Annotated in this window: 53 protein-coding genes and 1 pseudogene (1 of these 54 only partly in view); 22 read left to right on the top strand and 32 right to left on the bottom strand. The window is 60.2% G+C overall.

All coding sequences use genetic code 11. From position 1 onward, the window contains the following. Positions 1-272, top strand: the 3' portion of a protein-coding gene (locus PMI26_RS13845; RefSeq protein WP_003195589.1) for an HU family DNA-binding protein. The gene continues 4 nt to the left of window position 1, outside the view; the window shows 272 of its 276 coding nt (coding positions 5-276); its start codon lies beyond the left edge, outside the window; it ends in the stop codon at positions 270-272. A gap of 122 nt (positions 273-394) precedes the next feature. Here the strand turns inward: PMI26_RS13845 and PMI26_RS13850 are convergent, their stop codons facing one another. The 4 genes from PMI26_RS13850 to PMI26_RS0129650 all read right to left on the bottom strand — a co-directional run bounded on the left by PMI26_RS13850 (position 395) and on the right by PMI26_RS0129650 (position 3,747). Further along, a complete protein-coding gene (locus tag PMI26_RS13850) occupies positions 395-1,012 on the bottom strand; it encodes a GAD-like domain-containing protein (RefSeq protein ID WP_007975197.1) in 618 nt (205 codons plus the stop codon). 81 nt (positions 1,013-1,093) lie between these two features. Next, entirely contained in the window at positions 1,094-1,711 is a 618-nt protein-coding gene (locus tag PMI26_RS13855; protein WP_007975196.1) for a GAD-like domain-containing protein, read from the bottom strand. An 11-nt stretch (positions 1,712-1,722) separates the two neighbouring features. Continuing rightward, entirely contained in the window at positions 1,723-3,072 is a 1,350-nt protein-coding gene (locus PMI26_RS13860; RefSeq protein ID WP_007975195.1) for a DUF6861 domain-containing protein, read from the bottom strand. Positions 3,073-3,369: 297 nt separating this feature from the next. Further along, entirely contained in the window at positions 3,370-3,747 is a 378-nt protein-coding gene (locus tag PMI26_RS0129650) for a DUF6124 family protein (RefSeq protein ID WP_033047930.1), read from the bottom strand. A gap of 563 nt (positions 3,748-4,310) precedes the next feature. Here PMI26_RS0129650 and PMI26_RS13865 point away from each other — a divergent pair. Beyond that, the gene (locus PMI26_RS13865) at positions 4,311-4,694 is read left to right on the top strand and encodes a hypothetical protein (protein WP_007975192.1); all 384 of its coding nucleotides are present in this window, start codon (positions 4,311-4,313) and stop codon (positions 4,692-4,694) included. 102 nt (positions 4,695-4,796) lie between these two features. Here the strand turns inward: PMI26_RS13865 and PMI26_RS13870 are convergent, their stop codons facing one another. The 6 genes from PMI26_RS13870 to exbB all read right to left on the bottom strand — a co-directional run bounded on the left by PMI26_RS13870 (position 4,797) and on the right by exbB (position 11,731). Then, positions 4,797-6,197: an aminoacyl-tRNA deacylase and HDOD domain-containing protein gene (locus PMI26_RS13870; RefSeq protein ID WP_007975191.1), complete on the bottom strand. Its 1,401-nt coding sequence runs from the start codon at positions 6,195-6,197 to the stop codon at positions 4,797-4,799. Positions 6,198-6,275: 78 nt separating this feature from the next. Next, on the bottom strand, positions 6,276-8,351 hold the full coding sequence (gene recG, locus PMI26_RS13875) for an ATP-dependent DNA helicase RecG (RefSeq protein WP_007975190.1): 2,076 nt from the start codon (positions 8,349-8,351) through the stop codon (positions 6,276-6,278). A 9-nt stretch (positions 8,352-8,360) separates the two neighbouring features. Further along, the gene (locus PMI26_RS13880) at positions 8,361-9,290 is read right to left on the bottom strand and encodes a hydrogen peroxide-inducible genes activator (RefSeq protein WP_007975189.1); all 930 of its coding nucleotides are present in this window, start codon (positions 9,288-9,290) and stop codon (positions 8,361-8,363) included. Positions 9,291-9,575: 285 nt separating this feature from the next. Next, the gene (locus PMI26_RS13885; RefSeq protein WP_007975188.1) at positions 9,576-10,325 is read right to left on the bottom strand and encodes an energy transducer TonB family protein; all 750 of its coding nucleotides are present in this window, start codon (positions 10,323-10,325) and stop codon (positions 9,576-9,578) included. Continuing rightward, positions 10,322-10,750: a TonB system transport protein ExbD gene (gene exbD, locus PMI26_RS13890; protein ID WP_007975187.1), complete on the bottom strand. Its 429-nt coding sequence runs from the start codon at positions 10,748-10,750 to the stop codon at positions 10,322-10,324. The genes PMI26_RS13885 and exbD overlap by 4 nt, the downstream gene beginning before the upstream one ends. A gap of 6 nt (positions 10,751-10,756) precedes the next feature. Continuing rightward, positions 10,757-11,731: a tonB-system energizer ExbB gene (gene exbB, locus PMI26_RS13895; RefSeq protein WP_007975185.1), complete on the bottom strand. Its 975-nt coding sequence runs from the start codon at positions 11,729-11,731 to the stop codon at positions 10,757-10,759. 188 nt (positions 11,732-11,919) lie between these two features. Between exbB and PMI26_RS13900 the strand changes: the two genes are divergently transcribed. Then, positions 11,920-12,774: an SDR family oxidoreductase gene (locus tag PMI26_RS13900; protein WP_007975184.1), complete on the top strand. Its 855-nt coding sequence runs from the start codon at positions 11,920-11,922 to the stop codon at positions 12,772-12,774. Positions 12,775-12,866: 92 nt separating this feature from the next. On the opposite strand, the gene PMI26_RS13905 is transcribed toward PMI26_RS13900, so the two are convergent. The 6 genes from PMI26_RS13905 to PMI26_RS13930 all read right to left on the bottom strand — a co-directional run bounded on the left by PMI26_RS13905 (position 12,867) and on the right by PMI26_RS13930 (position 18,182). Continuing rightward, entirely contained in the window at positions 12,867-13,607 is a 741-nt protein-coding gene (locus tag PMI26_RS13905) for a hypothetical protein (protein ID WP_007975183.1), read from the bottom strand. 67 nt (positions 13,608-13,674) lie between these two features. Beyond that, entirely contained in the window at positions 13,675-14,055 is a 381-nt protein-coding gene (locus PMI26_RS13910) for a RidA family protein (protein WP_003229509.1), read from the bottom strand. A 36-nt stretch (positions 14,056-14,091) separates the two neighbouring features. Beyond that, positions 14,092-16,197: a bifunctional GTP diphosphokinase/guanosine-3',5'-bis pyrophosphate 3'-pyrophosphohydrolase gene (spoT, locus tag PMI26_RS13915; RefSeq protein WP_007975182.1), complete on the bottom strand. Its 2,106-nt coding sequence runs from the start codon at positions 16,195-16,197 to the stop codon at positions 14,092-14,094. A 57-nt stretch (positions 16,198-16,254) separates the two neighbouring features. Beyond that, a complete protein-coding gene (gene rpoZ, locus PMI26_RS13920; protein ID WP_007921129.1) occupies positions 16,255-16,518 on the bottom strand; it encodes a DNA-directed RNA polymerase subunit omega in 264 nt (87 codons plus the stop codon). A 167-nt stretch (positions 16,519-16,685) separates the two neighbouring features. Then, positions 16,686-17,306, bottom strand: coding sequence for a guanylate kinase (gene gmk, locus PMI26_RS13925; RefSeq protein ID WP_007975181.1), 621 nt, complete (start codon positions 17,304-17,306; stop codon positions 16,686-16,688). A 12-nt stretch (positions 17,307-17,318) separates the two neighbouring features. Then, entirely contained in the window at positions 17,319-18,182 is an 864-nt protein-coding gene (locus PMI26_RS13930) for a YicC/YloC family endoribonuclease (protein ID WP_007975180.1), read from the bottom strand. 268 nt (positions 18,183-18,450) lie between these two features. Here PMI26_RS13930 and rph point away from each other — a divergent pair, with 268 nt between their 5' ends. From rph to gltS, 3 genes are all read left to right on the top strand, one after another. Further along, a complete protein-coding gene (rph, locus tag PMI26_RS13935) occupies positions 18,451-19,173 on the top strand; it encodes a ribonuclease PH (protein WP_007975179.1) in 723 nt (240 codons plus the stop codon). A 28-nt stretch (positions 19,174-19,201) separates the two neighbouring features. After that, positions 19,202-19,570, top strand: a complete 369-nt coding sequence (locus PMI26_RS13940; protein WP_007975177.1) for a DUF4870 domain-containing protein — start codon at positions 19,202-19,204, stop codon at positions 19,568-19,570. A gap of 420 nt (positions 19,571-19,990) precedes the next feature. Further along, positions 19,991-21,199 (top strand): sodium/glutamate symporter, encoded by a 1,209-nt coding sequence (gene gltS / locus PMI26_RS13945; protein WP_007975176.1) that lies wholly within the window; start codon positions 19,991-19,993, stop codon positions 21,197-21,199. 88 nt (positions 21,200-21,287) lie between these two features. On the opposite strand, the gene PMI26_RS13950 is transcribed toward gltS, so the two are convergent. Further along, positions 21,288-22,067 (bottom strand): exodeoxyribonuclease III, encoded by a 780-nt coding sequence (locus PMI26_RS13950; protein ID WP_003176915.1) that lies wholly within the window; start codon positions 22,065-22,067, stop codon positions 21,288-21,290. A gap of 81 nt (positions 22,068-22,148) precedes the next feature. Between PMI26_RS13950 and pyrE the strand changes: the two genes are divergently transcribed. After that, positions 22,149-22,793 (top strand): orotate phosphoribosyltransferase, encoded by a 645-nt coding sequence (gene pyrE, locus PMI26_RS13955; RefSeq protein WP_007975175.1) that lies wholly within the window; start codon positions 22,149-22,151, stop codon positions 22,791-22,793. 104 nt (positions 22,794-22,897) lie between these two features. On the opposite strand, the gene argB is transcribed toward pyrE, so the two are convergent. From argB to coaBC, 4 genes and pseudogenes are all read right to left on the bottom strand, one after another. After that, the gene (argB, locus tag PMI26_RS13960) at positions 22,898-23,803 is read right to left on the bottom strand and encodes an acetylglutamate kinase (protein ID WP_007975174.1); all 906 of its coding nucleotides are present in this window, start codon (positions 23,801-23,803) and stop codon (positions 22,898-22,900) included. A 17-nt stretch (positions 23,804-23,820) separates the two neighbouring features. Beyond that, positions 23,821-25,197 (bottom strand): annotated as a pseudogene (locus PMI26_RS13965) (phosphomannomutase/phosphoglucomutase); the annotation flags it as partial. Positions 25,198-25,458: 261 nt separating this feature from the next. Further along, positions 25,459-25,914 carry a dUTP diphosphatase gene (dut, locus tag PMI26_RS13970; RefSeq protein ID WP_007975171.1) on the bottom strand — a complete coding sequence of 152 codons (456 nt, stop codon included), beginning with the start codon at positions 25,912-25,914 and terminating at the stop codon, positions 25,459-25,461. Positions 25,915-25,919: 5 nt separating this feature from the next. Beyond that, positions 25,920-27,128 (bottom strand): bifunctional phosphopantothenoylcysteine decarboxylase/phosphopantothenate--cysteine ligase CoaBC, encoded by a 1,209-nt coding sequence (gene coaBC, locus PMI26_RS13975; protein ID WP_007975169.1) that lies wholly within the window; start codon positions 27,126-27,128, stop codon positions 25,920-25,922. Between the two features lie 135 nt (positions 27,129-27,263). Here coaBC and radC point away from each other — a divergent pair, with 135 nt between their 5' ends. After that, on the top strand, positions 27,264-27,938 hold the full coding sequence (gene radC, locus PMI26_RS13980; protein ID WP_007975168.1) for a RadC family protein: 675 nt from the start codon (positions 27,264-27,266) through the stop codon (positions 27,936-27,938). 133 nt (positions 27,939-28,071) lie between these two features. Here radC and PMI26_RS13985 read toward each other — a convergent pair whose 3' ends face one another. Next, the gene (locus tag PMI26_RS13985) at positions 28,072-29,658 is read right to left on the bottom strand and encodes an ABC transporter substrate-binding protein (RefSeq protein WP_007975167.1); all 1,587 of its coding nucleotides are present in this window, start codon (positions 29,656-29,658) and stop codon (positions 28,072-28,074) included. A 446-nt stretch (positions 29,659-30,104) separates the two neighbouring features. On the opposite strand from PMI26_RS13985, the gene rpmB reads away from it, so the two are divergent. After that, the gene (gene rpmB, locus PMI26_RS13990; RefSeq protein WP_007975166.1) at positions 30,105-30,338 is read left to right on the top strand and encodes a 50S ribosomal protein L28; all 234 of its coding nucleotides are present in this window, start codon (positions 30,105-30,107) and stop codon (positions 30,336-30,338) included. Between the two features lie 11 nt (positions 30,339-30,349). Beyond that, positions 30,350-30,505: a 50S ribosomal protein L33 gene (gene rpmG, locus PMI26_RS13995; protein ID WP_003177274.1), complete on the top strand. Its 156-nt coding sequence runs from the start codon at positions 30,350-30,352 to the stop codon at positions 30,503-30,505. Positions 30,506-30,599: 94 nt separating this feature from the next. Here rpmG and PMI26_RS14000 read toward each other — a convergent pair whose 3' ends face one another. After that, positions 30,600-30,818 (bottom strand): peptidase inhibitor, encoded by a 219-nt coding sequence (locus tag PMI26_RS14000; RefSeq protein ID WP_007975165.1) that lies wholly within the window; start codon positions 30,816-30,818, stop codon positions 30,600-30,602. 168 nt (positions 30,819-30,986) lie between these two features. Next, on the bottom strand, positions 30,987-31,349 hold the full coding sequence (locus PMI26_RS14005) for a cupin domain-containing protein (RefSeq protein ID WP_007975164.1): 363 nt from the start codon (positions 31,347-31,349) through the stop codon (positions 30,987-30,989). Positions 31,350-31,584: 235 nt separating this feature from the next. Between PMI26_RS14005 and PMI26_RS14010 the strand changes: the two genes are divergently transcribed. Both PMI26_RS14010 and PMI26_RS14015 read left to right on the top strand, forming a co-directional pair. After that, positions 31,585-33,078 carry an aldehyde dehydrogenase gene (locus tag PMI26_RS14010; RefSeq protein ID WP_007975163.1) on the top strand — a complete coding sequence of 498 codons (1,494 nt, stop codon included), beginning with the start codon at positions 31,585-31,587 and terminating at the stop codon, positions 33,076-33,078. A 192-nt stretch (positions 33,079-33,270) separates the two neighbouring features. Beyond that, positions 33,271-34,413: an MFS transporter gene (locus tag PMI26_RS14015; RefSeq protein ID WP_007975162.1), complete on the top strand. Its 1,143-nt coding sequence runs from the start codon at positions 33,271-33,273 to the stop codon at positions 34,411-34,413. Positions 34,414-34,508: 95 nt separating this feature from the next. Here the strand turns inward: PMI26_RS14015 and PMI26_RS14020 are convergent, their stop codons facing one another. Both PMI26_RS14020 and PMI26_RS14025 read right to left on the bottom strand, forming a co-directional pair. After that, on the bottom strand, positions 34,509-36,083 hold the full coding sequence (locus PMI26_RS14020; protein WP_007975160.1) for a phospholipase D family protein: 1,575 nt from the start codon (positions 36,081-36,083) through the stop codon (positions 34,509-34,511). A 60-nt stretch (positions 36,084-36,143) separates the two neighbouring features. Next, positions 36,144-37,577: an aminotransferase-like domain-containing protein gene (locus PMI26_RS14025; protein WP_007975159.1), complete on the bottom strand. Its 1,434-nt coding sequence runs from the start codon at positions 37,575-37,577 to the stop codon at positions 36,144-36,146. 179 nt (positions 37,578-37,756) lie between these two features. Between PMI26_RS14025 and PMI26_RS14030 the strand changes: the two genes are divergently transcribed. Then, positions 37,757-38,002 (top strand): DUF1127 domain-containing protein, encoded by a 246-nt coding sequence (locus PMI26_RS14030; RefSeq protein ID WP_007975158.1) that lies wholly within the window; start codon positions 37,757-37,759, stop codon positions 38,000-38,002. A gap of 143 nt (positions 38,003-38,145) precedes the next feature. Here the strand turns inward: PMI26_RS14030 and PMI26_RS14035 are convergent, their stop codons facing one another. Beyond that, positions 38,146-39,453 carry an NAD(P)/FAD-dependent oxidoreductase gene (locus PMI26_RS14035; RefSeq protein ID WP_007975157.1) on the bottom strand — a complete coding sequence of 436 codons (1,308 nt, stop codon included), beginning with the start codon at positions 39,451-39,453 and terminating at the stop codon, positions 38,146-38,148. 147 nt (positions 39,454-39,600) lie between these two features. Here PMI26_RS14035 and PMI26_RS14040 point away from each other — a divergent pair, with 147 nt between their 5' ends. Beyond that, entirely contained in the window at positions 39,601-39,954 is a 354-nt protein-coding gene (locus PMI26_RS14040) for a YkgJ family cysteine cluster protein (protein ID WP_007975156.1), read from the top strand. Positions 39,955-40,090: 136 nt separating this feature from the next. Here the strand turns inward: PMI26_RS14040 and PMI26_RS14045 are convergent, their stop codons facing one another. Then, entirely contained in the window at positions 40,091-40,579 is a 489-nt protein-coding gene (locus PMI26_RS14045; protein WP_007975155.1) for an Lrp/AsnC ligand binding domain-containing protein, read from the bottom strand. 157 nt (positions 40,580-40,736) lie between these two features. On the opposite strand from PMI26_RS14045, the gene dadA reads away from it, so the two are divergent. From dadA to PMI26_RS14075, 6 genes are all read left to right on the top strand, one after another. Further along, positions 40,737-42,041, top strand: a complete 1,305-nt coding sequence (gene dadA, locus PMI26_RS14050) for a D-amino acid dehydrogenase (protein ID WP_007975154.1) — start codon at positions 40,737-40,739, stop codon at positions 42,039-42,041. Further along, positions 42,013-42,366, top strand: a complete 354-nt coding sequence (locus PMI26_RS14055) for a RidA family protein (RefSeq protein WP_007975152.1) — start codon at positions 42,013-42,015, stop codon at positions 42,364-42,366. Before dadA ends, PMI26_RS14055 begins: the two co-directional genes overlap by 29 nt. Positions 42,367-42,465: 99 nt before the next feature. Further along, positions 42,466-43,539 (top strand): alanine racemase, encoded by a 1,074-nt coding sequence (gene alr / locus PMI26_RS14060; RefSeq protein ID WP_007975151.1) that lies wholly within the window; start codon positions 42,466-42,468, stop codon positions 43,537-43,539. 128 nt (positions 43,540-43,667) lie between these two features. Further along, complete coding sequence (locus PMI26_RS14065; RefSeq protein WP_007975150.1) at positions 43,668-44,216, top strand: cupin domain-containing protein; 549 nt, start codon at positions 43,668-43,670, stop codon at positions 44,214-44,216. A 182-nt stretch (positions 44,217-44,398) separates the two neighbouring features. After that, on the top strand, positions 44,399-44,821 hold the full coding sequence (locus PMI26_RS14070; protein WP_033047925.1) for a c-type cytochrome: 423 nt from the start codon (positions 44,399-44,401) through the stop codon (positions 44,819-44,821). A 262-nt stretch (positions 44,822-45,083) separates the two neighbouring features. Beyond that, complete coding sequence (locus tag PMI26_RS14075) at positions 45,084-47,018, top strand: acetyl-CoA hydrolase/transferase C-terminal domain-containing protein (RefSeq protein ID WP_007975146.1); 1,935 nt, start codon at positions 45,084-45,086, stop codon at positions 47,016-47,018. Positions 47,019-47,135: 117 nt separating this feature from the next. Here PMI26_RS14075 and PMI26_RS14080 read toward each other — a convergent pair whose 3' ends face one another. Both PMI26_RS14080 and rep read right to left on the bottom strand, forming a co-directional pair. Then, positions 47,136-47,708: a xanthine phosphoribosyltransferase gene (locus tag PMI26_RS14080; protein WP_007975145.1), complete on the bottom strand. Its 573-nt coding sequence runs from the start codon at positions 47,706-47,708 to the stop codon at positions 47,136-47,138. A gap of 55 nt (positions 47,709-47,763) precedes the next feature. Then, positions 47,764-49,773 (bottom strand): DNA helicase Rep, encoded by a 2,010-nt coding sequence (gene rep, locus PMI26_RS14085; protein ID WP_007975144.1) that lies wholly within the window; start codon positions 49,771-49,773, stop codon positions 47,764-47,766. 264 nt (positions 49,774-50,037) lie between these two features. On the opposite strand from rep, the gene PMI26_RS14090 reads away from it, so the two are divergent. Further along, on the top strand, positions 50,038-51,711 hold the full coding sequence (locus PMI26_RS14090) for a putative bifunctional diguanylate cyclase/phosphodiesterase (RefSeq protein WP_007975143.1): 1,674 nt from the start codon (positions 50,038-50,040) through the stop codon (positions 51,709-51,711). A 135-nt stretch (positions 51,712-51,846) separates the two neighbouring features. Here the strand turns inward: PMI26_RS14090 and PMI26_RS14095 are convergent, their stop codons facing one another. Continuing rightward, positions 51,847-53,244, bottom strand: a complete 1,398-nt coding sequence (locus PMI26_RS14095) for a NorM family multidrug efflux MATE transporter (RefSeq protein ID WP_007975142.1) — start codon at positions 53,242-53,244, stop codon at positions 51,847-51,849. Between the two features lie 158 nt (positions 53,245-53,402). On the opposite strand from PMI26_RS14095, the gene PMI26_RS14100 reads away from it, so the two are divergent. Beyond that, positions 53,403-54,323 carry a LysR substrate-binding domain-containing protein gene (locus PMI26_RS14100; protein ID WP_007975140.1) on the top strand — a complete coding sequence of 307 codons (921 nt, stop codon included), beginning with the start codon at positions 53,403-53,405 and terminating at the stop codon, positions 54,321-54,323. A gap of 32 nt (positions 54,324-54,355) precedes the next feature. Here the strand turns inward: PMI26_RS14100 and PMI26_RS14105 are convergent. After that, on the bottom strand, positions 54,356-55,782 hold a 1,427-nt coding region (locus PMI26_RS14105; protein WP_007975139.1), incomplete at its 5' end, for a vWA domain-containing protein.

The following is a 55,782-nucleotide window of genomic DNA, read 5'->3' as shown; positions in this document are numbered from 1 at the left end:
GTAAACCAGACCTCGCTGCAGCCATTGCTGAAAAAGCAGACCTCACCAAAGAACAAGCCAACCGCGTTCTCAACGCCGTTCTTGAAGAAATCACCGGTGCCCTGCACCGCAAAGACAGCGTGACGCTGGTGGGCTTCGGCACCTTCCTGCAACGCCATCGCGGTGCCCGCACCGGCAAAAACCCGCAAACCGGTGAACCCGTCAAAATCAAGGCCAGCAACACCGTTGCGTTCAAGCCAGGCAAGTCGTTGAAAGACAGCGTCAATCCGTAAGCCGTTTTCGCCTCTCGCGTAGCGGGGGAGTGGAATAAAAAATGGGCACGCCAACCAGGGTTGGGTGCCCATTTTTTGTGGGGTTAACAGAGCTTGTTGAAATCCGTCCCCTGAAATCTGGCTTATAGGTCTGAAAAACTGTAGGGCTGAAGCTCGGTGATCTGAGACAGCAGGATCAGATGCTCCACCGCCTTCACCTTCTCTAGATGATCGAGGGTGTCGGGGCCGCCGAACATCAGCGCTGGAACAAAGCCGTACATCTCGTCGTGACGCAGGGTGCCGAGCTTTTTCTTTGCGGGTTTGAATAGGTCGTCGAAATCGTTGTATTCCACTTCTGTAGATAAAAGAAAATTTTGAAGTTCTCTATCCAAATCATCGTTTGTGATTTCGAAGTCATCGACATCACATCGAGAAAGCACACTGGTTATTTTAAGAGAGACTCCCGTTTTTTCACCCCATAGGTACAAGTCACCGAAGGCGCTACGAGCAATAAGGTGGTAAGCATCTCGCTCTTCAAATTTCGTCCCTCCAATCCAGGATGCCACTACCCCCTCGTACTCTTGTGGATTAACGATCCAAAAAATCCCCTCACCGTAACCGCACCAACCGTGCTCAGCCCAGTACTCCAGCAATTGATTGGGCAGCTTGTCCCTGTAGCGTTCGATACTTGAAGTCGGTACTTCTTGACGATCAATGGGCCCGCCAAGCGTCTCCAGAAAAATCGAAAATATCTCGTCCATTCAATATCTCCTTAAGAGCGATGGGAGTTCCGGGCGAATAACCCTGCTCGGAGCACGGCCTAGGGTGTGAAACGACATCCTTTACAGGTCTGAAAAGCTATAGGGTTTAAGTTCGGTAATCTGAGACAGCAGGATCAGATGCTCCACCGCCTTCACTTTCTCTAAATGATCGAGTGTGTCCGGGCCGCCGAACATCAGCGCCGGAACAAAGCCGTACATTTCGTCGTGACGCAGGGGGCCGAGCTTTTTCTTCGCGGGTTTGAACAGGTCGCCATAATCGTTGGAGTCCACATTCCTGGATAGCAGAAAACCTTGTAGTTCTCTGTCCATCTCGTCACTCGTAATTTCGAGGTTTTTAATCACAACACGAGAAAGAACACTGGTTATCTTGAGCGAAAATCCCGTTCTTTCGCCCCAAAGGTACAAGTCACCGAAGGCGCTACGGGCAATCAGGTGGTAGATGTCACACGCTTCAAATTCCGTCCCCTCAAGCCAGGATGCTACGACCCCTTCGTATTCCTGAGGATTCACTATCCAAAAAATCCCATCACCGTAACCGCACCAGCCGTGCTCAGCCCAGTACTCCAGCAATTGATTGGGCAGCTTGCCCCTGTAGCGTTCGATACTTGAAGCCGGTACTTCCTGACGATCAACGGGTCCGCCAAACGTCTCCAGAAAAATCGAAAATATTTCATCCATTACTTTTCTCCTTAACATTTATGAAGTTTGACATTGAGAAATGTGTCGCCGCGTAACTTCGTTGGCACTGTCTCCGCAGCTTTTTTCAAATTCGCAATCTTTGGCCTCCACTGAGGGCCGATGCTGGAGTTGACTTGCCGATCACCGAAGTCTGCAATTATATCTTTGCCGCCCGCGCTCAGATCTGGATTGTGCAGTCCTGCAAGATTTGACATCGTTTCCTTGGCTTTTTTCACGCTCTCTACTCTTGCAGTCTTGGCGCTCATCGTTTGCAAGTAATCCTTTTGAAAACGTTCTTGCAAAGTATCTTGTAAGTCCTTTCGGGCTTGCCTGGCCGCCGCCGGACTACGCTTCACCGGATTGGCAATATTCTCCAGATACTCATCAACCGTCAGCCGATTCAGCCCGTCCTCTTGCCCCTTCAACTGCCGCTCGAACTCTCCGATTTTAGACGCCGGCATCTTGTCCGCTTTGAAGCATTCGACTTTATGAAGCGGCATGGCGTTCGGTTTGTCACGGGGCGAGTCTTTGTCTTTTCCGCGTGGGCGATTTGCGGGTGACGCAGTCTCCTGCGGGCCAAGTGCACCTCTGCGGGGCTCTGCGGTTTGCAGGTCTGGTCGTTTTTTCAGTGCCTCTTCATGCTTGAGCATCCATTCGCCAAGCCGTGCCCCTTTGGGACTTGCTCGCATTTCCTGGGCGAGGACATTTGCATTACCTCGACCACGCGTAATGTAAGCGACGATGGCTCCCAGCAGCAGGACGACAACCTCCACATGCCCCAGCGCGATGTGATGGGAGGCTCTTTTGTCGGCAAAAGGATCGTCCCGGCTGAACGGGTTCAACCCTTCCTCGCCGCGTGGGCCTTTCCACGCGATGTTGATGCCCGTCAGGTAATACTCGCCAATGCGCGGCAATCCCTCGACGAAAAACTCGGCGATGGACGTCAGGCCAAGTATCCCTAATATCCAGGTGCTGACTTGCAATCCCATTGCGGCGCCAGCGGCTCCCATGGGAATAGCACCTGCCCCTCCGAGGAATGCGCCCACTCCCGCGCCAATTGCCCCTCCGGTCAGCACACTGCCTGCGACGATCATTGCCATTTGGGTAACGACTTCGATCAACTCGTTGAGGATGCTGGAGATGTCGAGGTCAGAGAACCGTTGCCTCAATAGGCGGCCGGCTTCCCACTCGGCTTGGTTGAATGCGTAGCGGACACTCTTGATCCGTCGGATGTTCAGAGAAAGGGAGGGGGCAGGTTCGTTGAAATGCGTGCGAAAGCTGGCTCCTCCCTGGTAACCCATTTCATGGGTTATACGTTTTTCAATCTCGTGCCACGTGGGCACGATTTGCCATAAAAACATTCGAGTGTCTCCCTGACAGTTCGCCCGTTCGTGGACTAGTAATTCCGGTGTCCATGACCGAAATACGCTAACAAGAACTTGGAGGAGGTGATGTAGGAAGACTCTCCTTCAGCGGTCGGAAACTTCCTGCGTTTCAGAATGTTGCATGTCTTAAAGCGGAACGATCCAAGCTGGCACCTGGATTGTTTCCTGGAGGCGTGGCGCGGGTGAATTTGATGGCGAACAACGTGATACGGAGCCAAAGAAACCCCCGATTGCTGGTGACAACAAACGGGTTTGTTTTTTCTGCTTTGCGAGTCAGATGATTCTGTTTTTTTGCTGGGTGATAATCGCTGCCATTTCCGGTTCGTCCAGATGATCCAGTGCTTGCTCAACTAGCAAATGCACCCCGTCAGCCATGCGACTGATCGCCAGGGCTACTGAACGGCGGGAGCCGTTTACATCATCGGCAAGGTCAGCGGCGATGGCGCTGATGGACAGCAGATCTTCCGAGGCGTTGGCCAGGAGTGCTTCGGTATTGATGCCTGGGCAGACGCTGAAAAGTTGGCTGTTACGTTTCGGTTGTTTCTGTTCTGTTTGGGTGGTGTGGTGATCGGGCGCGCGTTCTGCGGCTTCTTGGAACTCTTTGGTATCAAGGGCTTCGTTTTCTGGGGGATATGGTGTTGGCTTGATCATTGGTGTTGTACCGATTTGAGAGCTAACACCATTTCGCTTGCACTTCGAAAGAGGTGGCAGCTGTGTATAGGTGTGCAAGACCGGAATCGGTAAACCGGCAGATCGAAAGATCTCCCACACACAGCCGCCATAATGATCCGCGAGCATAGAAAAACGCTCAATCAATAGCCATTACCGATTGTGTGCCGATTCCGGACTTGCACGTCCGAATCACCGATTTTGCGGTGACTTAAAGAGGTTATCGGTGCCGGTCAAAATCGCCTAGTTCACGCATGGCTCGGCGTTGCGAAGGAAATGTCCGAGAAGTCTGCGGGGTGCAAGATCAAAAGATCGCAGCCTGCGGCAGCTCCTACAGGAATGTGTTTCTGCAGGTGTAAGGGCGTCGCGGTATGCATTCCCGCTATGGAGCATGGGGGGGGCGGCGAGACGGTGTAAAAGCGTGACTTGGCAGTCATCATGCGGGAAATATGGCTTATCTTCTTCTAACGCATCTAGATGGTGGCGTTCTTGTTTTAAGTCGCTAAACTGCCCCGGCCGTTCATTTTCCTTCTGAGGCTGTGCGCATGAAATTTCGTTTTCTGCTGTGGATGCTGGGTTTGTTGATGGGTAAGGCCAGCCGGACCAATCCGGCGTTTCAGCAGCAGTTGGGTGACAAGGACCTGGTGTTTCAGCTGCAGACCCTGGACGGGAAAGTGGCGCGGCAATTCCGCGTGAAGGACCAGCGCATCACCAGCCAATCGGGTGTGCATGCCGAGCCTGCGTTTGCGATTGCCTTCAAAGACGCCGCGTATGGCTTTGCCACGATGCAGGCGAAGAACAAGCAACTGGCGTTCATGACGGGGATTCAGGACAAGTCGATTCAGATCAAGGGCAACCCGGCGCTGGTGATCTGGTTCCAGGGGTTGACCAAGTATTTGAAGCCGAAGAAGGCGAAGCCCAAGGCTTGAGGTCTTTCAGTTAGACCGAGTGGAGTGATATTCATCGCGGGCAAGCCCGCTCCCACAGGATTTAAGCGATCCCTGTGGGAGCGGGCTTGCCCGCGATGCTGTTCAGCCTTGAGTAAATTGTGAGGCCAGTTCGCGCAGCAGCACTTCAGCTTCCAGCACTTTGCTGACCACGTCTTCGGCCTTGGCGCGGCTCAGGCCGAGGCGTTCCAATAGTGCGTCCGGGATGCCTTCGTCGGGGCCGGAGCCGATGCCTCGGCTGCGCAGCAGGCGCACCGCCAGGCAGACCAGGTTCGGGTATTCGGCGTAGGTGCCGTCGTAGGCCGGGTCGTGCTGGAAGCGCAGGGCGGTGGACAGCTCTTCGGGCATGTCCCAGTAGCGCATCAGCCACGAGCCGATCTGTTCACGGCTGATGCCCAGCAGGTGTTGTTCCACGAAGCTGTGGCACAGATGCGGGTTGACCTCCAGGTGGCGGCAGATCAACGAGAAGTGTGGCGGGAACACGTGGGCCAGCAGCAGATAGCCGAAGTTGTGCAGCAGGCCGGCCAGGTAGGTCAGGCCGGCTTCCGGGCGCTGGGTGCGCGGCATGGCGCGGGTCAGGCCTTCGATGACGGCCGCGGTGTAGATGGATTGCTGCCAGTACGGCGTGGTTTGTTGCGGGTGGTCCTTGGGCAGGCTCAGGGTTTTACCCAGGGCCAGGCCCAGCGCCAGGTTGATCACCAGGTCGAAGCCCAGCACGCGCACGATGGCGTCTTCCACGGAACGGATCTTGCCCGGCGAGGCGTAGTACGGCGATGCTGCCCAGCTCACGACTTGCGCGGCCAGTGCCGGGTCGGTTTCGACCACGCCGGTAATGTCATCGATAGTGGCGTTGGGGTCGACACGCAGCTTGATGATCTTTTGCGCGGTTTCGACCAGCGGCGGAATCTCGATGGTCTCTTCCAGACGCTGCTGGATGCGCCGCGCGGTAAACGCCTGGACGGCCTGGGTGATTTCCTTGCGGTCGTCATCGGGGCGGTCGAGGTTCGGACGGATGCTGGTCAGGTTTTCGCCAAAGTTGGCGGCGCTGGCCTTGGTCAGCATGGTCTTGAAGTCTTCGCTGGAGACTTCCAGCAGCACGCCCGGCTCACCAGAGTTGATCAGCAACTTCGGCTCACGCAGCAGGCTTTCGTCGTACAGGCAGGGTGAACTGGTCAGCGCCGGCAGGCCCGGCAGCAAGCTGAGGTTGTGCTTGCCGAGCATTTTTTTCAGGCGCTCGGTGGGTACGGCAGTGAGGCGGCGACCGGTGAGTTCGGTCAGGCGATTGAGGTCCAGCAACTGGCTTTGCGGGAACAGCACCATCAACGCGCCGACGCTGTCATCGAGCAGAACGGCCTGCACTTTGCGTGCGGCATTGAGGCCGTGATGGTCCAGCACTTCTTCATAGGCAATGCCCAACTTGCCCAGCATCAGCCGAATAACCGACGGAGCGTGCGGGGTATCGGGTGCGAAGGCAACTTCGGTCATGGTCTGTATCCGTGATTAAACAATTGCAGGAGTATAACCAGCTTGTTTGGGGCCACGCCTCAGAAACCGTGACGGTTGTCACACTTGGCCGTATTGTTGGCCATGACGCAGCCAACGGTCGAGTAGCGGACTAACGTGGGTCGGCCAGCGCTCAAGCAATGCCTGGGCGGCATCCCGCACGGCGGGCAGCAAATCGGCATCGCGCATCAGGTCGGCGACCTTGAATTGAAGCAGACCGGTTTGGCGGGTACCGAGCATTTCGCCGGGGCCGCGCAACTCCAGATCCTTCTCGGCGATGACAAAGCCATCGTTGGTTTCGCGCATGATGCCCAGGCGCTGACGGCCGATCTGCGACAGCGGCGGATGGTAGAGCAGCACGCAATGGCTGACGGCGCTGCCTCGGCCGACGCGACCGCGCAACTGGTGCAGTTGCGCCAGGCCCAGGCGCTCGGGGTTTTCGATGATCATCAGGCTGGCGTTGGGTACGTCCACGCCTACTTCGATCACCGTGGTCGCGACCAGCAGTTGCAGGTTTCCGGCCTTGAACTCGGCCATCACCGCGGCTTTTTCCGCAGGTTTCATGCGGCCGTGGATCAGCCCGACCTTCAGCTCGCCGAGGGCGGCGGTCAGGTCCTCGAAGGTGGTTTCGGCGGCCTGGCAGGTCAGCTCTTCCGACTCTTCGATCAGCGTGCACACCCAATAGGCTTGTCGCCCTTCGGCGCAAGCGCTGCGCACCCGCTCGATGACTTCGACCCGCCGGGTGTCGGTGATCAGCACGGTGTTGACCGGGGTTCGGCCGGGGGGCAGTTCGTCGAGGATCGAGGTGTCGAGGTCGGCGTAGGCGCTCATGGCCAGCGTGCGCGGAATCGGCGTGGCGGTCATGATCAACTGGTGCGGACACATGCGTCCGCCGACGCCTTTCTGGCGCAGGGCCAGACGCTGCTGCACGCCGAAACGGTGCTGTTCGTCGATGATCACCAGCGCCAGGTTCTTGAATTGCACTTCGTCCTGGAACAGCGCGTGAGTGCCGACCACCATGGGCGTGCCACTGGCGATCTGCTCCAGCGCGGCGGTGCGGTTCTTGCCCTTGAGCTTGCCGGCGAGCCACGCGACTTCGATGCCCAGCGGTTCGAGCCAGCGCTTGAAGGTGATGAAGTGCTGCTCGGCGAGAATCTCGGTGGGCGCCATGAGTGCGACCTGATAACCGGCCTCCAGCGCTTGCAGCGCGGCAAGGGCGGCGACCACGGTTTTGCCTGCGCCAACGTCGCCCTGGATCAGCCGCAGCATGGGCTCATGCTGGCTGAGGTCGTAGGCGATTTCGTTACCGACCCGTTGCTGGGCGCCGGTCGGGTTGAAACCGAGATTGGCCAGGTACTTGGCCGGCAGCTGGGTGGCTTTGGGCATCGCCGGCGCACGCAGGGCGCGCATGCTTTCACGAAGGCGCTGTTGCGACAGTTGATGGGTCAGCAGTTCTTCGAAAGCCAGGCGGTGCTGTGCCCAGTGATGGCCGAGGGCGAGTTCATCGACGTCGGCATCGGCGGGCGGGTTGTGCAGGTAGCGGATTGCATCGGCCAGCGGTGCCAGTTGGTAGTCGCGGGCCAGCTCGTTCGGCAGCCAGTCGGGCAGGCTGCTGGGGCCGAGCAGGGTGAGGGTCTGCATGCACAACTGGCGCAGGCGCTGTTGGGTCAGACCTTCGGTGAGCGGGTAGACCGGAGTCAGGGTTTCATCCACCGGCGGTGGTTCGTCGCCAGTGATGGCGCGATATTCCGGGTGGTAGATTTCTAGCCCCGAAGCACCGGGCCGTGCCTCGCCGTAGCAGCGAATCCGCGTGCCGCGTTTGAGGCCTTCCTTCTGCGCATTGCTGAAATGGTAGAAGCGCAGGCTGAGTCCGCCGGTGCCGTCCTGCAAGCGCACCACGAGGCTGCGCCGACGGCCCATGACCACATCGGCGCCGCTGACCGTGCCTTCGATGACTGCATCCTGCCCGGGTCGCAGCGCGCCGATCGGGACCACGCGGGTGCGATCCTGATAGCGCAGGGGCAAGTGAAACAACACGTCCTGGAGGTTTTCCAGGCCGACCTTGGCCAGTTTCTCGGCCATGGCTTCACCGACACCCTTGAGTGCCGTCACCGACACTTGCGACAACTCGCTCATGACTGTCGCTTAGCCCGCAGCGACCTGCGCCGCTGGCTTGGCCACCGAGCACAGGCGAATGGAGTCGGCGAGGATTTCAATCGCCTTCGGACGCGGGAAGCTGGCTCGCCAGGCAATGGCCACGGTGCGGAACGGCACGGGTGCCGACAACGGACGCACCTCGATCACGCCGGGGGCGTAGTGATGGCTGTCCACCGCTGACAACGGCAGGATCGAAATGCCGAGGCCGGACGCGACCATGTGGCGAATGGTTTCCAGGGAGCTGGACTCCACCGTGGTGTGCTTGGCGCCGTCGTTGCCTTTGGTCAGGGTCGGGCAGGCTTCCAGTACCTGATCGCGGAAGCAGTGGCCTTCGCCGAGCAGCAGCAGGCTCTTGTCGTTGAGCAGGCTGGCGTCGATGGACTCTTTTTGCGTCCACGGGTGCTGGGCCGGCATCAGCACGTAGAACGGCTCGTCGTAGAGCTGCAGGGTCAGCACGTCGGCTTCGCTGAACGGCAGGGCGATGATGATCGCGTCGAGTTCGCCGTTGCGCAGTTTGTCGCGCAGCACGTGGGTGAAGTTTTCTTCGATGTACAACGGCATCTGCGGGGCGACCCGGTGCAGTTGTGGAATCAGGTGCGGGAACAGGTACGGCCCGACGGTGTAGATCGCGCCGACTTTGAGCGGGGCGGTCAACTGGTTCTTGCCGGCCTGGGCCAGTTCGCGGATGCCTTGGGCCTGTTCCAGCACCTTTTGTGCCTGGGCCACGATGCCTTCGCCGACCGGCGTCAGGCGCACGGCGCTTTTGCTGCGCTCGAAAATCAGTACACCGAGTTCGTCTTCAAGCTTTTTCACGCCCACCGAAAGGGTCGGCTGGCTGACGTGGCAACGCTCGGCCGCGTGGCCGAAATGCTGCTCTTGGGCGAGGGTAACGATGTAGCGTAATTCTGTGAGGGTCATAGCAAGCGTCCATGAATTTGCGTGCCAAGCATACCGGCTGCAATCGATAGACGCACGTTATCAGACTGAACGTGTCGGGTGACACCGGGCAATGCCGATTTGCCGCTGGCAGATAAGAGAAAGGCACCTTTCGGTGCCTTTTTGGCTTGGAACGCGACCTTCCTGCTGGCAGAAATCTCTGTGGGAGCGAGCTTGCTCGCGATGAGGGCCCAACATTCGACATCTACGTTGAATGTTAGACCGCTATCGCGAGCAAGCTCGCTCCCACATGGGGCGGTGGTGCGTTTACCGACGGCGTTTTTCCAGCGAATACACAAAAGGTGCAACGATTTCGATGGAGCCATTGGTCAGCATGTCGGCTGGTGGCTTGGGCAGCGGTTGAGCGCGGCGGATCATTTCCAGGGTGGCCCGGTCCAGATCGGCGGTGCCCGAGGCACCTACCAGCTCAAACGACAACACATTGCCTTCGGCATCCACGACGAAACGCAGGCGGTTCATGCCTTCCTTGCCCCGTGCCTGTGCACTGGCCGGGTACTTTTTGTACTTCTGCAGGTGCGCCAGCAGCGTGCCTTGCCAGCTGGCCTTGGCCGCCAGTTGAGCCGGCGAGGGGCCCGGCGCAGGCTGAGCGGATTTCTCCGTAGGCGCCTGAGTCTGTTGTGTTTCGGCAGGTTTCTCTTCGGCCGGTTTTTCCTTCGGCGGTTCGGGTTTCTTCTCTACTGGCTTGGGCGGCTGTGGCTTCGGCTTTGGCTTGACGGGCTTGGGCACGGCAATTTCAGCTTTCGGCGCTTCGGCGAGCTTGGGGATCGGCAGTTCTTCAAGCGGAGCCGGTGGCTGCGGAGGGGTGACGACCTTCGGCGGAGCAGGCGGTGGCGGGGCGGGAACCGGTGCCAGTTCGACCATCATCGCCTGGGGCGGCAATTCGATGGGCGGGCGGGCGGACCAATTCAGCGCCAGCGCGATGGCCAGCGCGTGAACGCCCAGCACCACAGCCAGGCTACCGCTGTAACGCGTCAGCTTATGGCGCGTCGTGATCATTTCTTGGCTGCCGTCTCGAGTCCGACCAGACCTACCTTCAGGTAACCGGCCGATCGCAGGTTGTCCATCACGCTCATCAGGTCGCCGTAATCCACGCCTTTGTCGGCTTGGAAGAAGATCGTCGTGTCTTTTTTGCCCTGGGTCCTGGCGTCGAGGGTGGCGCCGAGTGCTTCGGCCTTCACTTCGTCTTCACCGAGGAACAGGCGCTGGTCAGCCTTGACGCTGAGGAACACCGGTTTCTCTGGCCGCGGCGCCGGTTTGGCGGTGGAAGCGGGCAGGTCGACCTTGATGTCCACGGTGGCCAGCGGGGCCGCCACCATGAAGATGATCAACAGCACCAGCATCACGTCGATGAACGGCGTGACGTTGATTTCGTGGTTTTCGGACAGATCGTCGTCTGCCCCTTCTTTCAAATGCAGGCCCATGGCCGATTACCCCACTTTCACCATGTGCGGTTGCGAGCTGCGCTCAGGCTGGTGGTCGAGGTCGCGGCTGACCAGCAGCAGGACCTGTGCCGACGCATCGGACACCTGGGCCTTGTAACCGGCGATGGAGCGGGCGAAGACGTTGTAGATCACGACCGCAGGGATCGCTGCAACCAGGCCCAGTGCGGTGGCCAGCAGGGCTTCGGCGATGCCGGGAGCGACGACGGCGAGGTTGGTGGTCTGGGTTTTGGCGATGCCGATGAAGCTGTTCATGATGCCCCACACGGTACCGAACAGGCCGACGAAGGGCGCGGTGGAACCGATGGTCGCCAGCACGCCGGTGCCGCTGCTCATGTTGCGACCGCAGGCCGCGACCAGGCGCTCAAGGCGGAAGCTGACGCGTTCCTTGATGCCTTCTTTCTCACGGCTGTTGACCGACAGGCGCATCTCTTCGAGTGCATCGTGCACCAGCAGGTTGGCGAGGGTGCCTTCCTTCGCCGCCGTGGCGCTGGCTTCCTTGAGGGAGGTGGATTTTTTCAGTTGAGCGATTTCACCGCGCAGGCGACGCTTGGCGCCCATCAGCTCAAGACCCTTGGCGATCCAGATGGTCCAGGTGATGATCGAGGCGATGGCCAGACCGATCATCACGATTTTCACGATGATGTCGGCATTCTTGTACATGCCCCACGGCGACAGGTCATGGGCCATGCCCAGAGTGTTGTCGGCTTCAAGGACTTCAGGAGCGTCTTCCCCCAGGTTCTCTGTCGGCGCTGCCTGGGCAGGATCGGTCGCGACGGGAGCAACGGCCGGGGCGGCGTGATCAGCCGGTGCAGGGGCTGCGGCGGCGGCCGGAGTTGCTGGCGGCTGGACATCGGCGAAAGCCGCGACTGGCGCGAGCATCAGGCTGAGGAGCAGGGCGGCCACCGCGCTCCAGGCGCGAGGTCGTTTGGTTGGCGAAGCGGAGAGTTGATTACGTGTCATGCTGGCCGGACCTGAGAGAAAAAACGGGTGATGTTCTTCCAGGCCTCGAAGGGCCGAGAACAAAAGTGGGGCGTATTATTGCAATTAATTCTTGTTAACAGAAGTAATAGCGTCTCTTTTTTTCCTGCGTTGCTAGCCGCCTGTCTGTTGCCGGCGCTAGTCTGTGGCTTTGCGATGGGAGTTTTCTGATGTCTGCGCCTACTGTTTTGATCGCCGGTTGCGGTGATGTCGGCAGCCGCCTGGCCACACAATTGCTGGCGGCGGGGTGGGAGGTTCACGGTCTGCGGCGGGATGTTTCACGCCTGCCCGCGGGCGTCATCGGCGTTGCCGGTGATTTGTTCAACAAGGACTGCCCGGCCACTTGGCCGATCGGTGCCGTGGATTACCTGGTGTATTGCGCGGCAGCCACCGATCACGACGAAGCCGGCTACCGTGCTGCCTATGTCCAGGGGCTGGAGCATGTGCTGGAGTGGCTGAACGACTACGGTCAGGTGCCCAATCGCCTGTTGTTTGTGTCCAGCAGCAGTGTTTACGGGCAGCAGGATGGCGAGTGGGTCGATGAGCGTTCGTCTACGGTGGCGTCCGGTTATTCTGGGCGTGTGATGCTGGAGGCCGAGCAGATCGCGCTCAAGAGCGGTATCCCGGCCAGTGTCGTGCGACTGACCGGCATCTACGGCCCGGGGCGTGAGTGGTTGCTGACTCAGGTCCGCCGGGGTTATCGCGTGGCGGTCGAACCACCGTTGTATGCCAACCGGATCCATGCGGACGATGCCGCAGGGTTGATGGCGTGCCTGCTTGAGGCGGACCGGCGTGGCGTGGCGCTGGAGGATGTCTACATCGGCGTCGATGACGAGCCGGCAGCGCTGGCCGATGTGGTGGGCTGGTTGCGCGGGTATCTGGGCGTGACCGAATGGGACGAGGATTCAAGCGTGCGGCGCACCGGCAGCAAGCGTTGCAGTAATGCGCGGGCCAAGGCCTTGGGCTGGACGCCGAAATATCCGAGCTTCCGTGAAGGTTATGCCGCCATTCTCGAAGGGCGCTGAAAAACAAAAATGTTCGACCACTACACGGCAGCTCCTACAGGTGTTTGCATGACCCTGTAGGAGCTGCCGAAGGCTGCGATCTTTTCAGAGGGTTACTGTTTTTCCAGTAGCCACTTGCGATCGCCGGGCGTGTACTGAGGCATCTCGTCCGCCTGCGCCGTGTTCACGGTCTGGAAAATCTCCAGCTCCTTGCCCTTGCGCGCAAAGATCCAGGCGTTTCCTTGGCCATTGAGCTGCAGCCACATGTTGTCGTTGCCGCCACTCATTGAGGCGCAGTCGCCGGCCAGGCACAGCGCATAACGGTCGGTACCCGGCAGGCCGGTCACCTGGCCGTCGGCCTGGAACTGCACGGTGTCGCCTTCGCCGGGGCCGCTGACGACTTTCCAGCTACCGCCCATGTAGGCCGAATACAGCGCGCGTTCGAAGCTGGCGCCCAGCGGTGCGCCATCCGGTACCGGGATCAATGCCCGGTCGAAGACCTGAGCCGATTCGTTTTCGGTCGCAGTCTGGCTCAATTGTTTGCCGTCGCGCTTCAGCTCACTGCCGGAGCTGCCATAAAAATCGACTTTCCAGAGGCCGGATTCTTCACCCTGCAACTTGCCTTCGACGTTTTCAAAGCCGTTGGTGTAGCGGGCCTGGCCGGCCTTGGTGTTGATGTCCCATTCCAGGTTCGGGCCATAGGCCTGGAGCGCTTCACGCAGGGGGACGCCTTTGGCGGCAGCATCGATCGCCACCTGATTGATCCAGGTGCCGCTGATATCACGATCGGCAGGGTTGCTGGCACATCCGCCCAGGAGCAGGGCGAGCAGCGAGAGAGCAAGCGCATTGCGCATGGTGGAATCCTTTCAAGCTTTCTTTACAGCAGGGCAGTCGGCGCAGCCCCAGGCTGCGCCGTGCACATTACTCGATGACCAGGATGGCATCCATTTCAACCTGCGAACCCTTTGGCAGGGCTGCAACGCCGATGGCGGCGCGGGCAGGGTAAGGCTGGTCGAAGTACTTGCCCATGATCTCGTTGACCTTGGCGAAGTGGCTCAGGTCGGTGAGGAAGATGTTCAGCTTTACGATGTCCTTGAACGAACCACCGGCTGCTTCGGCTACGGCCTTGAGGTTCTCGAACACCTGGACGGTCTGGGCTTCGAAGCCTTCAACCAGTTCCATGGTTTTTGGGTCCAGAGGAATCTGGCCCGACATGTAAACGGTGTTGCCAGCCTTGATCGCCTGGGAATAAGTACCGATGGCGGCCGGGGCCTTGTCGCTGGTGATAACAGTCTTGGTCATTGATGACTCCTTGTAAGAGGTGGCTACGTTTGCGAGCTATGCACGCATGCGGGTGATGCGGATCACCCCGGTCAAGGCGCGCAGTTTTTTGATCACGCGGGCCAGGTGCACGCGATCGTGCACGCTGACCACCAACTGGACCACGCTGATGCGACCATCGCGTTCGTCCATGCTGATTTTCTCGATGTTGCCGTCGGCGGCGTTGACGCTGCTGGCCAGCAGGGCAATCAGGCCGCGCTGGTGTTCCAGTTCGACGCGCAGTTCGACGTTGAATTCGCCGGTGACATCCTTGGCCCACGAGAGCTGGATGCATTTTTCCGGGTTGTGGCGGATTTCGCTGATATTGCGGCAGTTGTCCAGGTGCACGACCATGCCTTTGCCCGCGGACAGGTGGCCGACAATCGGGTCGCCCGGGATCGGCGTGCAGCACTTGGCGTAGCTGAGTACCAGGCCTTCGGTGCCGCGAATCGCCAGCGGGCCTTCCGGGCTGGGCAGCTGTTCGCCTTCGCCGAGCAGTCGGCGAGCCACCACATAGGCCATGCGATTGCCCAGGCCGATGTCTTCGAGCAAATCCTCGATCAGTTCGAGGCGGTACTCGGCGAGCATCGCCTTGACACGTTCGGCCGGGATTTTCTCCAGCGCGCTGTCGAATCCGTTGAGGACCTTGTTCAGCAGGCGTTCGCCGAGGCTGATGGATTCGGAGCGGCGTTGCAGCTTCAGGGCATGGCGGATGTGCGTGCGCGCCTTGCCGGTGACCACGAAGTTGAGCCATGCCGGGTTCGGCCGTGCGCCAGGAGCGCTGACGATCTCGACCGTGGAGCCGCTTTGTAGCGGTTCGGACAGCGGTGCGAGACGGCGGTTGATCCGGCAGGCAATGCAGCTGTTGCCCACGTCGGTATGCACCGCGTAAGCGAAGTCGACCGCCGTGGAGCCCTTGGGCAGCTCCATGATCCGGCCTTTGGGCGTGAACACGTAGACCTCGTCCGGGAACAGGTCGATCTTCACGCTTTCGATGAATTCCAGCGAGTTGCCGGCGCGTTGCTGCATTTCCAGCACGCCCTTGACCCACTGGCGGGCGCGGGCATGGGTGCCTTTTGGCTGCTCGTCGCCGCTGGATTTGTACAGCCAATGGGCGGCGATGCCATTGTTGGCCATCTCTTCCATTTCACGGGTGCGGATCTGGATCTCGATCGGAACACCGTGCATGCCGAACAGTGTGGTGTGCAGCGACTGGTAGCCGTTGGCCTTGGGGATCGCGATGTAATCCTTGAAGCGCCCCGGCAACGGTTTGTACAAGTTATGTACAGCACCCAGCACGCGGTAGCAGGTATCGACCTTGTCGACGATGATCCGGAACGCATAGACGTCCATGATCTCGTTGAAGGCCCGACGCTTGCCGCGCATTTTCTTGTAGATGCCGTAGAGGTGTTTCTGGCGACCGCTGACCTCGCCCTGGATGCCATCGATGGCCAGGCAGTGGCTTAAGGATTCTTCGATCTTGTTGACGATTTCCTTGCGGTTGCCCCGGGCGCGTTTGACGGCCTGGTAGATTCGCGCGGAACGCATCGGGTGCATGGCCTTGAAGCCGAGGTCTTCGAATTCTATGCGGATGGCGTGCATGCCCAGCCGGTTGGCGATGGGTGCATAGATTTCCAGGGTTTCCTTGGCGATGCGCCGGCGTTTTTCACCGGACAGCACTTCCAGGGTGCGCATGTTGTGCAGGCGGTCGGCCAGCTTGACCAGGATCACGCGAATGTCGCGGGCCATGGCCATGGCCATCTTCTGGAAGTTTTCGGCTTGGGCCTCGGCCTTGGTCTCGAAGTTCATCTGGGTCAGTTTGCTGACCCCGTCGACCAGTTCGGCCACGGTTTCGCCGAACTGCGCTTGCAGCGCTTCCTTGGCAATACCGGTGTCTTCGATCACGTCATGCAGCATCGCGGCCATCAGGCTCTGATGGTCCATGTGCATGTCGGCAAGAATATTCGCCACCGCAAGTGGGTGCGTGACGTACGCCTCGCCGCTACGGCGGCGTTGGCCGTCGTGGGCTTGTTCGGCGTAGAAATACGCTCGGCGGACCAGGTTGACCTGGTCCTTGCCGAGGTAGGTCGATAAGCGATCGGCGAGGGCGTCTATGCTCGGCATGATGTCTCCTGCCGTAAGCTGTGATCCCGCGCCGTGCTACGTCGACCAGGCATAGGCTTAGACGGCCTCGTTGGACTCGTCCTCGAATGCAGCAAAAAGCGGTTCATCTTCAACGATTTCGGCTTCGGCGATAGCTGCGTAGTCGATCAGGCCTTCAGCGATTTCGCGCAGGGCGACGACGGTAGGCTTGTCGTTTTCCCATGCTACTTTCGGCTCTTTGCCGCCGGTGGCCAGTTGACGGGCACGCTTGGTAGAGAGCATGACCAGCTCAAAGCGGTTATCCACGTGTTCTAGGCAGTCTTCAACGGTTACGCGGGCCATGGTCTTCCTCGTAGCAAATGCAATATGCGCGCTGCCCGGATGGGCGAGCGGACTCAACAGTTTAAAAAATCACCAGCGATTAGGGAAGCGCTGATTTTTTGACCAAGCCCTTCAACGCGCTGCAGGTGCCAATGTAAAGCCCTTGCAGCGGTTTTGGGAAGAGCTGATTAACCGAGCAATTCAGCCAGTAATTTGCCGTGACGCTGCTGCTGACGCTTCTGAATCAGCTGATTGGCGCGGAAAATCGCCTTCAGGTCGTGCAGTGCGTGGGCGAAATCGTCGTTGATGATCAGGTAATCGTAGTCGACGTAATGGCTCATTTCGCTGACGGCTTCGCGCATGCGGCCGTCAATGATCTCGTCGCTGTCCTGGCCACGGTTGGTCAGGCGCTGGTGCAAGGCCTGCAGTGACGGCGGCAGGATGAAGATCGAGCGAGCCTGCGGCATCAGCTTGCGCACTTGCTCGGCACCTTGCCAGTCGATTTCCAGGATCAGGTCGTGGCCTTCGTCCAGGGTCTGCTGCAGGTGGCTTTGCGAAGTGCCATAGAGATTGCCGAACACTTCGGCGCGCTCGAGGAAATCGCCGTGCTCGATCATCTTCACGAACTCGCTGCGGTCGACGAAGTGATAGTTCACGCCATTCACTTCACCCGGGCGCATGGCGCGGGTGGTGTGGGAGACCGAGACGCGGATCTCGGGATCGGCATCGGTCAGGGCCTTGACCAGGCTGCTCTTGCCCGCGCCCGAAGGGGCGGAAATGATGTAAAGGGTGCCAGTGCTGTGGGTCATGTCGGGGTAGCCTTACTCAATATTCTGCACTTGTTCGCGCATCTGCTCGATCAACACCTTGAGGTTGACCGCAGCCTGGGTGCTGCGCGGGTCGAAGGCTTTGGAGCCCAGTGTGTTGGCTTCGCGGTTGAGCTCCTGCATCAGGAAGTCCAGGCGCCGACCGGCAGCGCCGCCGGATTTGAGTACCCGGCGAACTTCGATGATGTGAGTGCTCAGGCGATCCAGTTCTTCGGCGACGTCGCTTTTTTGCGCGAGCATGACCATTTCCTGCTCCAGGCGCTGCGGATCCATCTCGGCCTTCATGTCGGCGAAACGGTCGAGGACTTTCTGGCGCTGGGTGGCGAGCATCTGCGGGACCAATTCGCGCAGGGTCACCACGTCTTCTTCGATGGATGTCAGGCGCTCGTTGATCAACCGTGCCAGCTCCGCACCTTCGCGCTCGCGACCGGCCTTGAGTTCCTTGAGGCCCTGGTTGAACAGTGCCAGCGCTTCGGCGTTCAAGGCTTGCGGGTCGGTGGCGTCGCCCACCAGTACGCCGGGCCAGGCCAGGACTTCCAGCGGGTTCAGCGCGGCCGGGTTCTTGATCAGGCCGGCGATGGTCTCGGCGGCGGCGACCAGTTGCGCGGCGCGCTCCTGATCGATCTGCAGCGCTTTGCCGGTGTTTTCTTCGGTGAAGCGCAGGGTGCATTCGAGCTTGCCCCGCGATACGCCTTGGCGCAGGGCTTCACGTACCGCGCCTTCCAGGTCGCGAAAGGACTCCGGCAGGCGCAGGTGGGGTTCCAGGTAGCGGCTGTTGACCGACCGCAGTTCCCAGCTCAGGGTGCCCTGGACGCCGGCTTTTTCGACGCGGGCGAAGGCGGTCATGCTGTGCACCATGGCGGTACCTCGCAAGGCAGATCGGCGCAGAACCGTGGTTCCGGGAATCCGATATCAATGAATTAAAGCCGACTGGCAGCAAAGGCGCAGGATTGTAGCGCAGTGGCGCGGATGCGCCCAAACACAGGGTGTGACAAAGAGCGGCAGGCCTGCGCCGGCGTGCAGTGCAGAGCCTTCGGTCGTCGGCGGATTTTTTTAGAAGTGCCCAGGGGCGGCCGTCGGCTCTATAATGCTCCGCAGTTTTCCGTCCCCAGTACAGGTATTCCCTATGATACGTCCAAGTGGTCGCGCTGCCGATCAGCTCCGCTCGATCCGCATCACCCGCAACTACACCAAACACGCCGAGGGTTCTGTGCTGGTCGAGTTCGGTGATACCAAGGTCATCTGCACCGTCAGCGTTGAACCGGGCGTACCGCGTTTCCTGAAAGGCCAGGGCCAGGGCTGGCTGACCGCCGAGTACGGCATGCTGCCACGTGCCACCGGCGAGCGTAACCAGCGTGAAGCCAGCCGTGGCAAGCAAGGCGGCCGTACCCTGGAAATCCAGCGTCTGATCGGCCGCTCCCTGCGCGCTGCGCTGGACATGACCAAGCTGGGCGACGTCACCCTGTACGTCGACTGCGACGTGATCCAGGCAGACGGTGGCACCCGTACGGCATCGATCACCGGCTCCATGGTCGCGCTGATCGATGCCTTGAAAGTGATCAAGAAGCGTGGCGGCCTGAAAGGCGGCGACCCGGTCAAGCAGATGATCGCTGCTGTTTCCGTGGGCATGTACAAGGGCGAGCCTGTGCTCGACCTCGACTACCTGGAAGACTCGGCGGCCGAAACCGACCTGAACGTGGTGATGACCAGTGCTGGCGGTTTCATCGAAGTCCAGGGCACTGCCGAAGGCGCGCCGTTCCAGCCTGAAGAGTTGAACGCCATGCTTGAGCTGGCGAAGAAAGGCATGAACGAGATCTTCGAACTGCAAAAGGCCGCATTGGCCGACTGACCGGACCGCTCCAGGCAAGGAGGACATCATGAGTGACGAACAACTGCCGCTGCCCACGCCGAGCCAGGAGGTGCGTCAGTGGGCGATGTTCTGTCACCTGTCCGCCTTGCTGGGGATCTGGATTCCGTTCGGCACGCTGATTGGCCCGCTGATTCTCTGGCAAATGAAGCGCGAGATGGATCCGTTCATCGATGCCCAGGGCAAGGAGGCATTGAACTTCCAGATCACCGTCGCCATTGCTTCGGCCATCTGCTTCCTGCTGATGGTGGTGATCATCGGGTTCTTCCTGTTCGGACTGGTGGCGATAGGTGCGCTGGTGCTGACGATTATTGCCGGGGTGAAAGCCAATGAAGGGTTTCCTTACCGGTACCCGTTTACCTGGCGACTGATCAAATAACGATCAGTCTTCACTTGCAGGAGCGAGCCTGCTTGCGCCCATAGAAGCAGAAGCAGCGTCAGCCAAGGTAATAAGCAAATGCCCCGATAATTCGGGGCATTTTTGTTTGTCACACCAAATAAATGTTTCAAGCTGTAATTTATATTTACTAGTTGTAACGACTATCATGGCAAGTACCGCTGAGCTAATACATTTTTAGTCACAACTGTAAAGTGTCGATATTGCCCTTATGCTTGGCAATAAGTCAGGGTGATTGATAAAGTTGCCGCCACGAAATATTTCAAGAAATATTTTGATATATTCAGACCATTGAAGGTCCTTGAATTCACCATCAATCAGTGTTGAGAAATTCAACCTGTTCAAGAGGCGTGTCCAGGTAAAAAGTTCGCCCCTGAATATATATCCAAGAATAAGTGCAAAATGATTCAGCTCGATTTTTATGGAACATTAGTCGCCGCCTCCCTGGTACTGTTATTGGGTCGCGGGCTTGTCACACGTGTCGGTTTTTTACGCGCCTACAATATCCCCGAACCTGTAGCGGGTGGCCTGGTGGTTGCCCTGGTTCTCCTGGCCTTGCGCAGCTTCGATGTTCAAGTCCGGTTCGACACTTCGTTGCAGACCCCCTTGATGCTGGCGTTTTTCGCCACCATTGGCTTGAGCGCCGACTTCGCTAGCCTGAAGAAGGGCGGGCGCGTCGTGGGGATTTTCATTCTTGCGGTCACCGGGCTTCTGCTGGTCCAGAATGCCATGGGCATCGGTCTTGCCAGCCTGCTGGGGCTTGATCCTCTGATGGGCCTGCTGACGGGCTCGGTGACGCTGGCGGGCGGTCACGGCACAGGCGCTGCCTGGAGCGCGACATTCAGCGAGAAATACGGCCTGGCTTCGGCTTCCGAGCTTGCGATGGCCTCTGCGACCTTCGGCCTGGTGCTGGGCGGACTGATTGGTGGGCCGGTCGCCCGCTTGCTGATCAAGCGAGTACAGGTACCCGGTTGCGTTGAGCAAGCGAAGCCGCGCGCGCCAAAGGGCTTTGAGCAACCGAACAAGGAGCGCTCGATCACGCCTTTCTCGTTTATCGAGACACTCGCGCTGATCGCCGTCAGCTTGCTGGCAGGTAATCTTCTCAATGGGCTGTTGCTCGGCAGTGCATTCGAGTTGCCGACTTTCGTTTGTGTGTTGTTCGTCGGTGTTGTTCTGCGCAACGGGCTTTCGGCGCTTGGCTTGTATCAGGTGTTTGAGCGCGAAGTCTCGGTACTGGGGAATGTAAGCTTGTCGCTGTTCCTGGCAATTGCCCTGATGTCCCTCAAACTATGGGACCTGGCCTCGCTGGCTTTGCCGATCTTTATCATTCTGGCTGTGCAAACAGTCGTCATGGCGCTGTTTGCGATATTCGTGACGTTCAGAATAATGGGGAGCAACTACGATGCGGCAGTACTGGCGGCAGGACATTGCGGTTTCGGGCTGGGTGCCACGCCAACAGCCATCGCTAATATGCAGGCCGTGACACAACGCTACGGACCTTCGCAGATTGCGTTTCTGGTGGTGCCAATGGTGGGCGCATTCTTCATCGATATCATTAACGTCATCGTGATCAAGTTTTTCCTGGCGCTGCCATTTTTCGTCGCTGTCTGAAGTTCAGCCGGCTTGCCCCATAAAAAATGCCCGTATCTTGCGATACGGGCATTTTTTTGACCGGCCAGGGCGTCTGCGAAACGACGCCTCAGATGGTCAGCGTCCAGTCGTAGTCCACGATCAGCGGCGCGTGTTGCGAGAACCGCGGCTGGCGTGGCAGGCGTGCACTGCGTACGAAGCGGCGCAGGCCCGGGGTCAGCAGTTGATAGTCGAAGCGCCAACCGAGGTTGAGCATCTCCGCCTGTTCGTTATCCGGCCACCAGCTGTACTGGTCGCCTTCGCGGCTGACTTCGCGCAGGGCGTCGACATAGCCCATGTTGCCGACAATCTCGTCCATCCAGGCACGTTCAGGCGCCAGGAAACCCGGAGATTGCTGGCTATCGCGCCAGTTCTTGATATCCAGCTTCTGTTGCGCCACGTAGAGCGAGCCACAGTAAATGTACTCGCGACGTTTGCGCCGCTGTTTATCCAGATAACGGGCGAAGTCGTCCATTAGCTTGAACTTCTGGTTCAAGTCTTCATCGCCGTTCTGCCCCGAAGGGAGCAGCAAGGTCGCGATGCTGACCTTGTCGAAATCGGCTTGCAGGTAGCGCCCGTAGCGGTCGGCCGTCTCGAAACCGAGACCGCTGATGACAGCCTTCGGTTGCAGCCGCGAATACAAAGCCACGCCACCTTGGGCGGGGACTTCGGCATCGCAGGCATAAAGGAAGTATCCATCCAGTTGGAAGGCTGGATCGTCCAGTTCAAAGGCGGAGGCGCGGGTGTCCTGCAGGCAGATGACGTCGGCATTCTGTGCCTGCAGCCAACTGAGCAAACCACGCTCGACTGCAGCCTGAATACCATTGACGTTCACACTGATGATCCGCATAAATGGCCCCAAAAATCGCGTGCGTGTATGATACACGGCGTCAAGCTAATTAGCTAAATCCGTGGTATTTGGGGTTTTTTCATGCAAGCGTATCAGCGCGATTTCATCCGTTTTGCCATCGATCGCGGCGTTTTGCGCTTCGGTGAGTTCACCCTGAAGTCCGGGCGCACCAGTCCCTACTTCTTCAATGCCGGGCTATTCAACTCGGGTTCGGCCCTGGCGCAGCTGGGTCGTTTCTACGCCGCTGCCATTGCCGAGAGCGGCATTGCGTTCGACGTGCTGTTTGGCCCTGCCTACAAGGGCATCCCGTTGGCGGCGACGACCGCCGTGGCCCTGGCCGAGCATCACAACCGTGACTTGCCATGGTGTTTCAACCGCAAGGAAGCCAAGGCCCACGGCGAAGGCGGCAGCCTGGTCGGCGCACCTTTGACCGGCGAAGTGCTGATCATCGACGACGTGATCACTGCCGGTACCGCGATCCGTGAAGTGATGCAGATCATCGCTTCCCAGGACGGCGCCAAGGCCGCTGGCGTGCTGATCGCCCTCAACCGTCAGGAGCGCGGCAATGGCGAGTTGTCGGCGATCCAGGAAGTCGAGCGCGACTTCGGCATTCCGGTCATCAGTATCGTTTCGCTGAACCAGGTGCTGGAATTCCTGGCGGATGATCCGCAGCTCAAGCAGCACCTGCCAGCCGTCGAAGCCTACCGCGCCCAGTTCGGCGTGTAACGCAATCTGCTTTTGTGGGAGCAAGCCCGCTCCCACAGGGAATGCGGCAAAAAAAAGACCCCGCTCAGCCAGGCTGAGCGGGGTCTTTTTCATTGCGCTATCGCTTAGTGACGCTTGCGATTGCTGATCAAAGTACCCACGCCGGTATCGGTGAAGATTTCCAGCAGGATCGCGTTCGGCACGCGACCGTCGATGATCAACGAGCTGCCCACGCCGCCCTGGACTGCTTCCAGTGCGCAGCGGATCTTCGGCAGCATGCCGCCGTAGATGGTGCCGTCGGCGATCAGTTCGTCGACCTGTTGAGTCGTCAGACCGGTCAGGACCTTGCCCGACTTGTCCATCAGGCCGGCAATGTTGGTCAGCAGCATCAGCTTCTCGGCCTTCAACGCCTCGGCGACCTTACCGGCCACCAGGTCTGCGTTGATGTTGTACGACTCGCCGTTGGCGCCGACACCGATTGGCGCAATCACTGGAATGAAGTCGCCCTTGACCAGCAGGTTCAGCAAGTCGGTATTGATCCCCACCACTTCGCCCACATGGCCGATGTCGATGATTTCCGGGGTGGTCATCTCCGGGGTTTGGCGGGTGACGGTGAGCTTCTTCGCACGAATCAGCTCGGCGTCTTTACCGGTCAGGCCGATGGCGCTGCCGCCGTGACGGTTGATCAGGTTGACGATGTCCTTGTTGACCTGGCCGCCGAGGACCATTTCCACAACGTCCATGGTTGCGGCGTCGGTGACGCGCATGCCGTCGACGAAATGACTCTCGATCGACAGACGCTTGAGCAGGTCACCGATTTGCGGGCCGCCGCCGTGAACCACCACCGGGTTGATGCCCACGGCCTTCATCAGCACGATGTCGCGGGCGAAGCCGGTTTTCAGCTCCTCGCTTTCCATCGCGTTGCCGCCGTATTTGATCACCAGTGTCTTGCCGACGTATCGGCGGATATAAGGCAACGCTTCGGACAGGACCTTGGCGGTGTTGGCGGCGGCTTCGCGTTCGAGGGTCATTCAGGGCTCCGGGTGAATCAGAACGGTAGTTGGAGATCAGGTGCAACGCGCTTCAACTGGACTTTGAAAACGTCCTTGATGCGCTGCAATTCAGCCTCGTCATCGGCCTCGAAACGCAGCACCAGCACCGGTGTGGTGTTGGACGCGCGTACCAGGCCCCAGCCTTTGGCATAGTCGACTCGCACGCCGTCAATGGTGGTCAGGTCGGCGCCTGCGCCCCATTGTGCGTCGTGCAGTGCATCAATGATGCTGAATTTGCTCTCTTCGGTCACATGGATATTGATTTCCGGCGTAGAAATATCGTTCGGGAAGGTCGCGAACAGCTCTTCGGCCGAGGATTTTTCCTTGCTGAGGATTTCCAGCAACCGCGCAGCGCTGTAAATGCCGTCGTCGAAACCGAACCAGCGCTCCTTGAAGAAGATGTGCCCGCTCATTTCGCCGGCCAGCAGGGCGCCGGATTGTTTCATTTTCTTTTTGATCAACGAGTGACCGGTCTTCCACATTAACGACCGACCGCCGTATTCCTTGATCAGCGGAATCAGGCGACGGGTGCATTTGACGTCGAAGATGATCTCGGCGCCCGGGTTGCGCGCTACGACGTCGCGGGCGAACAGCATCAGCAGGCGGTCCGGATAGACGATGCTGCCGGTGTTGGTCACCACGCCGACGCGGTCGCCGTCGCCGTCGAAGGCCAGGCCGATGTCGGCGTTGGTTTCCTTGACCTTGGCGATCAGGTCGACGAGGTTTTCAGGCTTGCCCGGGTCCGGGTGGTGGTTCGGGAAGTTGCCGTCAACCTCGCAGAACAGCGGGATGACTTCGCAATTCAGCGCTTCGATCAGCTGCGGGGCAATCACGCCGGCCGCGCCGTTGCCGCAGTCGACGACCACTTTCAGGCGACGGGCCAGCTTGATGTCCTGGACGATTTCGGTGGTGTAGCGCTCGAGGATTTCGACCTGGGTGATGCTGCCCTGGCCGCTGCTCAAGTTGTTGGTCTTGAGGCGGTCGTGCAGGGCCTGGATCTGTTCGTTGGCCAGGGTGTCACCGGCAATGACGATCTTGAAACCGTTGTAGTTCGACGGGTTGTGGCTGCCGGTGAGCATCACACCGGATTTGCCGGCCAGCACGTTGGCGGCGTAGTACAGCGCCGGCGTCGGGACCAGGCCGACATCGCTGACGTGGCAGCCGCTGTCGGCGATGCCTTTGATCAATTGCGCGACCAGCTCCGGACCGGACAAGCGACCGTCGCGACCGACGGACACATTTGGCTCGCCCTGGGCCAGGCTTTGGGAGCCGACGGCGCGGCCAATCCAGTAAGCGGTCTCGGCGTTCAGGAATTCCGGGACGGTGCCGCGGATGTCGTAGGCGCGGAAGATGCTGTCAGGGAACTTGGGTGCAATTTTGGCCGGGGTGTTCATCTGTGGAAATGCTCCATCTCGAAAGTGGCTGGACAGGCCGCCGAGTCATTCGGCGACAGGTTCAAACTGAAGGGTATGACGGCGTTTTCCACAGAGAGTTCGTGGTGTGAAAGGGCCATGACGCCCCTGATGGCAGGGATTTGGCCGGGCAATGCCTTGATTTTCGGTGCTAAACGTTGCAGATGACAATTTGAATTTTGTGGCGAGGGAGCAAGCCCCCCTCGCCACGATGAATGTCTATCAACGGGTACCGGTATGGCCGAAACCGCCAGTGCCGCGCTCGGTTTCAACAAACTCTTCAACCATCTCGAAGTGAGCCTGCACCACCGGCACCAGCACCAGTTGCGCCAGGCGCTCACCGACCGGCATGGTGAATTCGGTCTGGCCACGGTTCCAGCAGGAGACCATCAGCGGGCCCTGGTAGTCGGAGTCGATCAGGCCGACCAGATTGCCCAGCACGATGCCGTGCTTATGGCCCATCCCCGAACGCGGCAGAATCAGCGCCGCCAGGTTCGGGTCACCGATGTAGACCGACAGGCCGGTAGGGATCAGCACGGTTTCACCCGGCTTGATCACGGTGTCCTGCTCCAGCATGGCTCGCAGGTCGAGGCCGGCGGAGCCCGGTGTGGCGTATTGCGGCAGCGGGAATTCGGTACCGATGCGGGGGTCGAGGATCTTGGCTTGCAAAGCGTGCATGTAAATTAAACCTGGTTCAGACGTTCGGCGATAAAAGTGATCAGCTGGCGAGCAATCTTGCTCTTGCTGGTCTGGGCGAAAAGTGTGGCGTGAAGCTCACGATCGATGACGCTGCAGGCGTTTTCTTCGCTGTTGAAGCCAATGCTCGGGTTGGCGACGTCGTTGGCGACGATCAAATCGAGGTTCTTGTCTTTCAACTTGCGTGCAGCGTAATCGAGCAGGTGTTCGGTCTCGGCGGCGAAACCGACACTGAACGGGCGGTCGGGACGGGTGGCGATGCTGGCCAGGATGTCCGGGTTACGCACCATCTGTAGCAACAAGCCGTCGCCGTTCGTAGGATCTTTCTTGAGTTTCTGTGGGGCGACGACTTCCGGGCGGTAGTCCGCGACGGCTGCCGAGGCGATGAACAGGTCGCAAGGGATGGCTGCTTCGCAGGCGGCGAGCATGTCGCGGGCACTGACCACATCGATGCGAGTGACGCGATCCGGGGTCGGCAGGTGCACCGGGCCGGTGATCAGGGTCACGCGGGCGCCGGCTTCCACGGCGGCTTCGGCCAGGGCAAAGCCCATTTTCCCGGAGCTGTGGTTGGTAATGTAGCGCACCGGGTCGATGTTTTCCTGGGTCGGGCCGGCGGTGATCAGCACGTGCTTGCCGGTCAGGGCCTGACGCTGGAAGCAGTCTGCCGCGCACTGAGCCAGCTCAAGGGCTTCGAGCATGCGCCCCAGGCCGACGTCGCCGCAGGCCTGGCTGCCGGAGGCCGGGCCGAAGACCTTGATGTCGCGGCTCTCGAGGGTTTGCAGGTTGGCCTGGGTCGCCGGATCGCGCCACATGGCCTGGTTCATGGCCGGGGCAACGGCGACCACCGCGTCGGTGGCCAGCACCAGCGTGGTCAGCAGGTCATCGGCAATGCCTTGGGCCAGGCGGGCAATCAGATCCGCCGTGGCAGGTGCGATCAGTACCAGGTCGGCCCATTTCGCCAGTTCGATGTGGCCCATGGCCGCTTCGGCCGCAGGGTCCAGCAGGTCCAGGTGGACCGGGTGCCCGGACAGGGCCTGCATGGTCAACGGGGTGATGAACTCTGCGCCGCCACGGGTCATGACCACGCGCACTTCGGCGCCCTGGTCGATCAGGCGGCGAACCAGGTCGGCGCTCTTGTAGGCAGCGATACCGCCGCCGACGCCCAGAACAATGCGTTTCCGATACAGCCGCTGCATAGGCCTGCCTTTCAATTCGTTGGTGACATACGTGGCGAAACCCCCTCCCCAGGGTGAATTCGCCCGCAAAAAAGATGGGCTACGATATCACAGCGACCGCTACGGAACAGCGGCGCCCACAGACAGGGAGGTGTTATGAGTATTCGCGATTGGCCGGCGGCGGAACGACCGCGGGAGAGGTTGCTTGAACAGGGCTCGGGAAGCCTTTCGGACGCTGAATTGCTGGCGATATTTTTAAGGACGGGCGTGGTCGGTAAAAGCGCCGTGGATTTGGCACGACACCTGTTGAATCAGTTTGGCAGCCTGCGTTTGCTGCTTGAGGCCGATCAGGAAGCATTCAGCAAGCAGTTGGGGCTGGGTCCGGCGAAATTTGCACAGTTGCAGGCTGCGCAAGAAATGAGCAGGCGCCACCTGGCCGAGCGGGCGCGTCAGAAGCCGGCACTTGAGAGTCCGCAAGCGGTTCGCGACTACCTGAAATCAATGCTGCGCCACGAGCCACACGAGGTGTTTGGTTGCCTGTTTCTCGATTCCAGGCATCAGGTACTGGCGTTTGAGACGCTGTTTCGCGGCTCCATTGACAACACCAGCGTTCATCCGCGAGAGGTGGTCAAGCGCGCCTTGGCCAACAACGCAGCGGCATTGATCCTGTGTCACAACCATCCTTCGGGCAACAGTAACCCCAGTCAGTCCGACCGGGTGCTGACCAAGCGTCTGCAAGAGGCGCTGGAGTTGATTGATGTGCGGGTGCTCGACCATTTCATCATTGGCGATGGCGATCCGCTGTCGATGGCTGAGTATGGGTGGATGTAGATCCGGAAGGAGAATGCAAAATCCTGTGGGAGCGGGCTTGCCCTCGATGACGGCGGTACATTCAGCACAAATGTTGACTGAAAGTCCGCTATCGCGGGCAAGCCCGCTCCCACAGATTTTGTGTTGTGTCTGATTATTTGAGGTTGACCTTTGAGTAGTCCTGCCGCCCGAACGGGCTGACCGAATACCCCTCGACATCCTTGCGCGTCAGTGCGAAGGCCGTCGGGTGGGCCAGGGGCAACCACAGCGCCTGTTGCTGGATCTGCGTCTGCGCCTGTTCGTAGAGCTTGGTGCGCACGCCTTGCTCGCCGGTGGTCTTGCCGGCGCTGATCAGCTTGTCCAGGTCCGCATTGCAGTAGCGGGCGAAGTTGGTGCCGGACTTGACCGCGGCGCAGGAAAACTGCGGCGTGAGGAAGTTGTCCGGGTCGCCGTTGTCACCGGCCCAGCCCATGAACAGCAAGTCGTGTTCACCGGCCTTGGCGCGGCGGATCAGCTCGCCCCATTCGATCACGCGGATTTCGGCCTGAATGCCGATTTCCGCCAGGTCGGATTGCAGCAGTTGAGCGCCGAGGCTCGGGTTGGGGTTGAGGAGACTGCCGGAAGGGCGGGTCCAGATGGTGGTCTGGAAGCCTTCCTTGAGCCCGGCCTTGGCCATCAGCGCCTTGGCCTTCTCGACGTCATGCGGATACCCCGGAAGGCTTTTCGCATAGCTCCAGGTGTTCGGCGGATACGGACCATTGGCCGCTTCGGCGGTGTCTTCGAACACGGCTTTGATGTAATTGGCCTTGTCGAAGGCAAGGTTGATGGCCTGACGCACTTCTGGCTTGTCCAGCGGTGGGTGCTGGCTGTTGATGCCGACGAATGCGGTCATGAACGCGTCAGTCTTTTCGACTTTCAGGGTCGGCTCTTTCAGCGCTTCCTGTACGTCCAGGGGCTTGGGCGACAGGGCGATCTGGCATTCATTGCGACGCAATTTCTGCAAGCGGACGTTGGCGTCCGGCGTGATGGCAAAGATCAGCGGATCGACAGAGGGTTTGCCGGCGAAGTAGTCGGGGTTGGCTTTATAGCGAACCGAAGCATCCTTCTGGAAGCGCGTGAATACGAACGGCCCTGTGCCGATCGGCTGGCTGTTGAGTTTTTCAGGCGTGCCGGCCTTCATCAGCTTGTCGGCGTACTCGGCCGAATAGATCGAGGCGAAGCCCATGCTCAGGGTCGCCAGGAAGGTCGAATCCGCGTGGTCGAGGGTGAAGCGCACGGTCTGTGGATCGAGGGCGTCGATTTTCTTGATCAGCGCCGGCAACTGCATCGATTGCGCATGCGGGAAGCCGCTCTGGGCGACTTTGTGCCACGCATTGGCCGGGTCGAGCATGCGGTCGAAGCTGAAAATCACGTCTTCGGCGTTCAGGTCGCGTGTTGGGGTGAAGTACTCGGTGCGATGGAATTTTACCTGCGGGTGCAACTTGAAGACGTAGATCAGGCCGTCGGGGCTGACTTCCCAACTGTCGGCGAGACTGGCGACCACTTTGCCGCTGGCCGTGTCGAAATCCACCAGGCGGTTCATCAGCACGTCGGCCGAAGCGTTGGTGGTGGTCAACGAGTTGTACTGCACCACATCGAACCCTTCAGGGCTGGCCTCGGTGCAGACGCTCAGGGCGGCGGCAAAGGCTTGTGGACTCAGCAGAAGCGGGGCGAGCAATAGCGGTAGGGCAGCGAGGCGCATGGTCGGCTTCCTTTACAGATCGAAGGCCCATCTGCAAGTGCAGTCTGGAAAAGCCTTACCCTAGTGGGCTCTTTTGCAAATGACTATCCCCTTTTTCATTTTGAGAGGACTATAGGCGACTGATTTTGCTGTGCAGCGGTTGAGAAACCCCCTTGGTTGGTCCAATGCCCGATTCTCTGCGACGAGCGGTCGCCATCGGCGATAGCCTTTGTCCAAAGCGCTCGGAGCCCGGAAAACGGGGATTTTGTGAATTCAACGCACACTGAATGTTGTTGCTCTCCAGTCTTTCTGGTATAAAGCAGCGCTCTTTTCTAGGGGCCCGGTTCCTTCACTGTAGGTGTAGCCGGTAAGACCTCTAAAGAAACGCGGCGCCTGGCGCCAAATGACTGAGAGATTAAGCGGCCAACCCATGCCGGGTTGGGCATGTGGTTTTAGAGGGCTGAGGCATGTCTAGAGTATGTCAAGTTACCGGTAAGGGTCCGGTAACCGGGAATAACATTTCCCACGCAAACAACAAAACCCGTCGTCGTTTCCTGCCGAACCTGCAGCATCACCGCTTCTGGGTTGAAGAAGAGAAACGTTTTGTGCGTCTGCGCGTATCTGCCAAAGGCATGCGTATCATCGACAAGCGTGGCATCACTGTCGTGCTGGCCGAACTTCGCCGCGATGGCAAGGTTTAAGGGAGCTAATCATGCGTGAATTGATTCGTTTGATTTCGAGCGCCGGTACTGGTCACTTCTACACTACCGACAAGAACAAGCGTACTACCCCGGACAAAATCGAGATCAAGAAATATGATCCGGTTGTTCGCAAGCACGTGATCTACAAAGAAGGCAAAATCAAGTAATTGATTTTTCTCTCTTACGAAAAAGGCCCGTATCGCGAGATACGGGCCTTTTTTGTTACGCGGGAATCGGGTGCCTTGTCAGCGCCGAAACGGATCAGCCGCAGTTGATGCTGACGATTATCCTGTCGGCATCGGTGTGCAGGTTGATGCGTTGCGGGCGCAGGTCCCAGCTCGAAGGGTACTTCGGTCCAGTGGCTCGCACTGGCGCGCCATTGGCCAGGGCGCGAACCTCTTCAAGCAGTTCCGGTGTGCATTTCTGGCCGATGGTGTATTGGGCGATGGCGAGATCGCATTGATCGGGTAAGACTGGCATGTTGCCTCCTTGCATGACTGTTGGTTGGGCGCCCACGTCGTCGGAAGCTGCACGTCCTGTGCGTTACCGGCCCGACAAAATGAAATACGGGGCACCTGTCAGCAAGTCTTACCCGGTGCCGCTGCCCGGGGCCAGCGGCAGAATGTCAGCGACTGTTTCGAGGTGGGCTCAAGACTTCTGTTCAAACGCTACGTAGATCTTGCGGCACGGCTCCAGCACTTCCCAGGTGCCGCGAAAACCTGCCGGGATCACAAAGCGATCGCCTGCGCGCAGGGTCTTGGCATTGCCGTCGCTGTCACGCAGCACCGAAACTCCCTGTTGGATCTCGCAGTACTCGTGCTCGGTGAAATTCACCGTCCACTGTCCGACTTCACTTTCCCACACGCCAGCATTCAACTGACCGCAAGGGCTGTTGTAGTGGTTGTACACCGCTTGTTCCGGGTCGCCCTTGAGCACTTTGGCCGGATCCGGGCGGTAGCGCTCGGCGGCGGTGGTGGCCTGGCTGAAGTCGACGACGTTCTGGATGTTCATTGTTGTTATCTCCCCGTGATTGCGGCGCGTTTGGTTGATGAGCCCAAAGTCTATGTTTATTAAAATGAACATCGCAAGGCCGTTTGCCGGCGTTATGTCAAATATATTGAAACTTCATGTGCGGCTGGTTTAGGGTGGTGGATGCCTTCGGCCGAAAAGCAGGCTGGCCGGGCAGAATTCCTGACAGCGCCCGCGAAGAACGCGGGTGTCGTATCAATAAGAGGAGGACACTCGCATGACCACCCTGACCCGTGCCGACTGGGAACAACGTGCCCGCGATCTGAAAATCGAAGGCCGCGCCTATATCAATGGCGAATACACCGACGCCGTTTCCGCCGAGACCTTCGAGTGCATCAGTCCGGTCGATGGCCGTCTGCTGGGCAGGATTGCCAGCTGTGACGCCGCCGATGCCCAGCGCGCTGTGGAAAACGCCCGCGCCACGTTCAATTCCGGTGTCTGGTCGCGCCTGGCGCCGACCAAGCGTAAAGCCACCATGATCCGTTTCGCCGGCCTGCTCAAACAGCACGCCGAAGAGCTGGCGCTGCTTGAAACCCTGGACATGGGCAAGCCGATCAGCGACTCCCTGTACATCGACGTCCCTGGCGCGGCGCAAGCCCTGAGCTGGAGCGGCGAAGCCATCGACAAGATCTACGACGAAGTCGCCGCCACCCCGCACGACCAGTTGGGTCTGGTGACCCGTGAGCCGGTCGGCGTGGTCGGGGCCATCGTGCCGTGGAACTTCCCGCTGATGATGGCGTGCTGGAAACTGGGCCCGGCGCTGTCCACCGGTAACTCGGTGATCCTCAAACCGTCGGAAAAATCGCCACTGACTGCCATCCGCATCGCTGCCCTGGCCGTCGAAGCCGGCATTCCGAAAGGCGTGCTGAACGTGCTGCCAGGTTACGGCCACACCGTCGGCAAGGCTCTGGCCCTGCACAACGACGTCGACACCCTGGTGTTCACCGGCTCTACCAAAATCGCCAAGCAACTGCTGATCTACTCCGGCGAGTCGAACATGAAGCGCGTCTGGCTCGAAGCCGGCGGCAAGAGCCCGAACATCGTTTTCGCCGATGCGCCGAACCTGCAGGAAGCTGCCGAAGCCGCTGCTGGCGCCATCGCCTTCAACCAGGGCGAAGTCTGCACCGCCGGTTCGCGTCTGCTGGTGGAGCGTTCGATCAAGGATAAATTCCTGCCGCTGGTGATCGAGGCGCTGAAAACCTGGAAGCCGGGCAACCCGCTGGATCCGGAGACCAATGTTGGCGCGCTGGTCGATACCCAGCAGATGAACACCGTGCTGTCCTACATCGAGTCCGGCCATGCCGACGGCGCCAAGCTGGTGGCCGGTGGTAAGCGTACCCTCCAGGAAACTGGCGGCACTTACGTTGAGCCGACGATTTTCGACGGCGTGAGCAATGCGATGAAAATCGCCCAGGAAGAAATCTTCGGCCCGGTACTGTCGGTCATCGCATTCGACAGCGCCGAAGAGGCCATCGCGATCGCCAACGACACGCCGTACGGCCTGGCCGCTGCGGTCTGGACTGCCGACATTTCCAAGGCTCACCTCACCGCCCGCGCACTGCGTGCCGGTAGCGTGTGGGTCAACCAGTACGATGGCGGCGACATGACCGCTCCGTTCGGTGGCTTCAAACAGTCCGGCAACGGTCGCGACAAGTCCCTGCACGCGTTCGACAAGTACACCGAGCTGAAGGCGACCTGGATCAAGCTGTAAGCTCGTTCGGGAGGCCTGCCGGATAGCAGGCCTCCCGAACGACGCAGATCCCTTGTGGGAGCGGGCTTGCTCGCGAAGGCGGTGTATCAGCCAACCTTGATGTTGGACGTGATGGCCTCTTCGCGAGCAAGCCCGCTCCCACATTTGTTTTGTGTGTCCTGCAGAAAAAATCAATCCACAGGAGCGTGGAGCATGCGTTGGGCGACTTATTTCGCCGTATTGGCATCTGTCCTGAGTGTCGGCCTGGCCCTGGGCGTCAGCATGCCGCTGGTGTCGTTTCGCCTGGAGAGCTGGGGCTACGGCTCGTTTGCCATTGGCGTCATGGCCGCGATGCCGGCCATTGGCGTCTTGGTGGGCGCGAAAATCTCCAGCCATCTGGCGGCGCGATTCGGCACGGCCAATCTGATGCGCCTGTGCCTGTGGGCCGGGGCGGTTTCGATCGGATTGCTGGCGCTGTTGCCGAGTTATCCGGTCTGGTTGGTGCTGCGGTTGATGATCGGGGTGATCCTGACCCTCGTCTTCATCATCGGTGAAAGCTGGATCAATCAATTGGTGGTCGAGGAGTGGCGCGGGCGGCTGGTGGCGCTGTATGGCAGCAGCTATGCGCTGAGTCAGCTGGCAGGCCCGGTGTTGCTGGGCTTTATCGGTACCGAACACGATTATGGCTTTTGGGTGGGCGTCAGTTTGCTGATGGCGGCTCCGTTCCTGTTGCTGGGCCGCAGTGGTGCACCGAGCAGCGAAGCCAGCAGCGTGACCTTGAGTGATTTGCTCGCTTTCTGTCGTGGCCTGCCGGCGATTGCCTGGGCGGTGTCGCTGTTCGCTGCGTTCGAGGCGATGATTCTGACCCTATTGCCGGTTTATTGCCTGCGCCAGGGCTTCACCACGGAGATTGCCCTGGCGATGGTCAGTACGGTGGTGGTCGGCGATGCGGTGCTGCAATTGCCCATTGGTGCGCTGGCCGATCGCTTGTCGCGCCGGGCGTTGTTCACCGGCTGCGCCATCGTCTTGCTGGTGTCTAGCCTGGCGATTCCGATGCTGATCGATACGCTGCTGATCTGGCCGCTGTGGGTCCTGTTTGGCGCCAGTGCCGGGGGTTTGTTCACCTTGTCACTGATCCTGATCGGCGAGCGTTATCGCGACGATGCGCTGGTGCGGGCCAACGCACACATCGCCCAGCTGTGGGGCATCGGTTGTCTGGTTGGGCCGCTGTTGGCGGGCGCCGGCAGCCAGTGGATCAGTGGCCATGCGTTGCCGTTGCTGATGGCGGTCGGGGCCTTGGGCGTGTTGATCGTGGTGTCGCGGCAGGGGGCGTTTGGTGCGGTGCAACCGGCTTAGCTGATATTACAAAATCTGTGGCGAGGGGGCTTGCCCCCGTTGCGCTGCGAAGCAGTGCCAAGCCCCCTCGCCACAAGAGTTCCGCCAGGCAGCAGCTACAACATCCGCTCCAGCCCAACCGTGTCGCTCAGCCAGGCATTGAAACGACGCCACCAGCTCCCTGGCTCTTTGGTCAGGGTGTGCATTTTTCCGTCGTCTTCCGTGCTCCAGACAATCTGACCGTTTTCCAGCTCCACTTGATAGCTCAGGGCTGGCGCCATGCCCTGCAGCGCCAGTTCGCGGACCCGTGCAGCCAATTCCGGACTGTCCACCAGCACGCCGACCTCGGTGTTCCACAGCACTGAGCGCGGATCGAAATTGAACGAGCCGATAAAGGATTTTTGCTGGTCGAAGATCATCGCCTTGCTGTGCAGGCTGGAATCAGAGCCGCGATAAGAGCTGCTGGAAAACAGGTGCGGCCCGCTACCGCTGCCGCCTCCCTCGCCGGGTTGGCGACGCAATTCGTACAGCTTCACGCCGTGTTCCAGCAATGCCCTGCGATAGGGTGCGTAACCACCGTGAACCGCGGGAACGTCTGTGGCTTCCAGTGAATTGGTCAGCAAACTCACTGAAACGCCGGCATCGGCGCGCCCGGTCAGGTACACCAACCCCGGTTGGCCAGGCACGAAATAAGCCGAAATCATGATCAGCTCTTTGCGGACGCCGTCGAGTTCAGGCGCCAATTGCGTGGTCAGCAGCAACTGCGGATCGGGCTCGCCCTTGGCCAGTACCTTGCTCGGCGCATCCCACAATGCCTGGTTCCAGGCCCAGATCAGTTCGCGGCGCCAGATGTCCAGGCGCGGATGGGTGGTGAAGGTCATCAAGTGTTTGTAGAGCGCATGATTCTGTTTGCGCGTTTCCGCCAGGGACTCTTCCAGTCGGGTGCGGGTGTTTTCCAGGTCGCGGGGGGTGGGTTTGCTCGACAGGAATTCGTCGATCGGCTTGCTCAGGGCGCTGTTCCAGTATTGGTCGAAACTGTGCCCCAGTTGCTCGGCAACCGGGCCGACACCGAGCAGGTCGATGTCAGTGAAATTCATGTTGGGCTGGGCATCGTAATACTCATCCCCCAGATTTCGCCCGCCGACGATGGCCATGCTGCTGTCGGCCAGCCACAACTTGTTATGCATGCGTCGATGCTGTTGCGACAGGTTGAGCAGTCGGCCTACGGTACGTGTCACCCCCGTACTGCGGCCCAGGTTCAGCGGATTGAACACGCGGATCTGGATCTGCGGGTGCGCGGCGAGGGTGGCAATGACGCGGTCCAGGCCGTCGCTGGTCGTGTCATCAAGCAGTACCCGCACCCGCACGCCCCGGTCGGCGGCCTTGAGCAATTCCTCGATCAACATGCGCGTGCTGATGCCGTCGTGCACGATGTAATACTGCAAGTCGAGGCTGCTTTGGGCGTTGCGGATCAATTCGGCACGGGCGGTGAAGGCCTCGGTGCTGTCCGATAGCAGGCGAAAGCCCGACTGGCCCTTGTAAGGCGCGGCCTGCGCCTGGACCGAGCGGCCGAATGCGGAGTCTGAAGCCGGCAGCGCCTGGCTCGGTACACGCTGTACGTCGAGGCTGGCGCAACCGCCCAGGAACGAGGCGAGTAGCACAAGAGCAAGCAGGGGCTGTCTGACTCTCACGTAGGGTCGTTCCGTTTGGCGGCATAGTCAGGCATATGGACGCTGAATCCAGAATAAAAGTCAGTCGCTGAGCTGATCGGTTTCCGCCAGCAGTTTGATCGCTGTCGCACCGACCTTGCGCACCGCCTCTTCGATCTGCGGTGTTGGCTTGGCAGCGTAGTTCATGCGCAGGCAATTGCGGTATTTGCCGGAGGCGGAAAAAATACTGCCCACGGCAATCTGTACGCCCTGGTCGTGCAAGGCGCGATTCAGTTTCAGGGTGTCGAAGCCTTCCGGCAGTTCAACCCACAGCATGAAGCTGCCCTGTGGGCGACTGGCGCGGGTGCCGGTCGGGAAATAGCGGGTTACCCAGTCGATCATCATGTCGCGATTGCGCTGGTATTGTGTGCGCATCCGCCGCAAGTGCGGTTCGAAATGGCCGCCCTTGAGAAATTCGGCGATGGCGATCTGCGGTTGTGGCGCGGTAGAGCCGGTGCTGATGTATTTCATGTGCAGCACCCGCTCCAGATAGCGGCCGGGCGCGACCCAGCCGATGCGCAGGCCCGGCGCCAGGGTCTTGGAAAACGAACTGCACAACAGGACGCGACCGTCCTCGTCGAAGGACTTGATCGTGCGCGGGCGTGGATAGGTGTAAGCCAGTTCGCCATACACATCGTCCTCGATGATCGCCACGTCAAACCGCTGCGCAAGCGTCAACAACGCGCGTTTTCGTGACTCGGGCATGATGTAGCCCAGCGGGTTGTTGCAGTTGGGGGTCAGCTGTATGACCTTGATCGGCCACTGCTCCAGGGCCAGTTCCAGCGCTTCGAGGCTGATGCCGGTCAGTGGATCGGTGGGGATTTCCAATGCCTTCATGCCCAGGCCCTTGAGGGTCTGCATCGCACCGTGAAAGCTCGGCGAGTCCACCGCCACAATGTCTCCCGGTTCGCAGATCGCGCGAATGCTGGTGGACAGCGCTTCGTGGCAACCGGTGGTCACTACCAGGTCGCTGGCGCCCAACTGGCAGCCGGAATCGAGCATCAGGCGGGCGATCTGTTCGCGCAGTTCGAGGTTGCCGTGGATGTTGTCGTAATACAGACCGGGCATGTCCTGCCGCCGGCTGATCCGCGCCAGGTCGCGCAACAGGGGTTTCATGGTTGGACTGGTGATGTCCGGCATGCCGCGGCCCAGTTGCACCACGTCTTTGCGCGGCACGGCGCGAATCAACTCCAGCACCTGATCCCATTGGGAGATGTCCACCGGCCGTTGGGCCGGGCGGCCGACTGCCGGTAAATCCGGCAGTTCGCGGCTGGCCGGGACGAAGTACCCTGACTTGGGACGTGGCGTGGCCAGCCCGCTGTCTTCCAGCACCCGATAGGCCTGCTGCACCGTGCTCAGGCTGACGCCATGCTCGACGCTCAGCGCCCGTACCGAGGGCAGCCGGTCACCGGGGCGATAGAAGCCCTGTTCGATACGCGTGCCGAGCAGTTCGGCCAGGTTGACGTAAAGGGTCATGGTGCAGCCTCGATAGGGGTGATTCGGTTAACCAGTACAGATCAGGCGAAAAATCGGGATTCAGTGGCAGAATCGGCAAAACTGTATGGAGTTAATACAGTTGCTTTGAATCTGTAATGCTTTTTCGCGCCCGCGCATCATGGAACCTCTGGCTACCCAAGTAAACAGGAGCATCCAAGATGAACGGTTTGAGCGATGTGCGGCTGACATTACACAGTCAGGAACTGGCGACAGGGCAGAACAACGGCGCGCGGGAGGCGGGCATGCACAATGCGTTGTCCGGCCAGAGTCGTTGGGATCAGTTCTGGCGCCGGCTGCACACGCGCAAGGCGTTGCTGGCGCTGACACCGGATCAGCTCAAGGATGTCGGACTGACGCGGGAGCAGGCGCTGGAGGAGGGGCTGAAGCCTTTCTGGCGGATCTGAGCTTTGCAGTGTTCTTCAGGGCCTCATCGCGAGCAAGCTCGCTCCCACAAGGAGCGGTGGTGAACACAAATCTTGTGAACACCGCCAAACACTGTGGGAGCGAGCTTGCTCGCGATGGCGCCGGTACAGGCCCCGCCAAACCTTCAGACCAACTCTTTCAGCCGATGCCACAACATCCCCAACGCGAGCAACGGCGAGCGCAAATGCTTGCCGCCGGGGAAGGTGATGTGCGGCACTCGGGCGAACAGATCGAAGCCGCCGCTGTGCTGGCCGCTGATGGCTTCGGCCAGCAGCTTGCCGGCCAGGTGCGTGGCATTCACGCCATGACCGGAATAGGCCTGGGCGTAATACACATTCGGCTGGTCCTTGAGCCGGCCGATCTGCGGCAGGCGGTTGGCGCCGATGCCGATCATGCCGCCCCATTGATAATCGATCTTCACTGCGCTCAGCTGCGGGAAAACCTCGAGCATTTTCGGGCGCATGTACGCGGCAATGTCTTTCGGGTCGCGGCCGGAGTAATGGCAAGCGCCACCAAACAGCAGGCGGCGGTCCGCCGAGAGCCGGTAGTAGTCCAGCGCCACCCGTTGGTCACAGACCGCCATGTTCTGCGGCAGCAGGGCGTGGGCCTGTTCCTCGCTCAGTGGTTCGGTGGCAATGATGTAGCTGCCGGCGGGCAGGACTTTACCGCTGAGTTCCGGATTGAGGTTGTTGAGATAGGCGTTGCAGCCCAGCACCAGGGTCTTGGCGCGCACCGAGCCCTCGGCGGTATGGACCTTGACCTCGGGGCCATAGTCGATGCGGGTCACGGCCGACCGCTCAAACAGTCGGACTCCCAGTCGTTGCGCCGCCGCTGCTTCACCCAGAACCAGGTTCAGTGGGTGCAGGTGCCCCGAGCCCATATCGATCAGGCCGCCGACGTACCGTGTGGAACCGACCACGGTGTGCATCTCATGGGCTTGCAGCAAACGGGTCTCGTAGCGATATCCGAGGCTACGCAGTTCTTCGGCATCCTCGGCGAACCCTTCAAGGTCGCGTGGCTTGTTGGCGAGGTCGCAGTAACCCCAGGTCAGGTCGCAGGGGATCTGGAAGCGCTCGACCCGTTGCCGGACGATTTCCACGGCTTCCAGGCCCATGAGTTTCATTTGCCGCACGCCTTCGGCGCCGAGGACATTGGTGAACTGGTCCAGGCCGTGGCCGACGCCACGAATGAGTTGCCCGCCATTGCGTCCACTGGCGCCCCAACCCATTCTGTGGGCTTCAAGCAACACTACGCTGAGGCCGCGTTCGGCCAGCTCAAGCGCCGTGTTCAACCCCGAAAACCCGCCGCCCACCACGCAGACATCGGCCAGCAATTCGCCTTTGAGCACCGGGAGTTCGGGCTGCGGCAGGCTGGTGGCGGCGTAGTAGGACGTGGTGTGGTTCAGAGCAGGCTGTTGAGCACGTGGGGTCATGTGCGTGTTCCTGGTTCTTGTGTTTAGAAAATTCGACGGAGCATAAGCCGGACCTTCCCGGACGGGCAACATTGGTCGGCTGGTGCTGTCTGGATCGGGGCTTTTGCGTCAGAATCGCGCTCTATTCCGCTTTGGGTCACCGCTGCAATGAGCTGCAACAGCCAGACAATCCGCACATTGCGCCAACAGATTCCCTCATTCGAGTGCGTGCCCGGCTGCCATGACTGCTGCGGGCCGGTGACCACCTCGCCGGAAGAAATGTCGCGCCTGCCGCGCAAGACGCGCGCCGAGCAGGATGCCGCCATGGAAGAGCTCAACTGTGTGCATCTGGGGCCCAATGGCTGCACTGTGTATGACGAACGGCCGCTGATCTGCCGGTTGTTCGGTACCACCAAGACCTTGCCATGCCCGAATGGGCGCGGGCCGGTGGAGTTGATTCATCCGCGGGTGGAGAAACAGGTGTTCGAGTATATGGCCAGTACACGGCAGGTGTTGGTCTAGATAGATCGAGTCGCTGCCTTCGCGAGCAAGCCCGCTCCCACATTGGATCTTCAGTCAACACAAAGTTTATGTTCGACACGGATTAACTGTGGGAGCGGGCTTGCTCGCGAAAGCGGCTGAACAGGCACCGCCAATCTCAATCCGGAATCGGCAAAGTCAAACTCTCCTTCACCTCTTCCATCACGATATAGCTCTTGGATTCCCGCACATGGGGCAGCTTGAGCAGGATGTCGCCCAGCAATTTGCGGTACGAAGCCATCTCGGAAATCCGCGCCTTCACCAGGTAGTCGAAATCCCCTGACACCAGATGACACTCCAGTACATGGGGCAATTTCAGCACCGCGCGTCGGAACTCTTCGAACGTATCGCCGGATTTGTAATCCAGGCTGATCTCGACGAACACCAGCAGACTACCCTTCAGGTGTTGCGGATTGAGCCTGGCGTTGTAGCCCATGATGATCCCCTCGCGCTCCAGACGCCGGACCCGCTCAGTACAGGGCGTGGTCGAGAGCCCGACCTTCTCCCCCAGCTCGGTAAAGGAAATCCGCCCGTCCGCTTGCAGGATCCGCAGGATGTTGCGGTCGATCTTGTCCAGCTCACGTTTGGTCTGAGTGTTGGTACGCATAGGGGATGCGCCTCCGTGAAAAGGGTTTTTGCCGAGAATTGTCGCCAAATATAGGCGCTTATATAGTGAAATGCACTGGCAAATCTTTTTTACACTGCGCGCATCTAAAGCTCTGAACAACAAACGTCAGCGGTTAGCCGCGATGAGGGATATGAAAATGCGCGTCATGGTCTTGGGCAGCGGCGTCATCGGTACCACCAGTGCTTATTATCTGGCCCGTGCCGGGTTTGAAGTGGTGGTCGTCGACCGGCAGCCGGCTGCTGCCATGGAGACCAGTTTCGCCAACGCCGGGCAGGTCTCGCCGGGTTATGCCTCGCCGTGGGCCGCACCGGGTGTGCCGCTCAAGGCCATCAAGTGGCTGTTGCAGCGCCATGCGCCCCTGGCAATCAAGGCCACTGCCGACATCGACCAGTACCTGTGGATGGCACAGATGCTGCGCAATTGCACCGCCAGCCGTTACGCGGTGAACAAGGAGCGTATGGTCCGTCTGTCCGAGTACAGCCGTGACTGCCTCGATGAACTGCGTGCCGAAACCGGCATCGCCTACGAAGGCCGCAGCCTCGGCACCACCCAACTGTTCCGCACCCAGGCTCAACTGGACGGCGCCGCGAAAGACATCGCCGTGCTGAAAGAGTCCGGCGTGCCGTTCGAACTGCTCGACCGTGAAGGCATTGCCCGCGTTGAGCCGGCGCTGGCCAGCGTGACTGACATCCTCGCCGGTGCCCTGCGCCTGCCGAACGATCAGACTGGTGACTGCCAGATGTTCACCACCAAGCTCGCAGAAATGGCCGCGAACCTCGGTGTGCAATTCCGTTTCGGCCAGGACATTCAGCGTCTGGACTTCGCCGGTGACCGCATCAATGGCGTGTGGATCGATGGCAAGCTGGAAACCGCCGACCGCTACGTACTGGCCCTGGGCAGCTACTCGCCACAACTGCTCAAGCCGCTGGGGATCAAGGCGCCGGTGTACCCGCTCAAGGGCTACTCCCTGACTGTGCCGATCACCAACTCGGCGATGGCCCCGACCTCGACCATTCTCGACGAGACCTACAAGGTCGCGATCACCCGTTTCGACAACCGCATCCGCGTTGGCGGCATGGCTGAAATCGCCGGTTTTGACCTGTCGCTGAACCCGCGTCGCCGCGAAACCCTGGAGATGATCGTCAACGATCTTTATCCTCAGGGCGGCGATCTGGCCCAGGCCAGCTTCTGGACCGGTCTGCGTCCGACCACTCCGGACGGCACGCCGATCGTTGGCGCCACCCCGTTCAAGAACCTGTTCCTGAACACCGGTCACGGCACGCTCGGCTGGACCATGGCTTGCGGTTCCGGCCGTTTGCTGGCCGACCTGATGGCGAAGAAAAAGCCGCAGATCAGCGCCGAAGGCCTCGATATTTCCCGTTATGGCAACAAAACCCAGGAGTCTGCAAAGCATGTCAGTCCAGCGCCAGCTCACCAATGAGCGCATGAGTCAGATCGTCACCCATAACGGCACGGTTTACCTGGCCGGACAGGTAGGCGACGACATGAACGCCGGGATTGAACAGCAGACCCGTGAAACCCTCGCCAACATCGAGCGCTTGCTCGATCTGGCCGGCACCGACAAGCACAACCTGCTGTCGGTGACGATTTACCTGAAAGACATCGATGCGCATTTCGAAGGCATGAACGCGGTATGGGACAACTGGCTGCCAAAAGGCGTTGCCCCGGCCCGTGCCACCGTTGAAGCGAAATTGTGCGAACCGGAAATCCTGGTCGAGCTGTCAGTTGTAGCCGCTCTGCCATAAGCCTGTCAGAAAAGATCCCTCTCCCGGTGCTGTTGGTGGTTCACGCTGTCAGCCAGCGCCGGTTTTTCTTCCCGATAACCCGACCAGAAGTGTGCCGCCATGCGTCCTGCCCGTGCCCTGATCGACCTTCAAGCCCTGCGCAACAACTACCGAATCGCCCGCGAACTCACGGGGGCCAAGGCCCTCGCGGTGATCAAGGCCGATGCCTATGGCCATGGCGCGGTGCGTTGCGCCCAGGCGCTGGAAGCCGAGGCGGACGGGTTTGCCGTGGCCTGCATCGAAGAGGCGCTGGAGCTGCGGGCGGCGGGCATTCGTGCTCCTGTCCTGCTGCTGGAAGGTTTTTTCGAAGCCGATGAGCTGGCGCTGATCGTCGAGCATGATTTCTGGTGCGTGGTGCATTCGCTGTGGCAACTCGAAGCCATCGAGAAAGCGGCGTTGAGCAAGCCGATCACCGTGTGGCTGAAACTCGATTCGGGCATGCACCGCGTCGGGCTGCACCCGGCGGATTATCAGGCCGCCTATCAACGGCTGCTGGCCAGCGGCAAGGTCGCAAAGGTCGTGCTGATGAGCCACTTTGCGCGTGCCGATGAACTGCACGAACAGGCCAGTGCCGATCAGGTGGCGGTATTTGAAGCTGCGCGCAAGGGCTTGTCCGCCGAGGTCAGCCTGCGCAACTCGCCGGCGGTGCTCGGTTGGCCGCAGATTCCGAGCGATTGGGTACGTCCCGGCATCATGCTCTATGGCGCCACGCCGTTCGAAGAGGCCCACGAAGTGGCATCCCGCCTGCAACCGGTCATGACCCTGGAGTCGAAAGTCATCAGTGTCCGCGAACTGCCGGCTGGCGAGCCAGTCGGTTACGGCGCCAGATTTATCACGCCTAAACCGATGCGCATTGGTGTGGTGGCCATGGGTTACGCCGACGGCTACCCGCGTCTGGCACCGACCGGCACCCCCGTGCTGGTTGCCGGGCAGCGCAGCCAGTTGATCGGCCGGGTGTCGATGGACATGCTCTGCATCGACCTGACCGATGTACCGCAGGCCGGTCTCGGTTCGACCGTCGAGTTGTGGGGCAAAAACATCCTTGCCAGCGATGTAGCCATGGCAGCCGGGACGATTCCGTACCAGATTTTCTGCAACCTGCGCCGGGTGCCACTGCTCTATTCCGGGGCTTAGTGCGCAAGGCTCCAGACCGGAAGTCGCCTCGCTGAGCAGGATTCAGGTCAAGGTGTTGTAAATACTGAACGCTGTCGCCATGATAACGTCCACTATTCCAATAATCTTGAATCCTGGAGGCGCAAGCTTTGGACGTCGGTGAACGACTGCAATCCATCCGTAGGCTCAAAGGCCTTTCCCAGCGTGAGCTCGCCAAAAGGGCGGGCGTCACCAACAGCACCATTTCGATGATCGAAAAGAACAGCGTGAGCCCTTCGATCAGTTCGTTGCGCAAGGTGTTGGGCGGGATTCCCATGTCCATGGTCGAGTTCTTTTCCGAAGAAATCCTGCAGGAAAAGCCGACCCAGATCGTCTACAAGGCCAATGAGCTGATCGATATTTCCGATGGCGCCGTGACCATGAAACTGGTCGGCCGGGCGCACCCGAGCCGGGCTATCGCATTCCTCAATGAAATCTATCCGCCAGGCGCCGACACCGGTGACGAGATGCTCACCCATGAGGGTGAGGAAACCGGCATCCTGGTCGAAGGAAAACTGGAACTGGTGGTCGGTCTCGAAACTTTTGTCCTCGAAGCCGGTGATAGCTACTACTTTGAAAGTACCAAGCCACACCGTTTCCGGAATCCGTTCGATGCGCCTGCGCGACTAATCAGCGCAGCCACGCCGGCGAATTTCTAAGAAAAGAGGCGTCCTGCCAGCATCGCAGAGGCGCCCGGGCCGTTTTTCCGCCGCAGCCTAAGACCCTTGCGACTTTGGGGTTGTTTCAGTGCGACGGGCTTACCGCTATACTTGCGCCCGCCTGCGAACCGTGGCCGTAGGCGTGACTAGCCACCATTGAGGGTGAACGCGTGAACCTAATTATGAAAATGCTGGCTGCACCAGCAACCGTATTGGCCCTATGGGCTGTCAGTGTCAGCGCTCAGGCTGCGACCAACGACGATATCGCCAAACGCCTTGAGCCAGTCGGCCAGGTCTGTGTTCAGGGTAAAGAGTGCAAGGGCATGGAAGTGGCCGCTTCCGCCGGCGGCGGTGGCGGTGCAAAAACCCCGGATGAAGTGATTGCAAAACATTGCAACGCTTGCCACGGTTCAGGTCTGTTGGGCGCACCGAAAATCGGTGATGCTGCCGCCTGGAAAGAACGCGCCGATCACCAGGGCGGCCTCGACGGCATCCTGGCCAAGGCCATTACCGGTATCAACTCGATGCCGCCTAAAGGCACTTGCGCCGACTGCTCCGATGCCGAGCTCAAAGGCGCCATCCAGAAGATGTCCGGCTTGAAGTAAGCGCCAGATCTTCCGCAAAAAAACCGTCTTCGGACGGTTTTTTTGTGCCCCCCAATCCCTGTAGGAGCGAGCTTGCTCGCGAAGAATTTGAAGGCGCCGTGGGGTGTCAGGCTCGCCGCGTTATCGTTGACGACCATCGCGAGCGAGCTCGCTCCTACAGAGGTATTTGTGTCGGGCGGTTGGCCGGTACAGGCTGTTCATTGCAGCAAAGACCCGGCAATCTCGGTCCAAACCCAAGTCATGGAACGTGAGGGAGGATCCGATGGTTCAGCTGTGCTCTATCGAACAGGCAGTCGATGACGTCTTGGCGCGGTTGCCGGCGCATATCCACATGGGCCTGCCTCTGGGGTTGGGCAAACCCAATCACTTCGTCAACGCGCTGTATCGACGAATCGCACAGTTGCCCGAGCGGCGGCTGACGATCTACACCGCGTTGTGCCTTGGCCGCCCGCCCTTGGGCGACGGACTGCAAAAGCGCTTCCTCGAACCCTTTGTCGAACGGGTTTTCGGCGATTATCCGGAGCTGGATTTCCTCGCCGATCTGCGTCGCGATCAACTCCCGGGCAACATCCACATCCAGCAGTTTTTCATGCAGCCCGGCAGCCTGCTCAACAGTGCCACGGCACAGCAGGATTACGTCAGCAGCAACTACAGCCATGCGGCGCGGGACATCAACGCCGCCGGGTTGAACCTGGTGGCGCAACTGGTGGCCAGCCATGCCGAGCATCCCGACCGCTTGAGCCTGAGCTGCAACCCCGACATCACCCTCGACCTGTTGCCGATGATCGCCAAGCGCCGCGCCGCCGGAGAAACCATCCTGATGGTCGGCCAGGTGCACAACGATCTGCCTTACATGCCCGGCGATGCGGAGCTCGGCATCGACACCTTCGACCTGCTGATCGATGAGAAAGACCACACCACACTGTTTTCCACACCGAACATGCCGGTGGGGTGTCAGGATCATTTCATCGGCTTGCATGCCAGCACCCTGGTGCGTGATGGTGGCACCTTGCAGATCGGCATCGGTTCCATGGGCGATGCGCTGACGGCGGCGCTGCTGACGCGGCAAGCGGACAACGACGCTTACAAGGCGTTACTGGCCGACGTAAACCTCAGCCACTGGGCGCAACTGATCGAGCGCCAAGGTGGCATCGAACCCTTCGCCAAAGGCCTGTATGGCTGCAGCGAAATGTTCGTCAACGGCTTGTTGGTGCTGGCCGATGCCGGAATCGTACGGCGCAAGGTTTATCCGGACGTGGCGACCCAGCAGCAGGCGAATGCCGGCACCCTCGACGAGGCTGCGCAAACCGATGGCATCTCGGTGCACGGCGGTTTCTTCCTTGGTCCGCGCAGCTACTACGAACGCTTGCGCGAATTGCCCCAAAACAAGCGGCTCGAATTCAACATGACCCGCATCAGCTACATCAACGAGCTCTACGGCCAGGAAGAACTCAAGCGCTTGCAGCGCCTGGATGCACGGTTCATCAACACCGCGTTCACTGTGACCTTGCTCGGTGCCGCGGTGGCGGATCAGCTCGAAGACGGACGTGTGCTCAGTGGCGTTGGCGGGCAGTACAACTTCGTGGTTCAGGGGCATGCGCTGCCAGGCGCGCGTTCGGTGTTGCTGCTGCGCAGCTGGCGTGAGTCTGGCGGCGACGTCAGCTCGAACATCGTCTGGGCGTATGGCCACTGCACGATACCCCGGCACTTGCGGGACATGGTGGTGACCGAGTATGGCATTGCCGATCTTCGTGGCAAAACCGATGCGGCAGTGATCGAAGCCTTGCTCAATATCAGCGACTCGCGTTTTCAGTCGGGGTTGATTGAACAGGCGCAGAAGGTCGGGAAATTGCCCAAGGACTTCTGTCTCGATCCACGCTTTGCCGATAACAGTCCGCAGCGTTTGCAGGAGATCCAGGCGCGGCATCCGCGGCTTTTTCCGGAGTATCCGCTGGGCTGTGATTTCACCGAGGTCGAGCGAGATGTGTTGCGGGCGCTGAACTGGCTCAAGAGCAAGTTCAAGCTGAGCGAGGTGCTGGAGCTGGGCAAGGCGGCGCTGGATGCGCCGGAGGCAGCAGCGTTCCCGGGGCATCTGGAGCGCATGCAGCTGGCCAATCCTGAAGGACTGAAGGAGGAGTTGTATCAGCGGTTGCTGCTCACCGGCCTGAAGGCCACCGCGCAATTACAGCCAACATAAATCAAATGTGGGAGCGGGCTTGCTCGCGAAGGCGGTGTGTCAGTCGACTGATTTTTGACTGACACACCGCCTTCGCGAGCAAGCCCGCTCCCACAGGGGGAATTGCGGTGTGACGGCTTACTCGATGAAGGTCACGACACCATCTGCCAGCGACTTCACGCGAGCCAACGACTCCACGCGATAACCCTGCGAATCCAGCTCCGCACGGCCGCCCTGGAACGACTTCTCGATCACGATGCCCAGGCCCGCCACGGTAGCGCCGGCCTGTTTGATGATCGAAATCAGCGCCTGGGACGCCTTACCGTTGGCCAAGAAGTCATCGATGATCAGCACGCGGTCGCTGCTGGTCAGGTGGCGCGGGGAGATGGCCACGGTGCTTTCGGTCTGCTTGGTGAACGAGTACACGGTCGCCGACAGCAGGTTTTCGGTGAGGGTCAGGGACTGATGCTTGCGGGCGAAGATCACCGGCACGCCGAGGTTCAGACCGGTCATGATCGCCGGGGCGATGCCCGAGGCTTCGATGGTGACGATCTTGGTGATGCCCGAGTCCTTGAACAGCGTGGCGAATTCGTCGCCGATCAGCTTCATCAGGGCCGGGTCGATCTGGTGGTTCAGAAAGGCGTCGACCTTCAGGACCTGGTCGGAAAGCACAATGCCTTGTTCGCGAATTTTCTGGTGCAGGGCTTCCATGAAGCTGTCCTCTTTTGGCGCCTGTGCGCCGAAGGTCATATAAAAGTGGTCAATTCTAGCGCTTTAACATCGCGCGTATATCTGCCAATGCGTTGTTGCCCCGCACGGCTTTGACTTCGGTCGGTGTGTCGTCGTTGCCTTCCCAGGCCAGATCGTCCGGCGGCAACTCATCGAGAAAGCGGCTCGGCGCGCAATCGATGATCTCGCCGTACTGCTTGCGCTTGGCCGCGAAGGTGAAGGCCAGGGTCTGGCGCGCGCGGGTAATGCCCACGTAGGCCAGGCGACGTTCTTCTTCGATGGTGTCGGCTTCGATGCTGGAACGGTGCGGGAGGATTTCCTCCTCCATGCCCATGATGAACACGTAGGGGAATTCCAGGCCCTTGGACGCATGCAAGGTCATCATCTGCACGCCTTCGGCGCCGTCTTCCTCTTCCTGCTGACGCTCGAGCATGTCACGCAGGACGAGTTTGCCGATGGCGTCCTCGACGGTCATTTCGCCTTCTTCGTCTTTTTCCAGGGTGTTCTTCAGCGCTTCGATCAGGAACCAGACGTTACCCATGCGGTAATCGGCGGCCTTGTCGCTGGAGCTGTTGGTGCGCAGCCAGTTCTCGTAGTCGATGTCCATGACCATGCTGCGCAGCGCGGAGATCGGGTCTTCGCCGGCGCACTGCTCGCGCACCCTGTCCATGAAACGCTTGAAGCGCGACAGGCGATCGGTGAAGCGGCTGTCCAGATGCTCGCCCAGGCCGATTTCGTCGGTGGCGGCGTACATCGAGATCTTGCGCTCGGTGGCATAGTTGCCGAGCTTCTCCAGCGTGGTCGAACCGATCTCGCGGCGCGGCACGTTGATCACCCGCAGGAAGGCGTTGTCGTCATCCGGGTTCACGATCAGGCGGAAGTAGGCCATCAGGTCTTTCACTTCCTGACGGCCGAAAAAGCTGTTGCCGCCGGACAGGCGATACGGCACCTGGTGGTGCTGCAATTTCAGCTCGATCAGCTTGGCCTGGTAGTTGCCGCGATAGAGGATCGCGAAATCGCTGTACGGGCGGTCGGTGCGCAAGTGCAGGCTGAGGATTTCCATGGCCACACGCTCGGCCTCGGCGTCCTCGTTGCGGCAGCGGATCACGCGGATCTCGTCGCCGTGGCCCATTTCACTCCACAGCTGCTTTTCGAATTCGTGGGGGTTGTTCGAGATCAGCACGTTGGCGCAGCGCAGGATGCGGCTAGTGGAGCGGTAGTTCTGCTCCAGCATCACCACTTTCAAGGACGGGTAGTCTTCCTTGAGCAGCATCAGGTTTTCCGGGCGGGCACCGCGCCAGGCGTAGATCGACTGGTCGTCGTCGCCCACCACAGTGAACTGGTTGCGTTTGCCGATGAGCATTTTCACCAGCAGGTACTGGCTGGCGTTGGTGTCCTGGTATTCGTCGACCAGCAGGTAGCGCACCTTGTTCTGCCACTTTTCCAGGATGTCGGCGTGTTCTTCGAACAGCTTCACCGGCAGCAGGATCAGGTCGTCGAAGTCCACTGCGTTGAACGCCTTGAGCGTGCGCTGGTAGTGGGTGTAGACGATGGCGGCGGTCTGCTCCTTGGGATTGCGCGCGTTTTCCAGGGCCTGGGCCGGCAGGATCAGGTCGTTTTTCCAGGCGCCGATCATGTTCTTGATCTCGTCGACACCGTCGTCGCCCGAGTATTCCTTCTGCATGATGTCGGTCATCAGGGCTTTGACGTCGGTCTCGTCGAAGATCGAGAAGCCCGGTTTGTAGCCCAGCCGCACGTGTTCCTTGCGGATGATGTTCAGGCCCAGGTTGTGGAAGGTGCAGACCGTCAGCCCGCGACCTTCACCGGCACGCAGCAGGGTGCCGACCCGCTCCTTCATCTCGCGGGCGGCCTTGTTGGTAAAGGTCATGGCGACGATGTACTGGGCGCGGATGCCGCAGTTCTGGATCAGGTGCGCGATTTTGCGCGTGATCACACTGGTCTTGCCGGAGCCTGCACCGGCGAGCACCAAAAGAGGGCCGCCGACGTAGCTCACGGCTTCTTGCTGCCGGGGATTGAGTCGGGACATAGGTAAATTCAGGAGTCAGTCACGAAATGGGCCGGCATTTTAACAGGCTCAGCGAATTGTGCTGCTCTGTCCGACTTGTGACGTACCACGCTATCTGTAATTGCCGGTTTTGTTACTTTCACGCAGGATGCGCAACGAATTTGCGGCTAATGTTCGTAATTCCGGATACAAAGGGCTCGTTTTGATAACTGATGTCATTGTCATTGGTCATCGGGACTGCATAATGCCCGTCGCCTACATCTTTGCAGAGTCTAGGGAGCTAGCTTGTCTACGCCTGTCGAACCCTTGCGTTTGCTGCTACTGGCCGAAGAGCCAGCGTGGGCAGCGTTGTTGCGCGAGTGTCTGGCTCCGATGGGGAGCTCGGCCGTGCTCATCAGCGCGCCGAGTTGGGAGTCGGTCAGCAGCCTGTTCGATGACAACCGCAGCGCGGTGTTATTGACCATCCCGCAACTTCAACCGGCGCCGGGCCGTTGCAGCCTGCCGACGGTGTTGCTGCTCGACCATGAGCCGCTGACCCCGCCCGACGGTGTAAGTGACTGGCTGGTGCGCGATCATCTCGATCCGGGCATGTTGCGCCGTTGCCTGCGCCATGTGCGCGAACGTGGCGTGCTGGAAAACACCCTGCAACGCCTGGCCGAGCAAGATCCGCTCACCGGCATCGCCAACCGCCAGGGCTTCCAGACCCTGTTGACGGCGCGGTTGGCGGAAAACGACGGTCGCGGCCTGGCCCTCGGTCATCTCGACCTCGACAACTTTCGTTATGCCAATGACGCCCTCGGCCATCAGGCCGGTGACCGCCTGATTCTGCAAGTGGTGGCGCGGCTCAAGAGCCAGCTTGAAGCCGGCGATCAACTCGCGCGCCTGGGCAGCGATGAATTCGCGCTGTTGATCGACACCCGTCGCGCTCCTCAGCGTGCCGAGTGGATGGCCGAGCGCATCAGCGAAGCGCTGGCCGAGCCCTATTGGATCGATGGCGAAAGCTTGTTGATCGGCTCCAGCCTGGGCATTGCCCACGCCCGGGCCCAGGCCGGCGCGGACCCGCTGATGTGGCACGCGCACATTGCCATGCAGCAGGCCAAAAGCACGCAAGGTTGCACCTTTCACATTTTCAACGAGCGCATCAATCGCAATGCCCGCAGCATCGCCGACCTCGAAACCGAACTGCGCCGGGCACTGCGCCGCGACGAGCTGGAGTTGCACTACCAGCCACGCCTGAACCTAGAAGACGGACAGATCGTCGGCCTCGAAGCATTGGTGCGCTGGCGCCATGCCGAGCGCGGCTTGCTGCCTCCAAGCGAATTCGTGCCGCTGGCCGAGCAAAGCGGCCTGATCGTGCCGCTGGGCTACTGGGTGATTTCCCGGGCCTTGCGCGACATGCAGGCGCTGCTTGAACTGGGTTTGCCGCCGTTGCATATGGCGATCAACCTGTCGTTCCGGCAGTTCCAGGACAGCCAGTTGCTGTCGACCCTGAGCCGCCTGATTGCCGAGCGCGGCGTCGAGGCGCAGTGGCTGGAGTTCGAACTGACCGAAACGGCCGTGATGCGCCGCAGCGACCTGGTCAAGCAGACCATGGACGCCCTCGGGCGCCTCGGTGTGCGCTTCTCCCTCGACGACTTTGGCACCGGGTTCTCGTCGTTCGTGCACCTCAACAGCCTGCCGATCACTTTGCTGAAGATCGACAAGAGCTTTGTCGGTGGTATGGAGCAGCGTGAGGAGAACCGCAAACTGGTTCACGCGATGATCAACCTGGCGCACAACCTCAACCTTGAGGTGGTCGCCGAAGGTGTGGAGACGCCGGAGCAACTGGATCTGCTGCGCGGGTTCGAGTGCGATCAGGTACAGGGGTATTTGATCAGCAGGCCATTGCCGTTGGCCGAGCTGGTGGAGTATCTGATGTTTGGCTCCAGCCAGCAGCCGCCGCTGGAAGTCCTGATCTGATCACGAGTAGTTGGTTGCCACGGAACCCTGTAGGAGCGAGCTTGCTCGCGATGGTCGTCAACGATAACGCTGGTTGGCAGGTGCCCCGCGGCGTTCTCGGATTTATCGCGAGCGGGCTCGCTCCTACAAGGGATCTCAGTCAGGCTGAGCGACTTCGAAGCGCTGCTCTGACGTCGTTTCGCGCTTGATCATCCGCTTCATCTTCCACTCAAACCCCAGCGTCAGGCTCACCGCCGCAAACGCCAGGCCCAGCGCCAGACCCCACCAGACACCCGTTGGCCCCCAGTCCAAGTGGAACGCCATCCACCACGCCGCCGGAGCGCCAATCAGCCAATAGCAGCCCAGGCCCACCAGGAACGTGGTCTTGGCATCCTTGAGCCCGCGAATGCAGCCCATGGCAATGGTTTGCGTGCCGTCGAACAGCTCGAACCATGCCGCCACCGCCAGCAGGCTCACGGCGAGGTTGATGACATCGCGGAACGCCGGGTCGTTATGGTCGAGGAACAGACCGACCAACTGATTCGGCAACAGCCAGAAAACCATGGCGAAACCCAGCATCGCCGCCGCCCCGAACGCAATGCCGACCCGCCCGGCCAGCCGCGCATCCAGCAGTTGCCCGGCGCCGTAATGCTGACCGATGCGCATGGTGATCGCGTAGGAAATCCCCGCCGGCACCATGAACGCCACCGAGACGATTTGCAGGGCGATCTGGTGGGCACCCAGTTGCGTGCTGCCCATGGTGCCCATGCACAGCGCGGCGAAGGCAAACAGCCCGACTTCCACCGCGTAGGTGCCGCCAATCGGCAGACCCAGACGCCACAGCTCCTTCAGGTACTGGCGATTCAGCCGCGACAGGCCCTGACGCAGCGGATAGGCCTCATAAGCCGGATGCCGACGAATGTGCCACGCCAGTGCAAGCGCCATCAGGTTGGCGACAATCGCCGTGACCAGCCCGATGCCCATCAGCCCCAGCTTCGGCAGGCCGAACATGCCGGTAATCAGCGCATAGTTGAGCAGGAAGTTGGCCACGGTTCCGCCCAGGCTGATAACCATCACCGGTGTCGCGCGGCCAATGGCGCTGGTGAACCCGCGCAGGGCCATGAAGCTCAGGTAGCCGGGCAGGGCGAACGGCAGGAAGATCAAAAACTGCCCGGCCATCTGGACATTGCTTTCGGTCTGGCCGAACAACAGCAGCACCGGTTTGAGGTTCCACAGCAGCAAACCGGCGACCAGCGCCATCAGCCATGCTAGCCACAACCCAGCCTGGGTCAGCCGGGTCGCCCCGAGAATGTCACCGGCTCCCTGACGGATCGCCACCAGAGTGCCGACGGCAGCAATCACGCCGATGCAGAAGATCGACACGAACGAATAGGTCGCCGCGCCGAGCCCGCCACCGGCCAGTGCCTCGGGACTCAGGCGCGCCATCATCAGGGTGTCGGTGAGGACCATCAGCATGTGCGCCAACTGCGAGGCAATCAGCGGCCCCGCCAGCCGCAGGATGGCCCAGAGTTCAGTACGTGCTGGATGCTGCATGGTCATCACGCTCGATTCTAGAAGTGGACAGGAAAGCGTCGATTCTCGGCGCTCTGCGGCGTTTGCACAAAGGGATAAAAAGGATGGATAGCATGATTCAAACTCATGCAGGATAGTTTCTGCTAGGGTATCCAAAAACCGCTGTAGGAGCTTTCCTGATGTCGCGTCGTCTTCCTCCCTTATATGCCTTGCGCGCATTTGAAGCGGCGGCGCGACACACGTCGTTTACCCGGGCCGCGGAAGAACTGTCGATTACCCAAAGTGCGGTCAGCCGACATATTCGTACGCTCGAAGAGCATTTTGCCTGCCGCTTGTTTCACCGCAGCGGTCGCAACCTGCAACTGACCGAGTCGGCCCGCTTGCTGTTGCCGGGTATTCGCGAGGGCTTCACCGCCCTGGAGCGCGCCTGCAATACCTTGCGCGCCGAAGACGACATCCTGCGCATGAAAGCCCCGTCGACCCTGACCATGCGCTGGTTGCTGGCGCGCCTCAGTCGCTTCCGTCATCTGCAACCGGGTAACGAAGTGCAGCTGACCAGTGCGTGGATGGACGTCGATTCCGTGGATTTCAACGACGAGCCGTTCGATTGTGCGGTGCTGTTAAGCAACGGACATTTCCCTCCGGACTGGGAGGCGATTTACCTGTTCCCCGAAGAGTTGATCCCGGTCGGCGCGCCCAACCTGCGGGGCGACCAGCCCTGGGATGTCGAGCGCCTGAGCAACACCGAGTTGCTGCACCCGACGCCGGACCGCCGCGACTGGCGCAACTGGCTGGAGCGCATGGGCTTGGCCGAACAGGTGTCGCTCAAGGGTGGACAGGTGTTCGACACCCTGGAACTGGGCATGATCGCTGCTGCGCGAGGCTATGGTGTGTCCATGGGCGATCTGCTGATGGTGGCGGAGGATGTGGCGCAGGGACGTCTGAGTTTACCGTGGCCGACGGCGGTCGCCAGCGGCGAAAAATATTACCTGGTCTGGCCGAAAACCCGTCCCGGAGGTGAACGTTTGCGCCGGCTCAGCGATTTCCTCTTGGGAGAGGTTCAGGCGATGGAGTTACCGGCGGTCGAGCACCTGAGCTGAATCATCGCGGGCAAGGCGGATCAGTCCCCAAGCTAATCGCACTTGGCATTGCTGGATAATTCCTTGCTTGCCTGTTTCAACTGGTTGCCCAGTTCGGCCGCGTTGGTGCTGTTGTAAACCCGGCCACCGGTGTTTTCAGCGATGCAACGTGACGGGCCGCCAACACCGATTTTCACTACATTGACCCGCAGGCGCGGTTGTTCCCTGGCGATTCGACGGGATACCGCGCACACGTCCTGCCCGCAACCGTCTTCTCCGTCGACAAACATCACGATAACCGCATCGTTATTGCGCCCGTCGACGGTACTCGCCGCGCGGGCCAGGCTGTCGGCCAGCGGTGTGCCGTCGTCGGGAACCAGACCTCGAATCCCGTTGATCAGCCGCGGGCGGTCGCCGAACTTGAACACTCCCCGGTCCGGTGTTCTTTCGCAGCCGGCGAAGGTGATCAGGCGTGTGTCGATCTTCGGGTCCAGCCCGTTGATCATGCTTGCCAGCGAGTCCTTGGCGACGTCCATGCGGCTGGGTTTGGCGGTGAGCCGCATGGTGCGGTTCGGGTCCAGGAGCTTGTTGAGGTCACTACCGAAGTACCAGTCCTCGTCGGCTTTCACTGACTTGATGTTCAAGTTCATCGAACCCGAGGTGTCGAGCACCACCACGAATTGCGGGATCTCTGCGTTCGGCGCATTTTTACGGCATGCGAAGTTGTCCAGCGTCGGGGCTGGTGGTGGGGCAGCCACTACCGGTTTTGGTGGTGGAACTGGTTTGGGTGGTGGTATCGGCTTGGGTTCCGGTGCCGGTTTTGGTGGCGGGACCGGCTTGGGTTCCGGTACCGGTTCTGGCGCGGGTTCTGGAACCGGAGCAGGTTTCGGTTCCGGTTCCACAACAGGCTCGGGGACTGGCTCAGCCGGTTTCTCAACCGGCGTCACCACCGGCGCCACCGGCGCTACAGGCGGAACCACGACAACCGGCTCTCGGTGCAGGAACCACCAGAGCCACAGCGCCAGAAGCAGCAACAGCAGCGCGAGCAAAGCCGCCGCGATCCACCAGCCACGACGCGATGGCGGCACGACCGGCGGCACGATCGGTTTGGGCGGGCGCTGGTTCCAGCGCACCACCAACGGCTCACCGTTGAGGCTGTAGAGTTTGCCCAGCTCAGGCGCGCCGAGCAGGCTGCGCAGGTCGTCCGCTTCCGTCGGTTGACCGCGATTTTGCAGTTCATCCGCCAACTGTCCGAGGGACGTCTGACGCACTTCATAGGTTTCCAGCAAGCGTCGTTGCGCGTCCTCGTTGAGGTCGGCATAGGGCGTGGGTTGGCCACCCAGTTCGGTCCACCATTCCAGCACGTCACCGCTGCCCAACCGCGGGATAGCAAACAGACTGGCGACGGTCGGCGGAAAGTGTTTCTGGATGAGGGCGACTTTGGCTTGCAGCGCACTCATCCCCTCCGTTGTGGCTTTTT

The organism is Pseudomonas sp. GM33, from assembly GCF_000282295.1.
GTDB classification, from domain to species: Bacteria; Pseudomonadota; Gammaproteobacteria; order Pseudomonadales; family Pseudomonadaceae; genus Aquipseudomonas; species Aquipseudomonas laurylsulfatiphila.
The sequence above is the reverse complement of the archived record's forward strand: the minus strand, read 5'-3'. Positions and strand labels throughout refer to the sequence as shown.

Coding starts and splice junctions, on each gene's coding strand:
- pyrE (WP_007975175.1), top strand. CDS start 22,149: ATGCAAGCGTATCAGCGCGATTTCATCCGTTTTGCCATCGATCGCGGC.
- argB (WP_007975174.1), bottom strand. CDS start 23,803: ATGACCCTCGAACGCGAAGCCGCCGCCAACACCGCCAAGGTCCTGTCC.
- PMI26_RS13860 (WP_007975195.1), bottom strand. CDS start 3,072: ATGTTTTTATGGCAAATCGTGCCCACGTGGCACGAGATTGAAAAACGT.
- rpoZ (WP_007921129.1), bottom strand. CDS start 16,518: ATGGCCCGCGTAACCGTTGAAGACTGCCTAGAACACGTGGATAACCGC.
- PMI26_RS14025 (WP_007975159.1), bottom strand. CDS start 37,577: ATGACCCTTTACGTCAACCTGGCCGAACTGCTCGGCACGCGTATCGAA.
- PMI26_RS14005 (WP_007975164.1), bottom strand. CDS start 31,349: ATGAACATCCAGAACGTCGTCGACTTCAGCCAGGCCACCACCGCCGCC.
- PMI26_RS13985 (WP_007975167.1), bottom strand. CDS start 29,658: ATGCGCCTCGCTGCCCTACCGCTATTGCTCGCCCCGCTTCTGCTGAGT.
- exbB (WP_007975185.1), bottom strand. CDS start 11,731: ATGACACGTAATCAACTCTCCGCTTCGCCAACCAAACGACCTCGCGCC.
- PMI26_RS14095 (WP_007975142.1), bottom strand. CDS start 53,244: ATGCAGCATCCAGCACGTACTGAACTCTGGGCCATCCTGCGGCTGGCG.
- rpmB (WP_007975166.1), top strand. CDS start 30,105: ATGTCTAGAGTATGTCAAGTTACCGGTAAGGGTCCGGTAACCGGGAAT.
- PMI26_RS0129650 (WP_033047930.1), bottom strand. CDS start 3,747: ATGATCAAGCCAACACCATATCCCCCAGAAAACGAAGCCCTTGATACC.
- PMI26_RS13880 (WP_007975189.1), bottom strand. CDS start 9,290: ATGACCCTCACAGAATTACGCTACATCGTTACCCTCGCCCAAGAGCAG.
- gltS (WP_007975176.1), top strand. CDS start 19,991: ATGATTCAGCTCGATTTTTATGGAACATTAGTCGCCGCCTCCCTGGTA.
- PMI26_RS14000 (WP_007975165.1), bottom strand. CDS start 30,818: ATGCCAGTCTTACCCGATCAATGCGATCTCGCCATCGCCCAATACACC.
- PMI26_RS14030 (WP_007975158.1), top strand. CDS start 37,757: ATGAACGGTTTGAGCGATGTGCGGCTGACATTACACAGTCAGGAACTG.
- spoT (WP_007975182.1), bottom strand. CDS start 16,197: ATGCCGAGCATAGACGCCCTCGCCGATCGCTTATCGACCTACCTCGGC.
- PMI26_RS13910 (WP_003229509.1), bottom strand. CDS start 14,055: ATGACCAAGACTGTTATCACCAGCGACAAGGCCCCGGCCGCCATCGGT.
- PMI26_RS13905 (WP_007975183.1), bottom strand. CDS start 13,607: ATGCGCAATGCGCTTGCTCTCTCGCTGCTCGCCCTGCTCCTGGGCGGA.
- recG (WP_007975190.1), bottom strand. CDS start 8,351: ATGAGCGAGTTGTCGCAAGTGTCGGTGACGGCACTCAAGGGTGTCGGT.
- PMI26_RS14035 (WP_007975157.1), bottom strand. CDS start 39,453: ATGACCCCACGTGCTCAACAGCCTGCTCTGAACCACACCACGTCCTAC.
- PMI26_RS14070 (WP_033047925.1), top strand. CDS start 44,399: ATGAAAATGCTGGCTGCACCAGCAACCGTATTGGCCCTATGGGCTGTC.
- radC (WP_007975168.1), top strand. CDS start 27,264: ATGAGTATTCGCGATTGGCCGGCGGCGGAACGACCGCGGGAGAGGTTG.
- PMI26_RS13885 (WP_007975188.1), bottom strand. CDS start 10,325: ATGATCACGACGCGCCATAAGCTGACGCGTTACAGCGGTAGCCTGGCT.
- PMI26_RS13930 (WP_007975180.1), bottom strand. CDS start 18,182: ATGGTGCACAGCATGACCGCCTTCGCCCGCGTCGAAAAAGCCGGCGTC.
- rpmG (WP_003177274.1), top strand. CDS start 30,350: ATGCGTGAATTGATTCGTTTGATTTCGAGCGCCGGTACTGGTCACTTC.
- PMI26_RS14080 (WP_007975145.1), bottom strand. CDS start 47,708: ATGGAAGCCCTGCACCAGAAAATTCGCGAACAAGGCATTGTGCTTTCC.
- PMI26_RS14040 (WP_007975156.1), top strand. CDS start 39,601: ATGAGCTGCAACAGCCAGACAATCCGCACATTGCGCCAACAGATTCCC.
- PMI26_RS13855 (WP_007975196.1), bottom strand. CDS start 1,711: ATGGATGAAATATTTTCGATTTTTCTGGAGACGTTTGGCGGACCCGTT.
- PMI26_RS13940 (WP_007975177.1), top strand. CDS start 19,202: ATGAGTGACGAACAACTGCCGCTGCCCACGCCGAGCCAGGAGGTGCGT.
- dut (WP_007975171.1), bottom strand. CDS start 25,914: ATGCACGCTTTGCAAGCCAAGATCCTCGACCCCCGCATCGGTACCGAA.
- gmk (WP_007975181.1), bottom strand. CDS start 17,306: ATGACCCACAGCACTGGCACCCTTTACATCATTTCCGCCCCTTCGGGC.
- coaBC (WP_007975169.1), bottom strand. CDS start 27,128: ATGCAGCGGCTGTATCGGAAACGCATTGTTCTGGGCGTCGGCGGCGGT.
- PMI26_RS14045 (WP_007975155.1), bottom strand. CDS start 40,579: ATGCGTACCAACACTCAGACCAAACGTGAGCTGGACAAGATCGACCGC.
- rph (WP_007975179.1), top strand. CDS start 18,451: ATGATACGTCCAAGTGGTCGCGCTGCCGATCAGCTCCGCTCGATCCGC.
- PMI26_RS14015 (WP_007975162.1), top strand. CDS start 33,271: ATGCGTTGGGCGACTTATTTCGCCGTATTGGCATCTGTCCTGAGTGTC.
- rep (WP_007975144.1), bottom strand. CDS start 49,773: ATGTCCCGACTCAATCCCCGGCAGCAAGAAGCCGTGAGCTACGTCGGC.
- alr (WP_007975151.1), top strand. CDS start 42,466: ATGCGTCCTGCCCGTGCCCTGATCGACCTTCAAGCCCTGCGCAACAAC.
- PMI26_RS13870 (WP_007975191.1), bottom strand. CDS start 6,197: ATGACCGAAGTTGCCTTCGCACCCGATACCCCGCACGCTCCGTCGGTT.
- PMI26_RS13865 (WP_007975192.1), top strand. CDS start 4,311: ATGAAATTTCGTTTTCTGCTGTGGATGCTGGGTTTGTTGATGGGTAAG.
- PMI26_RS14075 (WP_007975146.1), top strand. CDS start 45,084: ATGGTTCAGCTGTGCTCTATCGAACAGGCAGTCGATGACGTCTTGGCG.
- PMI26_RS14055 (WP_007975152.1), top strand. CDS start 42,013: ATGTCAGTCCAGCGCCAGCTCACCAATGAGCGCATGAGTCAGATCGTC.
- PMI26_RS13950 (WP_003176915.1), bottom strand. CDS start 22,067: ATGCGGATCATCAGTGTGAACGTCAATGGTATTCAGGCTGCAGTCGAG.
- dadA (WP_007975154.1), top strand. CDS start 40,737: ATGCGCGTCATGGTCTTGGGCAGCGGCGTCATCGGTACCACCAGTGCT.
- PMI26_RS14100 (WP_007975140.1), top strand. CDS start 53,403: ATGTCGCGTCGTCTTCCTCCCTTATATGCCTTGCGCGCATTTGAAGCG.
- PMI26_RS13850 (WP_007975197.1), bottom strand. CDS start 1,012: ATGGACGAGATATTTTCGATTTTTCTGGAGACGCTTGGCGGGCCCATT.
- PMI26_RS14010 (WP_007975163.1), top strand. CDS start 31,585: ATGACCACCCTGACCCGTGCCGACTGGGAACAACGTGCCCGCGATCTG.
- PMI26_RS13900 (WP_007975184.1), top strand. CDS start 11,920: ATGTCTGCGCCTACTGTTTTGATCGCCGGTTGCGGTGATGTCGGCAGC.
- exbD (WP_007975187.1), bottom strand. CDS start 10,750: ATGGGCCTGCATTTGAAAGAAGGGGCAGACGACGATCTGTCCGAAAAC.